The organism is Meiothermus sp. (assembly GCF_026004075.1).
Lineage (GTDB): Bacteria > Deinococcota > Deinococci > Deinococcales > Thermaceae > Meiothermus.
The window spans coordinates 1663466-1714406 of record NZ_BPIK01000001.1; the positions used below are offsets into that span (position 1 = coordinate 1663466).

Genomic DNA, 50941 nt, shown 5'->3' on the forward strand with positions numbered 1-50941 from the left:
GCCGCGGGGTAATTGCGGGCTGCATGGTCACCTCGGGCAAGATTACCCGCAACGCCGACATTCGGGTCTTGCGCAAGGGCAAGGAGGTCTGGAAAGGCAAGGTCGAAAGCCTCAAGCGCCTCAAAGACGATGTGCGAGAGGTAACTCAAGGCTTCGAGTGTGGAATAATGCTGGACGGCTTCACTGATTTCCAGGAAGGTGACGTGCTCGAGGCCAGCCAGCAGGTAGAGGTGGCCATAGACTGAAGCTAGCCACTTGGCGCAGTGGGGATTGTGCAGGCTCGGCCATCTCTTGGCAGATGCAGGACTCCACCGCAGGTGGCGTGCAGGTTCGGTCGCTGGGAAGTGTTGAGCAATCCAATCTGAACCCCGTTCCCGGATGTCGCTCGAGCTGGTCAAACCCCCGGTTCCGATATAAAGTGGTGGGGCTACACGTTATGCAACGCTGGCAACGCTGGATCATCCTGGTCACCCTGGCCCTGATCGCCTTGGGGCCAGGGCTCTTTTGGTCACCCAGCAACACCAGAGCCGGCAGTGGGTTCAGCCAGGGCTGGATGGCTGCGCCCCTTCCCCCACAACTGCTCGAGGCCAAAGCCAAGTTCAATCCCCTGGGTCTGGGGCTGGTGTTTGTAGTCCGGGGGCCGAGCATTCGCAACCACACCATCGTCGTTGGTCACGAACCCCCTTCACACCCAACTCCACCCCCTAAGCGACGGCTCTATCTGGCCTATGCGCGTCTGCAAACTGATGGTGGCTAGCCCAGGCGCCATGCTTTTCTATGCCTTGCAATCATCCCGTCATATGGCCCTTCACCTTACTAAGTCTGGACGATGACAGCTTGCAAAAGCACCGCTGCCCGTCCTTGAGCTAAACACAAATAGGAACGGATATGACCAATCGCACCTGGAAAGCTGTTTTTCTAATCGGGCTGCTCCTAGCTGCCATTGTGGGGCTGTTCCGCCCCTGGGAGGCCCGCAACCCGCAAAACGCTCTGTTGCCCGCTGATGGCCTGATCCGGCTGGGCCTCGATTTGCAAGGGGGTTTACGTATCACCCTTAAGGTGGCTGAGCCCAACCCCGACCCATCCGTAGCCAAAACCGAGCTGGACGTAGCCCGTACTGTCATCGAAAACCGCGTCAACGCCATTGGAGTAGCCGAGCCGCTGGTACAGGTACAGGGTAACGACCGAATTATCGTGGAGCTACCCGGCCTGAAGCAGGACCAGCAGGAGCGTGCCCTGGCTTTGATTGGCCAGACCGCCAAGCTCGAGTTCCGCATCGTCAATCAAGGGGCTACTGGCACTACGGTGGCGCAAATCAACGAACAACTGCGGAATTCTGGCCTCAGCGGAGCCGCCCTGGCTGCCCGTCGGGCCGAGCTCGAGAAGAACCTCTACAAGCTCGAGGATCTGGGCCCTCCCCTGCTCACTGGGGCCGACCTGCGTACCGCCAATGCTTCCTTCGACCAGTTTGGCCGACCCCAGGTGGATATGGAGTTCACCCCCGAGGGAGCCAAAAAGTTCGAGGAGGTCACCCGGGCCAACGTAGGCCGTCAGTTGGCCGTCGTGCTTGACGACAAAGTCTATACCGCGCCCAATATCCGCCAGGCCATCGCCGGTGGACGGGCCGTGATCGAGGGGCTTTCAGGGGTACAGGAAGCCTCCGACATCGCCCTGGTGCTGCGCTCGGGCTCGCTGCCGGTCAAGCTAGAAGTGGCCGAGACCCGCGCAATTGGCCCCACCCTAGGCCAGGATGCCATCAACGCAGGTATCCAGGCAGGGATTATCGGCACAATTTTGCTGTTTGTTTTGATCTTCGCCTATTACGGCTTCTGGATGGGGCTGGTGGCTGCACTGGGCCTCATCTATACCGCCATCTTGCTATTGGCTTCCATCTCGCTGCTGGGGGCCACCCTCACCCTGCCGGGCATCGCCGGTCTGATTCTGACCCTGGGCGCTGCGGTAGACGGCAACGTGCTTTCCTTTGAGCGCATCAAAGAAGAGCTCAAGATGGGCAAGAAGTTCCGTCAGGCCATTCCCGGCGGCTTCTCCCACTCCATCATCACTATTCTCGACGTCAACATGTGCCACCTTCTGGCCGCAGCCGCACTCTATCAGTACAGCACCGGCCCGGTGCGGGGTTTTGCGGTCATGCTGGCGCTAGGCGTGGTAACCTCGGTCTTTTCCAACCTGATCTTCAGTCGTTGGCTCTTAGAAACCATCGGCGACCGCCGTGAGGTCAAGCCACCTTACTGGCTCTGGGGTACAAAAATCGACTTCCTGGGCATCTCTCGCTATGTAACGGCCACGTCGCTCACCCTGGCTGTTATCGCAGCAGGTATCGTTTTTGTCAAAGGTTTCAACTTTGGCATCGACTTTACCGGCGGTACGGCCTTTACCATCCGGGTTCCCGAGGGCACTCGAGCCGACCAGATCCGCAGCTTTCTCGACAACGCTGGTATTGCCGAGTTGCGCGGGGCCGAATCGGTCATCACCTCGCTCTCCAGCGTGAACGGTAACGAGTTCTCGGTGCGAGTACGACAGGTCAGCGAAGAACAGCGCATTGAGCTCGAGAAAAAGTTCCAGGAAAGCCTACAAGCCACCATCCTCCAGTCCGAAACGGTAGGCCCGGCCATTGGAGCCGAACTACGTCGGAATACCATTTTCGCGGTGCTGGTGGGGCTAGCGTTGATTCTAATCTACGTAGCGTTCCGCTTCGATTGGGTGTTCGGTGTAGCCAGTGTGATTGCGGTGGGCCACGACGTGGCCATTGTGGCTGGGATGTACAGCTTATTGGGGCTGGAGTTCTCGATCCCAACTGTAGCGGTTCTGCTTACCATCGTGGGCTTCTCCATTAACGACTCGGTGATCATCTCGGATCGCATCCGAGAAAACCTCAAGATCATGCGGGGGCGGAGCTACTACGACATTGTGAACACCTCCATCAATCAGACCCTCTCCCGCACCCTTATGACCTCCCTCTCCACCGTGCTGCCTATACTGGCTCTGCTCTTTCTGGGTGGGCCGGTATTGCGCGATTTTTCGCTGGCTATCTTCGTGGGTTTTATTGTGGGTACCTACTCCTCCATTTACGTGGTTTCGGCCCTGGTGGTCTGGTACAAAACCCTCGAGCAGCGCCGCAAAGCAACCTCAAAAGCTCGTTCGGCCTAGTCGCCGGGAAGTGGCACCCCCACCCACGGGTGGGGGTGTTGTTATCAGGCTATTTGTCCCATATCTCAGGCATAAACTACATTTATGCACTTGACATTGAGCGAGTATTTTCAAGTAGCCCAAACCATCTGGGACACCCTACCTCCCGCCACTCGCTTTGGGGCTCAGGATGCGTCCACTATTCAAACCTACCGATCCCACCTGCAGGGGTGGGAAGACTGGATAATAAACGGGTTTTACGACACCCTTTTCAGTCATCCCGCCACCCGCTCGGTATTTCGGGAGGGTGAACGAGCCATGCGCGAGCAGGTACTGCGGGTATGGTATCGGCGCACAATTGCCGGGCCGTTTGACCCCGAGTACTTTGCCTGGCAAGTCCTGGTAGGACGGGTTCATCAGCACCGGGGCATTTCCAGAAGCCAGGTACTGGTAATGTGGGGTTGGATTACCGAGCAAATCTGGCAACTTTCCCACCTCAGCCTACCCCTCGACGAGGCCGATCAGCTCTCCAGAGCCTGGGTGCGGCTGGCTAACTCGGTGCAGGCAATGGCCGCCGCTGAGCGCCTCGAGGCCTATTTACAAGCCATGGAGCAGTCCGGAGCCAGTCCACGCATCCTGCAGTCGGCAGCGGTGAGCTGGCTCGAGGAGCAAAGCAAAGACGCAGACCACAACTGAACACACTAGGCGAGGTTTACATCACTCCCATTCGATGGTGGCCGGAGGCTTACTGGTAATGTCGTAGACCACTCGCCCAATCTCCGGCACCTGGCGGGTAATTTTGCGCGCCACCTCGTCTAAAAAATCCAGCGGCAGCCGGGCCCAATCGGCGGTCATGTAGTCCACTGTGGATACTGCCCGCAGGCCCAATACGTAGCCATAGCTCCGTTCATCACCAATCACCCCCACGCTTTGCATAGAGGTTAGGATAGCTGCCGCCTGGGAAACCTGATCGTAAAGGTTCCAGTCGCGCAGGCTGGAGATAAAGATATCATCGGCCCGGCGCAGGATGTCCAGCTTCTGGGGTGTAACTTCCCCCAGGATGCGGATGGCCAGACCAGGGCCTGGAAAGGGATGGCGCATACGGATGGGCTCAGGCAAGCCCAGCAGCAGGGCCAGTTCGCGCACTTCGTCTTTGAACAGGTACCGGAAGGGCTCGAGCAGCTCAAACTCTAGGTCTTCGGGCAATCCCCCTACATTGTGGTGGCTTTTGATATTCGCACTCCCCTCGCCGCCGCCCGCCGACTCGATCACATCGGGATAGAGGGTGCCTTGGGCTAGCCATTTGTAGCCCTGGGCCGATAGCCGTCGGGCCTCGCGCTCAAACACCCGGATAAACTCGCGGCCCACTATTTTTCGCTTCTGTTCAGGGTCAAAGACCCCTTGCAGGGCCGATAAAAACTGTTCGGAAGCATCCACCACCCGCAAGGCCTTCCCCAAAGGGCGCAAGGCCTGTTCAACCTCCTGGCGCTCTCCCAAGCGCAACAGGCCATGATCTACAAAAACCGCTGTAAGCCGGTCACCAATGGCTTTAGCGAGCAAAAGGGCCAGCGTGGAGGAGTCGACCCCCCCCGAGACCGCCAGCATTACTTTGTCGTCACCCACCTTAGCCTGAATATCGGCTATGAGATTTTCCAGGGTGTGCTGGGCCGTCCAGTCGCGGGGAACTCCGGCAAGCTCGAGGAAGTTCTCCAGCACCTGCATTCCCTTGGGGCTATGTACTACCTCAGGATGAAACTGCACCCCAAATGTTCGCCCATCCGGCGCAGCAATGCCCGCCACTGGGTTTTCGTCAGTTCTGGCAATCACTTGCCAGCCTGGAGGCAACTCAGTGACGGCGTCTGAATGGGACATCCACATCTGTAACTCGCCCTCGAGGCCAGCAAAAAGCGGGCCGGCGTGAAATATCAGGTTGGCCTTACCGTACTCACGACGCCCAGCCCGCTCGACCTTGCCCCCATAGTGTTGGGCCAGGAATTGCATTCCGTAACAAATACCCAAAACAGGCCAGCCCTGCTCGAGCACCCCCGGCGCGGGCCGAGGACTCGCAGGATCAAACACCGAGGCTGGCCCACCCGAGAGAATCAGGGCCTGTGGGTTCTCGGCTTTGATGCGCTCTAGGCTGGCGGTTCCAGGCAAAATGACCGAATATGCCCGTAGCTCACGAATGCGTCGGGCGATTAGGCGGGTGTACTGGGAGCCATAGTCGAGGATAACCACACTCATACCAGAAGCATACTGGCTGGGTGGGGTTCCTACGAAGACTGGGTATTCCCCTGAACCCGCACCTCCAAAACTGTTCGCCGCGCGTCACCCAATGCCTTGACAATCAAAATCCGACGATTACCGGGGGCGGCAGTTTGGCCGTCCTACAGCGCTACTTCAAGGTAATAGTGACCCCTCCAGGGTTGGGCACTTCGATGAGGGATTCTACTGGCATCCGGCCCTGCACGCGAACCCGAATGCGGTAAATACCGGGTTTGTCAAACTCCACCTGACCGGGAAGCTGGGCCACCTCGGTGTTAAGTGGCATCTTCGAACCCTCTGGGGTTTCTATGATCACCAGGCTCGCGCTGGGGCCTGGCGGCTGCAGGCGAAACTCAACCGGATAAACCGTAGTCTGCGTCGAGGAGGGCACTCTCGAGCGAAGCCACAAGCCTGTGCCACCTAACAGCAACAATAAGGGAATCAGCCAAAGCCAGACCAAGGCCATACGGCGGCTGGGTAAGGGGGGTTCGACCACTTCAAAGGGAGGCTCGAGGCGCTCTTCGATGCGAATGCGGCGCGGGGGTGTAGCCGTTGGTGTGGACACAGCGGGTTCGGAGATATGAACTTTAAGACTCTTGCTATGGGCTGGCTTAAGGACGTCTTTCTGCTCTGCTTCCACAAGGACCTGCGCCTCGGATTCATCAAGCACAGGAGGGGTTTCCCGCGAACTGTCCGCCCCTGCGGTCGAAAAAGGTTCACCCTTGGCTTGAGCAAGGTCTTGCCTAGGTGGAGCAGGCACCTCGAGCTGCTCTATTAATGCCGCGAACTCGAGCTGTCCTGTCGCATAGTTTTCCAGCGCTTCCCTCCAGGGCAGGGCGGGATAGGCCTCTCCTGCCAATACCTTGATGGTGTTAAGCAAGCCAACAAAATCCCATGTATGCTCGGGATTAGGCACCCCCACCCCACCCAACCAAACCCGGCTACCCCTGGCCCAAATAAGCTCTGGAATTATGTACCCAACGGGAATACCCTGTTCCTGCACCCGATTGAGCACCGTCAGAAGCTGCTTGCACCACTGGGTCAGCCGAGCAAGCTCAACTCGCCCGGCCAGCCAGGTGGTTCTGACCGCCCCGACAGGAATCTCGGCAATCCAGGCTTTTTCTTCGCAGTCTACCCAGGAAAGGGTATGGGGAATGGATAGCTTAGGCGGTGGTTCAGGCAAAGGCTTGAACACCAGCACGTCTATACCTGTGCGCGCATCCTGACCTTCAAAGGCCTCCACTGCAGCTACCCCCGGGAGCGCTATGCGCTCCCGCAACAAGTAGTGCCCCAGGCTTTCCATAAACGGCAGTATATCGCGCCGACGACAAATATTTGTAAGTATTGGGGCATACCATGCTCTTGCTGGCCGCAGCTTAGCAGGCTTCGGTCAGTCAGATACACTCGAGATAACTCCTGCAAACGACTCGCTTTTACCGAAAGGCATGGCCCTGTATTACTGTTTTGAATCGAGCACGTTGGTACATTAAACATAGATTTTGATCAAACAACTTTGCGTTGACACTATATTTTCACGAATCCTATAATCACATTAGAAAAGTCAACCGTTACCCTCAGAAGGGTTCTGCGTTGAAAGGAGCTAGGATGGAGTACAAGGTGACCCTCTCCACCGAAGAGATTGTGCGCGGTCTCAAACACTATCGCCGTATTGCCAAGCAGGATGTTCTTCGGGCCCCGGAGACACCGAACCCCGATGTCTTTCGCATGCACGCCGAAGCCCGACGCGAAATCTATGCCAAACTGGCCGAGGTGGCCGAAACCGAAGGCCCCGATGCAGTTGTTAGTCAGGCCCTCGAGCTGTACCAGCAGCTACCCTTCGTAACCGGCACCGCCGAAGACGCGCACCCCGAGATCAAGGGCCAGGAAAATGCCCTCGAGAACTTCTTCCTGATGATCGGCCTCGACCCCAAAATTCGCCGGGAGGCCCGCAAGGCCCGCAAGCCCTTACAATAACGACTCTGGGCAGGGGTACGGGGGATACCCGCACCCCGGTTGTGACTGTTGTTCTCTAGCTTGCTTCTTGCCATGAATCTCGAACTGCTCGCTGCTCAAGCCAAAGCCTGTACGGCCTGTGGTTTGGCCAAAAACCGCACCCACGTCGTCTTTGGGGAAGGAAACCCCGACGCCAAACTCATGATTGTGGGCGAGGGGCCGGGTGAAGACGAAGACTTGCAGGGACGGCCCTTTGTAGGGCGCAGCGGACAACTGCTCGATAAAATCCTCGAGGCCGCCGGAATCCCCCGCGCCAGCGTCTATATTGCCAACATCGTCAAGTGCCGCCCACCGGGGAACCGTGCACCCGAGCCTTTAGAAGCCAAGACCTGCACCTCGCTCTGGCTGATCAAGCAGATTCAGCTCATCAAGCCGCAGATCATCATCCCGCTAGGCGCCACCGCGCTCGAGTTCTTCGCGGGTGAAAAAATCCCCATAACCAAAGCCCGCGGTAAGTTTTTCGAGTGGCAGGGCATCAAAATTTTTCCCATGTTCCATCCGGCTTATCTGCTACGCAACCCTTCCCGCGAAGCTGGCAGCCCCAAACACCTCACCTGGCAGGACATCCAACTGGTCAAAAAAACCCTCGACGAGCTCGGCCCCAAGCAGGGCCTTGAGATCAAGGCCGTAAGCCAAGAGTCGCTTTTTTGAGCCGCCCAAAGCCCCCCGATACCTTCATCCAGTCCTTCCAGATGCCCTATTCCCGTGTTGGCCTTCTTCACCTCCTGGTGGTGTACTTGGTCTGGAGCAGCACCTACCTGGCTTTCAAAATTGGCCTGCTGAACGGATTTGCACCCTTCTGGATGGGCGCCACCCGGTTTATCCCGGCGGCTTTGCTACTGCTCCTGTATGCCCGCTGGCGTGGCTGGCAAATACTGCCAAGTCGCAACACGCTGGGCAAGCTGGCGCTTTCGGGTAGCCTGCTCTGGCTGGGTGGTACGGGCCTGATTCTCGTGGCTACCCAGTATGTGCCCTCGGGTTATGTGGCCTTGATGATCGCCACCACCCCCATCTGGGCTGCCACGCTCGAGGGCTTGCTAGATCGAAAGCGACCCTCGGGACTCCTAGTGCTGGGGCTGCTTATAGGTCTGCTGGGTATCCTGGCCCTCAACGTGCCCAAGCTGAGCACCGACGCACCCACCAACCTGCTGGCCTTCTCGCTGCTCTTGATTTCGCCGCTGATGTGGTCGAGCGGCACCATCTACACCCAGCGCCATATTGCCAGCGTGGAACCGGTGGTGATCTCGAGCTACCAGCAACTATTTGGAGGGCTGGGCTTCCTGCTCATCTCCATCGCGCTGGGTGAGCCCTGGCATACCCCCACCGCCCTGGGCTGGGCTAGCAACCTGTATCTGATCGTCTTTGGCTCCCTGATCGCCTACACCTCGTACATCCTGGCGGTGCGACTGCTACCTCTGAGCCTGGTAACCACCTACGCCTACATCAACCCGGTGATCGCCCTGCTGCTGGGCTGGGTCTTCCTGCGGGAACCCCTGGGAATCTGGACCTGGATTGGCGGCGCCCTGGTGCTGCTGGGGGTAGGGCTGGTTTTCCGCAGCCGTATGAAGCCCGCCGTTCAACCCGTTGTTTGAACAAGCGCGCTTCGGCCGCCTCTTCATAAACAAAGTGCCCTCCCATCTATTTCCTCCATCCCAGAGGCTCCATAGCTGCACCGGCCGTTGGATGTGGCCGTGTAGCCTTTTAGTGATTTTTATCACTATACCCTGTTCGTGAATAAGTTCTCCGATTGCGATCCCATAGCATCAGTGCTTAAAGTGGCGCGAGCCGGTAAAGACCATGGCGATACCCAGCTCGTTGCAGGCAGCGATCACCTCTTCATCCCGCTTGGCACCGCCGGGTTGCACGATGGCCGTAACCCCTGCGGCGGCGGCAGCCCGCACCACATCGTCGAAGGGGAAGAAGGCTTCGGAGGCCAGCACCGCCCCCTTGGCCCGCTCGCCTGCGTTCTGGATGGCGCGCTCGGCAGCCCAGATGCGGCTCACCGCCCCCGTACCCAGCCCCACCGTGACCCCATCCTTGGCCAGCACCACGTTGTTGGAACGGGTGTGCTTGCCCACATACCAGGCGAACTTGAGATCTAAGAGTTCCTGGGCCGTGGGGATGCGCTCGGTCACGTAGCGCAGGCTGAGTTCCTCCCAGCGCCGCATATCCCGATCCTGGGCCAGGAACCCGCCCGTTATGGGGCGAAACTCCCGCTGGTCGGCATGGGCTGGGGCCGCAACCAGCACCCGCAGGTCGGGCTTTTTGCTGCGGAACCACTCGAGGGCCTCCGGGCTCACCTCGGGGGCGATGAGCACCTCGAGGAAAGTTCCACGGGTGGCCATGGCGGTCTCGAGGTCTACCGGGCGGTTGAAGGCCACCACCCCCCCAAACACCGAGAGGGTATCGGCGTCGCGGGCGCGCTCCCAGGCGGTTTTGGGGTCGTCGGCCAGGGCCACCCCACAGGGGTTGGCGTGCTTGACGGCCACGCAGGCCGGCAGCTCAAACTCGCTCACCAGGCTCCAGGCCGCGTCGGCGTCGGCGTAGTTGTTGAAGCCCATGGGCTTGCCGGCCAGCACCCGGGCGTGGAGCACCGGGCCTCTCTGGCCCTCGAGGGCGTACAGCGCCGCTTCCTGGTGGGGGTTCTCCCCGTAGCGCAGCTCCACCGGCAGGCGCTCGAGGCTCAAAAGCTGGGTCTGGGGGAACTTCTCAAAAGCCAAAAAGTCGGCGATGGCCGCGTCGTAGGCCGCGGTGTGGGCAAAGGCTTTATACGCCAGCCTGCGGCGAAACTCGCTGCTAACGCCGGTACGCAAGGCCTGCAGCACCTCGGGGTAGTCGGCCGGGTCACACACCGGCAACACCGCCTGGTGGTTCTTGGCCGCGGCCCGCAGCATGGCCGGCCCCCCGATGTCGATGTTCTCGAGGCACTCCTCAAACGAAGCCCCTCGAGCCAGGGTCTCCCGGAACGGATACAGGTTGACACACAGCAGGTCAATCCGGCGGATGCCCTGGGCCTGCAACTCGGCCTCGTGCTCGGGGCGCTTGGTCGCCAGCAGCCCGGCATGAATGCGGGGGTGAAGGGTCTTGACCCGCCCGTCCAGAATCTCGGGAAAGCCTGTCACCTCGGAGACATACGTCACCTCCAGCCCCGCCGCCTGTAGGGTTTTGTGGGTTCCGCCCGTGGAAACCAGCTCAAAGCCCAGCTCCGCCAGGCCCCGCGCAAACTCCACCAGACCTGCCTTGTTCGATACCGACAAAAGCGCACGCATACGGCAGAATCATACCCTTCACAAAGCCCTCTTTTGAAACCCGCCGGGGCAATGGCACCTTTACAACGGTCTGCTGACCCAGTAAGGGCTAAACTGAATCCATGAACGCATCCATTTACGAAGCCATCAAAAAGGAGATCGTCGAAGCCATGAAGCGCGGCGACACCGCCACCCGCGACTACGCCAGGGTGGTCAAGGCCGAGCTCGACCGCAAGGGCGATGGAAGGCCGCTGCCCGACGCCGACGCGGTCAAAATTCTCAAGGCCCTGCGGGTTACCGCCGAGGAAAACCAGAACGCCTTCGAGTTGGCCTTCCTGGACAGATACCTGCCTCAGGAGATGAGCGAGTCGGAAATTGAAGCCTGGATCAGGGCCAACGTAGACTTCGCTTCGCTCAAGTCGCCCATGGCCGCCATCGGCATCGTGACCAAGGCCCTGGGCCCCGCCGCCCCGGGGGATCGGGTGAAAAAAGTAGTGGAGAAAATAGTAGCCCAGGCATAGCCAGCAATCTGCTACAATAAGCGATTGGGAAGAGGGCGCAGCCGCTGGTGGAAACACCAGAGGAAAGTCCGGGCAGCACAGGGCATGATGCCAGCTAACGGCTGGGCGGGGTAACCCGACGGAATAGTGCAACAGAAAGCAGACGGCCCTCGCCCCAAAGCGAGCGGTCAAGGTGAAACGGTGCGGTAAGAGCGCACCAGTGCCCCTGGTAACAGGGGCAGCTAGGCAAACCCCATCTGCTGCAAGTCCCACGTCCCGCTTAGGCGGGGCGACACGCCAGGGAGAACTGACCCGGTTCGCTACGACCTGCGGTAGGGACGCTTGAGGTGAGCGGCGACGCTCATCCCAGAGAGATGGCTGCGGAAACAGAACCCGGCTTACGCCTCTTCCCAACCTCAACTTTTCTGGCCAACCCCTGACCTTTATGGGTTAGGGGTTGGCTTTTTTTGCACCAGCCAAGGCCACCCCTCGAGTATTAAGACGACACCCCAAAGGCTCAGTTTCGGGCAGCCGCAGCGGAAATGTGCGGCTGGATAATGGCATTTTTACCGTCTAGAACAGTGTCACGCGACGACATAAAGGTGAAAATGAGAAACGACATAAAGGTAAATTTCTCATGTATAACTATGCACAATTATCCACCTATTTTGTATAGTTTTGCACTATTCGCGTGAAACTTCAAAAGTCTGATTCCGAGTACCAACGTATTAGTTCCTCCCCGCTCTGAAGAGACGGGGCATCCCCGAAGGAGTTTTGTGATGTGGGCTTGGGCATGTTCCGAACGCAGATGGAATACAAGGCCAAACGCTTCGGCACCCGGCTGGTCATCGCGGACCGATGGTATCCGAGCAGCCGTCTGTGTTCGGTCTGCGGTTGGAAGAACGAAACGCTGAAGTTGCAAGATCGGGAATGGATCTGCCCGGAATGCGGTACGCGCCATGACCGCGATCTCAACGCGGCGCTCAACCTGAAACGGCTGGCAACCGCAACTGCCCTACCCGTGGCGAGCCCGTCCGGTAACGGCGGCACTGCGGCAGAGACGGTCTCTGCCGCAGGCGGGAAAGTCACGCCTGTCAGATACGAAGAAGGTCAGCAAGACCCTTCGGGGCAGGAAAAGAACTGTGCGCACCTTCGCGCACGTTCTTGATAGCAGTGGTGCTCAGGTCAAGCAGCGGGGGGCCCTGCTTGTTGGCCGGGTAGATGGTCAGGCGGGCCTCGAGGCCGTTGAAGTTCGCCGGTATCCGCTCCCCGTTGGGGGATCGGTAGCTACGGGTGAACACCACCCGGTAGGCGTAACCCAACACACCACGATGTATGGTGGGAAAGGCGGTCAGCTTTCCCCGTTCTGTAGGCATTTGGCCTCCTATTCGGCTGGTTTGGCCTCAAGATCTTTCAGCTTCTCCTGGAGCGCTTTTTCCCGCTCCAGGGCCGCCTCCAGCAAGGCCACGGCATAGGCGTGGTTGGTTTCGGCCTGGGCTAGCTTTTGGCCCAGGATTTGGATGGTGCGTTCTTTTTCGTCCATAGCTAGACAATTTCGAACTCAAGCCACCAGCTCATATTTGGTGGAATGGATATTGCTGATCCTGAATCGTTTACTGCGTCGATGTAAATGATAACTGTACCTGTAAAAACATCACGTAGGTTGAAATTTGGCACGTGCTCCCCACCGGCATTGCTACTCGTCCAGGTAAAGGAATTGCTTACTCTCAGCTTCAACGCCGTGTTGCTCCAGAATCGTGCTCGGACTAGCCTCAATGTCTGGTTATTCAAATTAACGGGAATCGTTTGGAGGGTTATACTAGTCCCACTATTCAGCGTTCCACCGCCGGTTCCGCCGACATTCCCGCTCACCGTGAATCGGCGCTGATGGTCGTATCGCCCTTTGATCGGAACATTCACATTGAATTCAAATCCACTCCATTGAACGACCGCAATCCCGTTGGCCACCATATTCACAACGCCATCGCTCACCCAGTTGAGCCCGGTGTCGTCGTCCCCGATGGCCAGGCTTATGAATGGCCCGCCGGAACCACCCTGCCGGTGGGCGAATATACGCTCGGTGTTAATAAGCTGGCCGGTCATGGTGTCGCCAGCTTTGTTGAGTGGGGTATACCCAATGTTCGCCACCGCTGCCCCCGAGGCCAGCTTGGGCCCGGTAACAGACCCGTTGGCCAGGTGTGCGGTGAGGATGCTGCCGTCCCGCACGTCCTGGGCCAGCCGCCCGCCGCTGGTGAGCGTCGCCAACCCGGAGTTGCCCCCCCGCATGAGGTTGAGCGTGTGCACCCATCGGCCCCCACCGGTGGCGGGCAGCACCCACAGCCCGTCGGCGGCGAGGGCCGAGGGGTTGTACAGGCGGTAGCGGCCGTATCCCTCGACATCCACGACGTCGCCGTCGTTCATCCCAGCTAGGCTCTGCAGGGCCGCCAGAGAAGCCACTTTTTGGATTCGCTTGACTCCAGGGCCCTCTACCACCAGCCGCGATTGGTGCAGATTTTCCGTGCGGTCGAACACGGCCTGGATGGCGGCCTCGAGCGGACCAATGGCCACCGGCTCGCTATTGCCCGCCAGCGGAAAGTTGGGGATGCTGGCAGGGAAAATATTGTTTGGGGTCAGGGTTTTTGGCATGTGCGCTCCTAGGGGTACAGTTGTACAGGCGAGTCCCCCCACACCTGGCCAGGGGGGTCCCAAGTGAGGCCGGGCGGGTCCCAGGTCAAGGGTCCAAAGCTCACATAGGTGAGCTTGGCCAAACGGGTATGGGCCGCTTTGATTTGGTTGATGATAGCCAGGATTCTGCTGCGCTCATCCGGCGAGCCGTCGTAGCTCCGGGTGGCGGGGTAGATGAAAACATCAAACTCGCTCCAGCGCGCGCTATCATACGTCCAGACCGGGACAATCGCAGATGAGTAGCCAAGCTGTAGCAGGGCCAGTGACAGGCCGTACTCCGTGCCCGACCACCGCCAGAACTCCCAGGCGCCGACCACGCGGGTGCGCCAGCTCTCGAGGCTCTCTCCCGGATACCGGATAAGGCCCCGCTCTGTGCCCAGGCGATTAAGTGCATCCTCCGGCGCCAAATGCACCCAGCGGGCCAGTAAGCCAGTAACAACCAAAGAGCTGTACTCGTCCAGCGCACGACCCCAGCCGGCCAGGAGCGCCCAACCCCGGTCTTTTTGCAGCCAGGGCGGGGCCAGCTCGGGCAGCCAGTCCTCGTAGAGCCGGACTTGGACTAAATCAATCTCCTGGCCCGGCATCTAAATCTCCTGATAGGTGGCGCTCAGGTTGAAGTTAGCCACCTGCGTGGGGGTCAACGTTTGGTCGGCAGGGGGGGCAGTTAGGGCCACGTCCAGGACATTAGCCACAAACAGCGCCTCGACCAGAGCCGATCGATATACGATTGCCCCGATGGGAAGGCTTTGTTGGAAAGCAGCTAGTCGGGAAGCAACCTCGGCCTGCACCTGGGTGAGGAAGCCGGCCTTCAGGCGGATGGTGGCGGTTATGGCAATGTTCACCTGGGTGGCGGCATAGACCTGCACGTTTGCCGTCACGGGTTTGCGCTGTTGGATGTATGCATCCGCAGCCGCCACAGCCCCCGACCCCAGGCCGCCCTCCCCCCAGACCACCACGTCCACCGTGCCCTGACCGCGTGGGTTGTTGTCCAGCACCCGCACCTTGGTAATCGATGGGGTGCTGGACAGCGCCCAGCTTTCATAGGCGGCCCGGGTGGCACCATAACCCAGCTCGCCCCAGCGCAGGCGGCAGCGCTCCCGAAAGGCGGCGTCGCTCTCTTTATCAATGGCTGCTTCCAGCACCGCCGTGTTCACAATGGTTACGCCTGGTAGTGGGGTAAACATGATCGTGCCCGAGCCTAATGGCAGGTTGTAGGCAGCGCCAGGACTTTCGGCCCGGAACTCCAGATCCAGCGTGCCGCCCAGGGGGAGGGTGCCGCCGTCCAGGTTGTTAAAGCGCAATCCGGCGGCATTGCCCACCCAAAGCTGGCCGGGCTGGATGCTGTAGGGGCCAAACCCGGCCTGGGCGGTGAGCCGGAAGGTTTGCCGGGCAAAGGTGGCTTGCTTGCGGGCCAAAGCATAGGCGCTCTGGCCCAGCAAATCCAGGTAATCCCCGGTCGCAGTGTCCAGAAATCCGCCCCTGGCAATCTCCAGGCGGAGGGCCTCGAGGTCGGCCAGTCCTGCCGCCTGGAGCTCCACCAGGGTGCGCTGCACGCTGCCCTCGATCCAGTCGGTGGGTGGGTAGCCCTTGGCCTGGAGGAAGGAAATCAGCGCCGCCATCACCTGGTCGCGGGTGCGAGGCTGCAAAAGCTGTTGCAGGCTAGGCACGCAGCACCTCCACGCTCAGGTCGCTGATGCGCACCACCAGACTGAACGGGCCTTCCTCGGTCTGCAGCTCGATGTCCAGATCGAGCTGGTTCCACTGCGGCTGGCTGGCGGTGACCTCGGCGCTCAAGATGCGGGGGTCGGCCTCGAGGGCGTTCGTTGCCCGCACCTCGATCTCAAAGAGGGTCTCGGGGGTGATCTCGCGGTTCAGGAATTGCTTGAGGTCGAGCCGGTACTCGGGGGCATAGAAGAGGCTGCCCGGCGCAGTTATCAGGCAGCGGGCCGCCGCCTCGGCCAGGTTGTCCAATCCGCTTTTGAGCGTCCAGGATAAATCGGGAAACACCGCTAGGTCGGTTCCGAAGTCGGGCATTATTGTACCCCCCGCACTTTGGTAGAGCCCCCCGCCTGCACGGTGCCGGTGGTGGGCACCATTGCGATAGGAGTGGTGTTGAACATAAACGTTAGCGGCTGGCCCTGCAGCAGCACGTTCGAGCCTCCCGCACCCCCCAGTTCCACCAACGGCGCGTCCACCGTCACCTGGACACTGGCCGTCAGTCGCACTTCCCGGAGTCCCTCGCCCCGCCACAGGTCGCAGTAGCGCAGCTCGGGGTCGCCCTGGTGGAAGCCCACCAGCACCCGCGATCCCGGCGCTACCTTTACGGTTACCCCCGGCAGGCCCAGCCAGATTGGCACCCGGGTCAGGGCACCCAGGCGGGGGTCGTCTACCTGCACATCCACGTGCATGTCTTCGTAATCTTTGAGCACGCTGCCGGGATACAGGGCCAGGTAGTCCAGGTGGGCTGGGCGGGCCAGCCGCTTGATGGCTTTGGTCAGTCGTTCTTGCATCTAGTCTCCCGTGTAGATCGCAGTACGCAGCTTTAATCCAATCTGATGAATCACCCGCTCCACCCGGCCAATCTCCCGCGTCTGGCCTTCCCAGAGGCCTTTGAGCATGACCCCGGGCCGGAGCGCGGGCATTGGTAGCAGCGAAAACCAGCCTCGCTGGGGGGCGGCCTCGGCGACCACCGCGCCCTCGGGCCCCTGGGGCCAGGTCTCGCTCCCCGCCCAGGTCGTACCGTCGGGCAGCACCCGCCAGCTTCGGGTCGGCAGGCGCTCCATGACCGCCTGCAGGGACTCGTAGGCCGGGCCGCCCCGGCGAACCCAGCGCACAAAAACGGTGGGCAGATCCAGTTCTCCTGGCTGCTCACCGGCCTCGGTGAGCAAGTCCCGCACTATCAGCGACGCTGGAACCCCCTGGTAGTCTTTCGGGGGAAGATTTTTTGATAGCCCATCGTAGCCGCCGATTAGAAAAACCTCGGTCGCGCCTGCGCTCGGACCGCTGCGCCGTACAGTGGTACGGTAGGTGGTGCCATCCTCGAAGCGCAGGGTTACCGCCTCACCGGGGGCCAGTCCCACCTCCTCCCCCAGCCGCAGCTCGGCCAGTGGGCGGCCTGTGCGCGGAACCACAACAATGCCGCTGCTGACGGGGATATTGTTGGCGGTCAGGTAGCTCATGGCTGCACCCCCCGCGCGCTGGGCGGGTTGGCCTGGGCCCGCTGCTGGGAAGTGGGGGTACCGTCCCGGTCGGCCCCCCCGGTGTCGGTATCGCTCCCCTGCCCGCCCTTCTTGCCAATCTGAGTGGCCTCAACCTTCACCTTCTTGTAGCTGGGCCGCCACTCCCGCATCTGCAGGGTGGCCGTCCAGCCCCGCACAGGGTCATAGGGCGGCTCCTCGATGCTGAAAATGTACAGGTGGGTAATGCCATGCCGCCGCAGGGTGGGGTGTACCGGCTGGTACACCTCAGGAGCCTTCTGTTCCTTGCCTTTGGGGCGAAAGAGCTGGATCAGCCGTTGGAGTTTGGTGAACTCGCTCTCCTTCCAGACCCGGATCTCCACCGTGACCTCGGCATAGTCGTAGCCGAGGTAGGTGTACTCGAGCCCCTTCTTAGGGATTTCAGCAGTTTCTTCTTTCAAGGTGCGGCGCACCGATACCTGCACGACGCCCTGAATCTCGTTCTGGCCCCGGGCCTGGGGTTTGATGGCAAAGCGCTGGCCACCAGGCCCCACAAATATGATCTGGTCGCGCTCCATCAGGCTCCCTCCTCGATAGCGGCCCGCTCGAGAGCCTCCAGAATAGCCTCCACCACGAGCGCCTTCGCCTCCTGGGGGGTCTGGGCCTGCTGCAGCACGATACTGCCGATGTGAACGTGCAACTCTCGGGTAGCAGTGGCAGCAGCCGCCCCCGCGCCAGCGGCAATGGCCGCCACCGGCATCTGGGGCGCTGCCGGTATGGCCGCCGTGGCCAGGGCCAGTCCGGCGCCGGCTACCGCCCCGCGCATGGCCAGCAGGCCGCGCTGCAGCCCCGCTCCGCCCTGCTCCCCGATGCGGGCCAGGGCCCGGCTGGGGGAGCGCACCTCGAGGCCCTCCCGGGCCCCGCCTACTGCCTGCACAGCCAGCCCCTTGGCTGCCTCCCAGATTTTGCCGGGCGCGGCCTTGAGGCCGTTCCACAGGCCGGTAATGGCGTTGCGGCCAATCTCCAGCATCAGCCCCGGCAGGTTGGCCAGGGCGCTGCGGATGGTCTCGGGCAACCCTTTAGCCCAGACAATCAGCTCCCCGCCCTTGGTGATGATGGCCTGCCATACGCCATTCACGCCGTCGCGGAACCAGCCCAGGCGCTTGTAGGCCACCACCACGGCAGCCACCAAACCCCCTACCAGGGCGATCACCCAGCCCACCGGCCCCATCGCCAGCAGCCAGCCGCCCGCCATGCGGGCTGCGGTGGCCACCCAGACCAGGCCCAGGCGCAGTAGGGTGCCCGCCAGGCCGAAGGTCAGGGAGTTGAGCAGGCGGAACCCGGTAGTGAGCACCAGTAGGGTGCCCACCAGGGCCAGCCCCCCGGCGTTGGTTCCAGCCAGGCCGGCCTGGTTGGCCGAGAACCCCCTGGCCAGGCCGCCCAGCAGCGCAATGCCCGGCTCCAACGCCTTCCACACCCCCTGCAGCGCGCCCAGCCCGGCCTGCACCCCCGTCCAGAACTGCCGGGCATACCCCAGGGCCAGCGGGAAATACTGCCGGGCTTTCTGCGCCAGCAGGGCGGCCCGGTCGAGGAAGCCCAGGATGGCCTCCCCCGCCTTTTTCGGCTCGGTGGCGCTGGCCAGCGGCCCGAACACCGCCTGCATCAGCCGGGCCAGGCTGGCCTGGAAGCGGCGGGCGATGGCGGCGCCGGGACCCTGGCTGAAGTCGGTCAGGGCGGCCAGGTTGCCGAGCATTTGCTTGAAGGGCTTGAGCGGCCCGCCGTCGCCCACGTCCATCTGGCTGAAGAGCTCGAAGGGGCGGCTCTTGAGCGTGGAGATCAGGCCGAAGATGCTGGTGCTCTGCTCCTCCATCAGCCCGCCGAAGCGCTTCTGGATGATCTGGCGCACCGCCAGCATGGCCTTGTTGACCGTGCCCACGTAGCTCCCGCTCTTGTCGAACCTGAGCCCCTGGGCCTCCAGCAGCTCCCGGCTGATGCCCAGCTCCCGCAGCCGCTCGAAGGCCTCGCCGAAGTTGCCCGAGCGCAGCCGGGTCAGGGGGCTGATGGCGTCCTCCAGCCGAACCCCCATCGCCGAGGCCAGGTCGCCGGCGTCCTTGAGCAGCCCTTGCAGGTTCTTGACGCTCACCCCGGCGGCCAGCAGTTGCTTGCCGCCGGCCAGCACTTCCTGGGTCTCGAAGGGGGTTGCCGCTGCAAACTTCGACAGCATGGCATAGGTTTCCTTGGCCAGGCGCCCGGCATCCGCCCCGAACTGGGGCCGCAGCATCACCCGCAGGCTGATGAGCTGCTGCTCCTTGAAGCCGAGGGCGTCAAACACGCTCTTGGTGGCCAGCCCCGCGGCCCCGGCGATGAGCAGGTTGGGCAGGCTGGTCAGGCGGCCAATCAGGCCGCTCAAGGATTTGTAGGCGTTCTGGGCCTGGGTACGGATGCTGCCCAGATGGCGGCTGGCCGCCCCCACCGCCACCAGGGCCCCCACCAGGCGGCGGGCGGCAGCGGTGGAAATCCCAAAGCTGCCGGCGATGGCCCGCGCTGCGGCTGTGCTGTCCCGCCCGGAGCCCTGAAGTTGGGTGCGAATGCGGCCCAGGCCCGCCGTCATGGCCCGCGACTGGGTCACGAGGTTGTTGCGCAGGCCGAAAAACCAGGTCAGGCGCCTCATGGTTTCTCCTCAAAGTGGCTCAGCAGCACCGCCGCCTCCAGCGCGGCCCCGGCCAGGGCCTCGGGAGAGTCTTCTCCCCGCCGGTAGGCCAGCAGGAGCTGGCCCGCAAACAGGGGCCGGTCGCGGTGCTTCAGGGCCTCATTCAGCAGGTCGGCGGATTTGTTGAAGGAACTCCGTCTCGGCCATCTGGGCGATGGCCGCCAAGTCCTGGCTGATAACGTCGGCCAGGCCGGGGTAGTCCTCCAACATCTGCTCGAACTCGGTCTTCTCGGGATACACCAGCGCCGCCTTGGCGTACTTCTCGCCGATGGCGTAGGTGTCCAGGGCCAGCTTCTGGCCGCTGGCGGCCTTGTCCAGGTCGGCCCGCATCAGCCGGTATTCGCCCTTGGAGAGCGGGCGAAACACCAGCGCACGGCCCTGGCGCACCAGGGCAAACAAGCGGTCGCCGTGCGATTCAATCAGCCTGGTAATGGTGGTGGGGGGCAAAAGGCCCTCGAGGTCGTCCGTCAAAATTTCGGGCTTTCCCATGTTATGCCTCAAAAAGGTTCCGGCCCCGCCAGGGGCAGGGCCGGCTCAAAGCAATATCAGAAAGTGGCCAGGTCGCCGGGCACCACGTCCAGCGCCTTGCAGGTCAGCTCGGCCATCAGGGCCTCCGCGCCAGGGGTAGCCGAAAGGGCATCGTTCAGGATGCGCAGGTCGTTAAGCTTGTCGATGATGACGTTTTCGTCGGTATCCACGAAGGTGACCACCGCGTTGAAGGATTTGCGCTTGTACTTGGCCCCCAACTTGGCGCGGAACTGGTGCCACTGATCCACCGGCATCTTGATGGTCACATCCGCCGGGGCCATCTGGCCGGGGGTGCGGCCCACCGGCTTGCCCCCGGCGTAGATGTACTCCTCCGAAACCTCGCCGGTGTTGTATTCCAGCTCGACGTTCACCGGGATGCGCTCCCCGTCCAGGTCGAGCTGGATGCTGGAGTTGTCGTAGACCTTGCCGTTGCGTACGGTAATCGCCACGCGCCACCTCCTAGGCTACCGGCTGGAGCTGCGGGTTGAAGAACCGCACCTTGCCGGTGATCCGCTCGGCGTAGCCCAGCGGGACGATGCTGATGTCGTAGGGGATGGTCTTGGTGCTGAGGATGTTCTCGGCGCGGTCAATGCGCACGTACACCGCCGGTTGGTCGGTGTTCTCGTCAATCGAGACCTTGCCGCGCAAGGCAGTGCGAACCAGCCCCTGCACGTAGGCCTCGATGCGCAGGGCCTCCCGCTCCAGGATCCGCCCGGTCTGGGCCGAGACCTGGATCTGCTCGTTGAGCCAGCGCAGCCAGGCCCGGTAGGCCATCTCGCAGGCCACGTCCATCACCTCGCGGAGCTGCACCTGCTCGTAGTCGCTGCCGGGCGGGGCGAACAGCCGGCCCCGGGTGATGTAGAAGCCGCCCTGGATGGTGCGCAAGGTGGCGAAGCGAGCCGCGTCCAGCGCCCGGGTGACCGATTCGTCCCCGTGCAGCTTGACCACCGTTTTGAGCGCCCCAGAGGCGTAGCGCCCTGGGTGCTCCTCCACCGGTCGCCCGCTGTAGCGGCCCGCAATGACCCAGGCCGAGGGCCGCTTCATCACCAGGCCGGTGATGGGGCTGACCACATCCGCGTAGCGCCCCCCGGCCCCCACCCGCACGCTGGTGAAGCTGGAAAACGCAGCAATCAGGTTGGCGTCGGTATCGTCGGCGGTGTCCAGAATCGCGTGAATGAAGCGGGGGTTGTTGGCGTCGTTGGCCTGGGTTTCCAGGGCGGTGTTGACGCCCGCGGCCACCGTGGGGGTGGCCGCCCCCACCACGTGGATGAACCGATACGACAGCTCGGTGCGGGCAAACAGCACGTTCAGGGCGTTGATCAGGTCGGTCAGGGTGTAGCCGGGGGCGGTGCAGGTGGCGGTATAGGTATCCCCCACCACGAAGGTGCCGTCGGTCCAGGTCAGGGTCAGGCCGGTGTCCGGGATGATGTAGACCCCCGAGACCGGCACGGCGGTCTCCGGGCTGTAGGTGTTGCCGTCATCCAGGCTGTATTCGAAAGCGGCCTGGGCCGCTGCGAGGTTGGCCGCCGCCCGCGTGATGCGCACCCGGAGCTTGTAATCGTCGCGGGGGGTGCTGCCGGTCAGGGTCAGCGTGGCGGTGCCGGTGCCGGTCTTGGTGACGGCCCCGGCGACCCCGGCCACGCTGGGATTGGCAGCCAGGCAGATCACCGCCTGGGTGCCCTCGCCAAAGGCCAGGGCGGCGGCCTCGGCCAGCTTGCCACCCACCTGTTCCTTGGCGCCCTGGGGGCTGGTCACGGTCACCAGGGTATTTGGGGCCAATACCGTGGCCACCCCAATTTTGACGTGTACTCCCTCCCCGCTAACCGGCACCGAGCCGATGCCAAAGTCCTGGGGTTTGACCTCTACCCGGGGCAGGCCGGTCATCGCGCACCTCCGATGGGCTCATTCGCCGCCTCGGCAATACCCCGCTCAAAGGCCGCCTTGGTCAGCTCCTGGCCCACCACCCAGCGGTGCTTGGCCCGGGCTGCCGCCAGCAGCCAGTCCGGGGTGCCGGCTTCGGCGGCCAGCTCCTCCACGGTTTGCAGTTTGCGGGGTTCCGCAGTCGTGTCGTTTTTTGCCATGTGTTTCCTCCTAGGGGAGCACCTCGGTCTGGTCGAGCAGGGCCCGCTCGAGCCGCACATACACCCCCGGCTCTGCCGCCCCCACCTCCAGGAACACCCGGAAGCGGAGCTGATAGCGGCGCTTGTCGGCGGGCAGGGCCGCCGCCTGGCCGGTCTCGTCCTCGTCCCAGCCGCTGGGGAAGAGCTCCAGGGCGCTTCCGCAGATGCGCCGCAGCGCCGCCACGCAGTCGGAAAGGATGCCCTCCACGGTGGCGTAGTCCTTGCCCCAGATGTGCAGGGTATAGCCGGCCAGCCGGGTGTAGGGGGGTTTGGGTTTGGGCTCGGGGGGTGGCTCCTGGGCCAGGGCCTCGCTCGAGATAGCCCGGCCATCCGGCGCGGTGAAGGTGTCCTGGCCCGGCACCAGCACCAGCTTGAGGGGGGCCTCGAGCTGGTTCAGGGCCTCGGGACCCAGCTCGAGCTTCACCTGCCGGGGCAGCTCGGCCTTGAGCCGCTCGAACAGGGCCTGGGTCAACCTAGCTCACCGCCTCCCGCAGGTATTTGCCGGGACGGAAGCGCACCACCGTCTTGGCGGGGATCTGAATCGCCTCCCCGCTGCCGGGCCGGGTGCCCTTGCGGGCCGCACGGCGGGCGGTCACGAAGGTGCCAAAGCCGGTGAGCTGCACCTCCTTGCCGTCCGCCAGGGCGTATTCGATGGCCGTCAGGGCAGCCTTCAGGGCCGCCTGGGCCTGCTTCTTGCTCAGGCCGGTCTGCGCGTGGATGTGCTCGATCAGTTCGGTTCGGTTCATCGAATCTCCTTTTCCAGGTAGGCCCGGGCCGCCTCCTCCAGCGCCTGCTCCCAGCGGGGCGAAAGCTCGGGCTCTGGGATGAAAGGGCGGGCCGGAATCTCCACCCGCCGGGCCTGCACCCAGTCCTTGCCCACCCGGAAGCGCAGGGTTTGCTTGCGCTTGGGGGCGATGGTGGCGCCGTACTGGTGGGTGGCCGCATAGCGCACGTTGGTGCCGATCTCGAAGCCCTGGGGGTCGGTCTTGAGGGCCGACTGCGAGGTCATGGAGCGCTGCAGCCGGGCCGATTTGCGCAGGGTCTGGCCGCCGGTGGCCTCGGCCCGGGCGCTGGGCTTCCAGGGCCGATCCCAGGGGTCTTTTTGCCCCGCGAAGGACTCGTCAATCTGGTTCAGCGCAGCCTGGCCCAGGTTCTTCACCAGCCCGGCGGCAAACTGCGGCTGGCGCAGCCTGTCGGCGAAGCGAATCAGCCGATCCAGCTCACGGAACGCGCCGGTGACGCTCACGGCTTCCACCGGGCCGGAATCCGGCCCAGGGTCGTGACGGCGTCCCACTGCTGCAGCGGGGTGAGCCGGAGGGCGGTTTTGCGCCCCCACCAGCGGCCCCGCTCGGCGCGGGTGTTTTCCGCCACGCTGGGCACTCCATCCACCTCGCCCACGTAAATCCCGATGTGCCCCTCGCGGTCGGGGGCGGTGCGGGGGGAGCGGGGCGCCTCGTCGAAGGGCACGCTGCTAAATAGCAGGTCGCCGGGCTTGATGATTTTGAGGAGGGCCGCCCGGTCGGCGGCCTTGGCCGGGTCTCGATCCACGGCGGACACATCCCAGTCCAGCCGGTCTATGGCCCGCTCCACCGCCACCGCCCAGCGGCTGCGGTCGGGGTCGGCCCGCACCGAGTCCAGGATGCGGCTATAGAGCAACCAGCGGTTCGTTTCGTAGACACGGGCGATGGCCTCAAAGGCAAACGCCACGCACCAGCCCGCGCTGGTGGGGAAGCCGGGCAGCTCCCGCCGCACGGCCTGGAGGGCAATCTGGGCAACCTTGCTCATAGTTTGTGATTCTTTTCACTCCTTGCCTCTAAAACCGTTTTTGAGGCGGGGGTAGACCCTGCTCCCTATTCGGGGTAGGGGGCCGGGGTCGCGGGCAGAAATTGGCCGCAACGGTTGGGCCAGGCAGGCTACCAACCTTTGAGTTTGTCTCGGCCAAATACCCGGCCTGCGGATTCGATCTCCGGTTTGGCCTCCGAGGGCACCACGCCCCCCTGGGAGCCCCCTGGTGGGATGGGCTGGCCGTCGTCGGCGGGAATCTGGGCCTTGCCCTCGGCCACCAGCCGCAGCCACTTGAGGGCTTCCTCGTAATCGCGCACCACCACATCGTCGGCGGTGCCCTCCTGGAAGCCCCGGCGGGCCAGAATCAGGTAGAAGGCGATGTCGGCGTTGATGCGCTTGAGCGCCCGCACCGGCGGCAGCGGCAGGGTGTAGCGCTGGCTGACGAAGCTATCAATGGTGTCGGCGGCGTCCTGGATGGCCGCCTCGGCCCGCTCCTCGGCCAGCACCGTCCACTCGCCCACGTTTTCCGGGTCGAGGGCGTAGAGCATGGCGTCTTCCCGCTTGCGGGTTTTGAGCTCGTCCAGCGTGAGGTAGGGCATTATTTGCCTCGAGGCTTCTTGGGCGGGTCGGCCTCAACCTCCTCCAGCACCTCCACCCGGAGCAAGGGGTCGGCCTGCAGGCGCTCCAGCTCCTCCGGCGAGACCAGGGCCTCCCGCGGCTCCGGCCACCACTGCCGGGCGATCCGCCAGCGCCCCTTCGGCTGGGGGGTGGAGACTTTGACGCGGTACTGGGTCATTGGGGGCCTCCTAACCGACGCACTTGTACGCCAGGAAGGGCAGGCTGTAGCCCGCGTTCCCCCGGGCATCCACCCCGTAGACAAACTGGCGGCGCATGAAGACGTTGTCGTCGGTGGGGTCGTCCTTGCTGACGAACTCGGGGTTCTGGCGGTTCTGGAACACGAAGGGCCGGATGGGGCGGCTCGTGTCCAGCAAATACCAGGCGGTGGGCTGGCTGGCCAGCTTGGGCACCACCAGCAGGTCGGCGGAGCCCTTCCAGATGTTGGTATCCCCACCGGCCACGAAGTCGGCGTTGAGGATGCGGCGGGCGGTGCCCTCGAGCTGGGGCGGCACCACCAGCAGGGTGGGCATCACTTCCAGCGGCTGGCCGTCGTCCCCCCGGAAGGCCATCATCTCGGCCCGGGTGGCCTCGTAGTTGGCGGTGGTGAGGGGGCGGCTGGTGGCGTAGTTGGCATATACCCCCAGGCTGCTGTCTACCGTGGAGACCGGGTGGTCGGTGTCGAAAAAGTTTTGGCCGTCGAAGCACAGGTTCGACTGCCCGTTCAGGAGCAGGGAGAACACCAGGTCGTCGGGGTACATCCGGGCGGCCTGGCCCATCTGGTCGAACTGCATGTTGTAGATGCCCAGGTTGTCGTCCTGGATGTCGTTGCGATCTACCGCAACGGTAGCCTCGAAGTTGCGGTTCTGGATGGTGTAGGAGGCTTCGGCCAGGTTCTGGAAGACCCGCTCGCCCAGCCACTCCCGCATCTTCAGCATCTTGCAGGAGCCAGCCGTAGGTGTTCTCTCTGGTGGTGCTGGGCACCTCGGTGGCGACGCGGTTCCATAGGGGCTGGGCGGCCTGGTAGGCCTCGTTGTAGCGGGTCTCGAAGCTCACCCGCAGGGCTTGCAGTGCAGCGGTGGTGATTCGCATGGTTCCCTCGCTTTAGTAGGTTTCGACCCAGACCCCGTCGGCCTCTACGCCGACCACCTTGCCGGCGCGGCTGCGGGTGTTGGTGCCGTTGGTCTCGGGCCACGGTGGTGGAGTTGACGATGAAGCAGTCGTTGAGCAGGTCGGCCTGGGTGATCTGGTCGGCGGCGGTCGAGTTCTGCCACTTGAACACGCCCCGGCTCACCCGCACCCGCTTGGCGCCCTGGGCGCCGCCCTGGTTGTTGACGGTTTGCTCGGCGCGGCCCACGGCCCGCAGGTTGGTGGCGGTGCTGCCATGCACGGCGTAGCCGGCGGCGTTGAGCACCACCAGGTTGCCGGCCTCGATGGTGGTGTTGGCCTCGAGGGGCAGGTCAAAGTACTCGAGGATGGGCCCCAGGCCCTGCTGTGGGGTGTTGCGTTCAGGCATGTTGTTCCTCCAGACGGCGCTTGGTGGCCAGGTACTTCTCCACGCTCACGCCGGTTTGGGCGATGATGGCTTTTTCGGTCTCGCTGAGGGGGTCGCCGGGGGCCGCCGGAGGCCGGAGGGGCCCGGTGGGGACGGCTGCCCCGGCCCGCAGGCTGGCCAGGTGGGCCCGCACCGCGCGGGGGTTCTGGCGGTAGCGATCCAGCCAGTATTCGCGGCTGGCCGCGTGGATGCGGCCTTCACTGAGGGCGGCCTCGATCACCGCCTCGGCCTCGCCCTCCAGGGCCTGGGTGCGCAGGGTGGCCAGCTCAGCCTCGAGCTCGCTTACCCGGGCCGCCAGCAGGGCATTGGCGGCAGCGGCCATCGCCTGGCCGTGGGCCTCATCGCTGCCGATGGGGGCCTGGATGCCCGCCTCGGCCAGCAGGGCCTGGGCCTGCTCGAGCTGCCCCGCCCGGTTCTGCAGCTCGGCCAGGGCAGCCTCAATCTGCTCCTCGCTGGCGTCTTCGGCCAGGCCGAGGATTCGAATCAGTTTTTCTCGCATGGAATCTCCTACTGCCGATGCCACCAGGGGCATCTGGTTGACGGTGGCGGGCTGGTTGGTCAGCCCGATCATGTCCAGTTGCCGGATGTGCCCATCCTCGTCCCAGAAGACCGGCGACCAGTGGCGGTACTCCCCGGCCCTGAGCAGGTTGGCCGCGGTCTCGGTCCAGCGCACGTTGACGGCCCACAGGCCGTCGGGGCGGGCCTCGAGCTGGAACCACCCTGCTGCCGGAACCGGCCCGTTGTCCACCGGTGACTGGCTGCGGTGCTCGTAGTCAATGGGGAGCTCGGGCATCTGCACCCGCCGGATGACCTCCTGGGCGTCCTCCGGGGTGAACAGGAAGTCCATCTGCCTGCCGTCGGCCCAGCGGAAGGGCACCGTGCCGTAGGCCCAGATCCGAAACTCGGCGGGCGGCTCCTGGGACTCAAAAACGTTGAAGCCGGTATGTCGTCGTCTCACACGGGGCGACCTCCTCGGGGTGGATTTTCGGAGCTACTCGAGCGGCTCCGGCCGCTCGGGCTGGGCCAGGCGCTCGGCCAGGGGTTTGCTGATGAACTCATAGGTCGCCACCGAGCCCGCGATGCCGGTGGCAATCTGCAGCAGCAGGTTTTCCAGGCCCAGCCCGCACAGGGTCAGCCCCGTGGTCAGGGCCGCCACCGCGTTCAGAATCACCACCGCCTTGCGGGGGTTCTGCTGCACCCAGGCGATGCGCTTGAGGGCGTCCACCAAGAACGAAATCACCGGCCCCTGGCCCAGCAGCCAGACGGCAAATCCCAGCGCTTTGCATGCGTCCATGTACACCTCCTTCCGCCACGGCAAAACGAAACCCCCGACCGAAGTCGGGGGTAGGTTGCCGAGATTACTGCGATTATACCGGATTTTTTGCTAGACGGACGTTAGAACTCCTTAATCGCCTGGGCAAATTTGTCCTCCCACCACTCGGCAGGCAATATCAGACTGACTCCCTGTAGCAGTTCCCAGTCGCGGTTTTGGCGAGCCAGTTCCAAAAGCTGAGGCCAATCCGTCTCAAAATCGCCACGGGTATAGGTACCCTTCCGGTACTCAATGTACATCCGGTCGTAGATGGTGGATGCTTGCTCGAAGTACATAGCTACCTCAAGGACTCAAAGACTTCCTCGATTATAGCAAACGACTCGGGGTCAAACCTCCTGAGGTCGGTGCGTAGGAAGCGGTATGCGGCGGCTACCTCCGCAAACCACTCCAAAACATTTATGTTGGCGCGTCTGGAAACTACACGGCCCTGCTTCTTGGTTTCCATGTACCTGACAAACACGCGGTTTTCGATGTCGTCCCGCAGCGCGCTGTAAATGTGGTGGCTCAACTCGTGTACAAGGGTGATAGCTACGGCCTGTATCGGAGACTTGCCTGAAAACGACACGGAAGTCAGTTCTCCCAGCGGTTTATCGCTGGCCCAAGTTCGTTCTGGGCGCGGGAAGGCCAAACTTATGCGACGGGTTTTGGGGTCGTAGTTGCCGAAAAATACTGTTCCTTCGCGTGTTTCCGGCAGTTTTGGCAAGAGCTTAATTCCGGCTATGGGATTTTCCCGAAGCCATCGGTTGATTCGCAACCCCTCTACCCCACGCAGCAATGTCCTCCTTTCGGTTCTGCTGAGCCTTCCCTCGAGCTCCAGAATCTCCCGGCCAATCTCAATCCGCTCGGCCAGCTTGCCTTGCAGGGCTTCCCATAGCTCCGGGGGGTATTTGGCCGGGTCAGGTTCCCATCTGGCCGTGGGGGGCCGAGCAAATCCGGGTGGCACCTCCAGGCCAGGGGGCAGTGGGGTTACCCCTCCCCTGGCCTCTGCCTCACGTCCGGTCAGGCTGCGCACCCCCGCCCGGCAGCCGAAGTGGTTGGGAGGATAGATGCGTTCCCATACGGGGTCGTCTGCTGGTCGAATCAGGCCATTCAGGCCCCGGCAGATGGGGGTAGTGCCAGAGTCCAGCACGGCGTCGTACATCCAGTAGGGACGGGCAACCCGCACCTGGGGGTCGGTTTGCTGCTCGTACCGCCCGGCGGCATACGCCCCTAGGATGTTCTGGCGGAAAATCAACTCCAGCCGCCAGGGTTTCGCCCCTCCCCAGGCCGCCGAGAGCCGCGGCCCGATCAAACGGGCCCACTCCTCGTAAGGGGTGCCCGCCTCTAACGCGGTCTGGAGGGATTGCAGGGTCTCGTGGATCAGGTCGAGCTGCGCCACCCCCGCCAACGTGAAGGCCTGCTGCGCCTCTTGCAGTGTTAGTGCGCGGTATTCCTGCTGGGCGAGCGGCACCTTCTGGCGCAGAAAGGCCTCGGCCTCTTCAAAGCGGAGAGGGTCGGCCCGCACCTGCCAGGGCATCAGAGATCCTCCCTCACCGCGGCCCGGCCCGCCAGGTTCGCCAGTATCAGGGCATTTTCCAGCAACTCGGCCAAAGCTCCCGCATCCAGGTCGGCGTACAGGGTCTCCAGTTTTCGTCGCAATGTGGGATAATCCGGTGATTGCTCAATCACCTGCACAACCTGCTCCAGGTCGGCCTGCATGACCGCGGCAGCCTGTTTGACGGCGGATGGAATCAGTTCATCCACAAATAGCATGCCGTTGACAAAGCCTCGAGCCCGCTCCGCTGGCTCCCCCGAGGCCAACTTCACCCGCCGCCCCCTCGAGGCCAGCCTGAGCTGGTTCCGCATGGGGTCGAGCACCTCGTCCTCGGGCTGGGGGGCGGGAATCTGGAAGCGCTCGTGGATGTACCAGGTGGGGATGGGCGTCCCCGCCTCCACCAAAGTTTTGATGGTCTCGGCGGCGGTGCGCAGATCCTCCGGTTCCCGAATAATCGGTTCCACCACCGGCGCCAGATCGGCCCGGTCGAAGTTGTAATGGCAGAAGGGCACCAGCAAATCGCGGCGCAGGGTGGCATAGACCGCCTTGGCGTCGGAGCGGGTCAGCCGTTGCGAGATTTTATCCAGCGTGAGGGCCATCGCGTTGCTGCCCCCCGCCCCGTCAAAGCTGCTCAGGGGTGAGCCGGTCACCGCCACCGCCATCTCCCGCTCTATTAGCTCGATGAAGCGGCTGTAGGCGTCGGCGCTGCCGAAGCGCTGGGCCTCCTTGAACTCGATCTCGGTGGCCTTGGAGATCACCCCCCGGCCCTCCGGGCCCAGGGCCGCCACGGCCTCCTTGAGGGCGTTCAGCTCGTCCTTGCTGGCGGTGGGGTCGTACTTGCCCAGCACCAGGGGCTGGCCGTACATCTCCAGGAAGGTGACCCAGTCCTTGACGGCGTAGTTTTTGAAGAGGTAGAGCCAGGCCAGCGACCGCATCAGCCCGGCCCGGGTCGGGGCGCCCGACTTGGCCCGGTACTGGTGCACCAGGGCCGCACCGTAGGGGATGGGTTCCAGGCCCCCTTCGGTGCGCATCCGCAAGGTTCCGCTGTCGGGGTCGTAGCTCAGGTTGCGGGGGTGAACCCAGGTGAACTCCGCCGGGAGCTGCATCCGCGACAGGCGGTGGTACTCCCAGCGCATGGCCACCACGCTCACCCCCTTGGCGGTGGCATCCAGCAAGTCCAGCAGCAGCGTTTCCAGGTCGATGTTGCGCAGCAGCTCGACTACCTGATCCGCGATGCGCTGCGCTTCCGCCGAGTCGTCGGCGGGTAGCACCTCATAGTCCAGGGCCAGCACCGCCTGTTTGCGCGTTTGTAGGAGGCTTGCCAGGTACGCATCCTTCTCCTCGATCTCCTCGAATAGCTCCATCTGCTTGGTCAGGTCGCCCTGCTCGGCCTGGCGCAGGATGGCCGCCAGCCCGGCGGGCTCCAGGCCCCGCGAGACCCCGCCCAGCACCCGCCCGCTGGGGGTTTGGGCCGTTGGGGCCAGGGGGGGCTTCCTGCCCAGCAGTTTTTGCACCTGTTCAATCAGCCACATTACCAGGCTCCTTTCTCCAGCCGGGGGCCGGCCACCCGCTCGAAGGCGATGGGGCCGCCGGGCCGGGCCGCCGCATGCACGGCCAGGGCCGCCGCCCAGAACTCGTCGGCGTGGCCGGCCTCGTCCCGCTCCGCATCAAAGCGGAAGTTGCCCGCGCTGGTGGCAATCCGCCGCACCGCGTGCAGGCTCTCGCGGATGCGTTCGTGGGGGGGGATGCGAATCTGCCGATCCTCGAAGCGCCGCCGCAGGGTGATGGCCAGAACCTCCTTGACCGCGTTGGTGAACAGCACCGGCTCCACCTTGCTGCCATAGCGCTGGCGGGCCTCCTCGGCCAGTTGCATGCCCAGGCCGGTGGCGTCAATGGCCGCCCGGCGCACCCTGGGCAGCAGGCCGTAGAGCACCTCCCGCTGGACGCTGAAGGGGGTGCGCTCGAGCCAGACCACCTTCCGCGTCCAGAGCACGTCCCCCACCAGCTCGGCCACCCAGATCACGCTCAGGTCGCGGCGCCGCCCGATGTCCATGCCCAGGTACAGCTCGCCCTCCAGCTCCCCCTCGGTGCGGGCCTGGTCGCTCTCGCAGGTGGCGATCAGGTCGTAGGGCAGCCAGGCGGTGTTTTCCTCCACGAACTCCAGCAGGTACTCCTGCTGCCACTTCAGGGGGTCGCGGATGCCCTGGCGGAGCACCTCGGGGTCTATGGCCAGGCCCTCCCGCACCGCGTCGTAGATGTCCACCCGGTGCCGGCTCCAGATGTCGCCCGCGCCGCCCTGCCAGAGCTCCCAGAACTTGCCGCTCTGGCCGTTGGGGGTGCTGATCACCCGAATCTTGTAGCGCTCATTGCGGGTGATGGTGGGGTAGATGGCCCCCCAGATCTCGCGGGAGTCCTGGTGGAAGGCAAACTCGTCCAGCAGCACGTTGCCCGAGTAGCCCCGGGCGGTGTCGGGGTTGGCCGGCAGGCTGATGATGCGGCTGCCGTTGGGGAACTGGATCACGTACTGCTTGGTGGCCACGTCGAAGTTTTCCTGGTAGAGCTCGGCCACCACCCGGATGGCCTCGCAGTGCCGCTTGGCCTTCTCGGCCAGCTCCAGGCTCTGGCGCTCGCCCCGGGAGAGGAAAATCCACAGGTTGCCCCGGTACTCCAGGGCGTCCAGCACCGCCTCCAGCGAGGCGGCGAAGGATTTTCCGGTCTGGCGGGCCAGCAGGCCGATCTTGAAGCGGCTTTTATCGGCCACCCAGCGCTGCTGGTAGGGCAGCAGGATGACGTCACTCGAGGCCATAAATCTCCCTCACCCGCCGGATGATCTCGGCCCCGGCCCCGGCCTCCGAGAGGGTCTGCTCGACCTTGGCCGCCACCTCCAGGCGCACATCGGCCCGCTCGAGCCGCGACAGCACCTCCCCAGCCCGCAGGCCCCGGTCAATGGCCCGCAGCCGCTGGTTGTCATCCAGGCTCTGCCAGTCCAGATCGTCCAGCACCCGCAGGGTTTTGGCCAGCACCGCATTGGCGTAGGCCCGCGCCACCGAGAGTTTGCGGCCCGTGGCCTGGCTGATGGCCTCCACCATGCGCTCGGTCTCCAGGGCCGCCTGGATGGCCGGGTTCAGGTGGTTGTTTTTATGGCGGGATAGGGCGGCCATGCTGGTGTGCAGGCCGCGCTGGCGGCCCCAGTCCACTATCTCCTCCATGCGCCAGCGGCTGCCGTCTTCCTTGCAATGGTTCCCCAGTAGCATCTCGTCAATTTCGTCCCGGAGTGGGCTGTTGCAGATTTTGCAGCGGGCTTCGCGGGGGTAGAACAAACTGGACATGCCTCACCTCCTCCCAGGCCGCAATCCGCCAGTGGGCGGTAAATCCCAGGCCAAATCCCAACACGCCAATAATCAGGGCCGCCCAGACCCGCAGCCGGGGTGGGCGGTGTAGTTGCAGTTGGCTGAGCCCATCGCGCACGTCGCGGAGGGTGTGGCTCAGCTCCTCGTGGGTGATGGAGTGGGCCAACCGCAGGCCCCGAAGCTCCTCCCGCAAATCATCTATCTGCGCCTCGATGCGATCCAGCCGCTCCATATCACCGCCTCGAGGCGAAGTACACCGCCTTGTCATGCAGGGTGCCTTCATACAGGTCAATGCCTGCGGTGGTCAGGCGCACCTGGTCGAAGGTGCCGCTACCGTCCTTGCGCCAGGCCACCTCCAGGTAGCCCTTCTCCGCGCAGTAGCGCAGGGCTGCGTGCAGGTCGTTCTCGGCTGGGAGCTCGCCCAGTTGCTCCAGTGCCGCCACCAGCACCCCCCTGCTCATGGTGTAGGGGTCGTCGGGGTTCAGGGCGTCGCCCATTGCGGCAAAGTAGACCACCTCGATCAGCCGCCCCCGGATCAGGGCGGCCCGACGGGGATTGTTCTTGTTGAAGATGCTCATTTTGCTCCTTTCAAGGTTTCCAGTTGATGCCCACGGCCGCCAGGGCGGCGCCAATGAGCGTGGCGATGAAGCGGAAGAACCATTCGTTCTGCCACCAGGCCGGGGCCCGGGGTTTGGGGATTTGCAAGATGACCTTCCGCGCTTGCAGGATGTTTTCCGCTTCCTTGAGCTCGGCTTCCCGCTCGGCCTTGCGGGGGGCGCGGATGGCCCGGATGAGATGTTCCAGCAGTCGGTTTTCGTTTTCGTCCATGCGCCTCCAAACAAAAAGCCCGCCGCTGGTTATGCGGCGGGTTACGTTACGGAAATGGTATCAGATATTTTGCTGGTAGGCCGGTTTGTCCAACACCTCGGCACAGCGGGCCAGCTCCAGCGTCCACCGGGTCAGGCCCGGGTGCTCGTTGCCCGGCCTGACCCGACGGTTCCGTGAGTCGTAGTACCACAGGCTGGACCACCTGGCGCGGTGGAGGAAGGCGGCCCATTCGTCCTTGATGGCCGGATCCATCTGTTCCAGCAGGTTGGCATAGGCCGACCGCCAGAAGCGCAGGGTGTGCCGTTCAATGCCCAAAGCCGGCAGCTCCATCACCCGGACGATCAGGTAGCCGGGGCGCACCACCCGCCCGGTCAGCCGTTCCAGTTCCGGGGCATAGCTGGTGTGGTCGGTCTGCCACTGTTTCACCCCGGAGGCCACCCACCACAGGTACTTGGCCAGGTGTTCCGCCCGCCAGCGCAGCAGGTTATCCATGTTCCACCTCCCGACGGACGTAGCCATCCGCGGTCTGGACAATCAGGCCGGCCTCCACCAGCCGGGCCGCCAGCCGGTAGACCGTGGTCTTGGGCAGCCCGGTCTGACGGGCCAGGGCGGACGGCCCCAGGGGCTGGCTGGATAGCTGGGCCATCAACTGTGCCGCCCGCTCGTCCAGGGAAGGGGCTCGTGTTCCAAGTGCAGGGGGTGGCGTTTCAGCATGGGCGGACGGGGCTGTTTCAAGCTGGACTCGGTTGTTCCCGTTGGACTCCGCCTGGGTGGACTGGTGAACCGTGGTGGTCTGGACATGGGTCTGGATGTGGACGGTGGGGGTGGAGCTGGTCGGCTGGAGTGGGCTCGCGGATGCGGGCCGGGGCCGGGAGTCCAGCCGCAACAGTTCGCCGATGGCCTTGCCGGCCACCAGGGGCCCCAGGGCAAATAGGCTCTGGAGCAGCACCTCCCAGCCGGGGGCGTCGGCCACCCGGGCCATCGCCAGCAGGTTGCCCAGCCAGACCAGGAGCAGGAAGAAAAGCCCCCCGGCCAGGCTCCAGCGCAGGCGGGGCTCGAGGGTGGAGGCCAGGGAAAGGGTAAAGGCCAGTAGTTCCAGGCCCACCGCCAATCCGATGGAGAAGTACCCGGGCAGGCCGCCCAGGCTCAGGTCGAACCACTTGGTCAGGTGGCCCGCCGACATCACCAGGGTGGCCAGGTAGGCCAGGGCCAGCAGGCCGATCAGGCTATTGCGCAGGATAGGGTTCATGTTATCTCCCGAAAAAATCCTCCAGCCGCACTCTACGCATCCAGGCCCTCCCTCAGCTTCCGCTGGGCCCGGTAGGCCCGGTTCTGGCAGGCCTTGGAGCAGTGCCTGGAGTCTTTTCGGCGTGCCACATAGCGCTGGCCGCACCACTGGCATTCCCGTTCCCCAGCATGGGGCTCCTGCTCTTCGGTGGGCTCGGACTCCTGCTCCGCTTCCTCCGGCTGGGGGTCGGGGCCGGGGTTAACCAGCCAGTCGCTGTACTGGCCGACCAGCCGCGCGATCATCCGCTCGGCATGCAGCGCGTCCACAATGCCCTGGGCGTGCATCTCGTTCACCGCGCCGACCAGTCGAACCTTGATTTCGCTGGTGTTGGTTTCGTTCATAGCAGTGCTCCTAGTGCGTTGGCTACTGCGAGGGCCTCGTAGGGCTCCAGCACAATGCCCTGCCATTCAACCTGCCCAACCGCCGCCCCCTCCTGCAGCACCTCCCGGCCCTGCACCGCCTCGGCCCGCTCGATGCTCCACTTGTCCAGCACAAACCCATCCAGTGTTGCCACCTCCAGCACGATCTCATCCTGCCGGCGGTGCAGCCAGAGGTGGTATTCGGGATCGCCTAGAATGACCACTTGCTTTTCCATATGCAACCTCCTTAAAGCTCTTCGCGGCCCAGCACCTCAATGGGGGCCTTGTCTCCTTGGGCTTTCCGCCAGTTGGGGCCGATCAGCACGATGGCCCCGTCACGCAGCTCGCAACGGTATTCGTCCACATGGCCGCCTTGCATGTGGCGCACGAACAGGCGCTTGCAGATGTTCATAGCCTCGGGGGTCAGGTCGAGGGTGATCTGTGGGGCCGGCTTGGCAGCCGCCTCGACCTGGAACCGCTCGGCCTGAATACGGTCGTTGTCTACAACCGTGGCCGCAACGAGGCCGACAACCCCCAGCACCCCGGCAACTAGGGCGATCAGGTCGAAACCCCTCATCCCCACCTCCGCATCTTCTGTTCGACCTCGAAGAGGGCCTGCTGGGTGGTCTGGGGCATCTCCATATCCCCCCAGCGCAGGGTTCGGGCCTCGCGGTAGGCCAAGACGCGCTCCAGCCCGCTCCGGATGTAGCTGAGAGCATAGGCGATGATGCGGTCGGCCTGCTCGGGAGAGTTGGCAATGTGGTAGCGGCGGGTCATCGGGTCGAAGCCCACCACCTCGGGCTTGGTGCCGGCCACCGTGGGCTGGGCCGACAGTTTGGCGCAGAGTTCCACGGCCTCCCGCATCTCCCGGTCGGAGGCCTTCACGGCATGGGCCAGGGCGTCCCGATCCAGGCCTGCCGGGCCGGCTTCCCACAGGGCGCGGAAAACCGCCCGGGCCAGTTCGATCTTGGGGTCACTCATGCCGCTCCTCGAATGCGCCGTACAGGCGCTCCAGCTCGGTGGCCGAGTCCCAGTGGTTAATCGAGATGTTCAGGTCGGCCAGGGCCTTTCGCAGGGTGTTGATGTAATGCCAGGACACCTTGGCGTCACCCGTGTACTTCCCCTGTTTGTCGGGGGCATGGCGGGCTATCCGGTAGGCCGCCTCCAGCAGCTTGTGGCGGGGGTCAGGCATCCTGCACCTCCCAGGTGTAGGGGCCGTACAGGTTCAAATAGCCGTCCAGGGTAGCCTGGGCCACCCGCAGCCATTCGCCGGTGCTGGGCAGATGCAAAGCGTAAAGGGGCTCAACGCGCCCATCCTCTTCGATCAGGCCCTCATAGCGGGCCAGCACCTCGATCCGGCTGCTGCGCAGCAAGACCGGCTGCCCCTCGTGGTCGTTGAGGAAGCGCACCGCGTCGGCGGTGTTGTTGACCGCGCGCTGCTGGGCCGCCCGCTGGCGGGCCAGGGCCTGGGCGCTAGGCATCGGGGGCCTCCCGCTTCATGCGCCGCTGGATCAGCTCCAGCCCGGCCAGGCCAATGCCCCGCAGGGGCAGGCCGGCCAGGTGCTGCTTCATCCAGCGCCAGACGGTGTCCTCGTCGGGGTAGGTGGCCTCCAGCGTGGGCTCGATGTCGTAGGTTTTGATGTACTGCCCATCTTTTTTCCAGACGGCAAAGTGCGTCCCCTTGAGAACCAGGCGGGGGTGCTCATGGATCGTCACGCCCTTGCGGGCCAGGCGCTCGCGGAGGGTTTCAATAGCATTCATCCTCCACCTCCAGGTGGTGTACCTGGCGGCGGGATAGCACCACCGCCAGGGTGTTTTCGGTCACTTCCAGCCAGTCATCCAACGTGGGGGAATAGATTCCAAACAGCTCCACCGTCTGCCCGGGGTGGTATCCCATCGGGTGCGCCGGGTCGGGCACATCCGGGAGCAGGGTGCGGCCCAGGTAGCACAGGCGCAGGGCGGTGTCGTGGGCGTAGAAGAGCAGCACGGGCCGCCCGGCCTGCCGGATGGCGTTCAGAATTTCGCCCGGGGTCTGCATGGCCGGTTCAAGCTGCACAGTGGAAACAGGGAATGTCATCCAGCCTCCCGGTGTTGCCGCAGGTGGGGCAGATGTAACCCTGCAGTGCCATCGTGCAGCGGATGCGCTGGGCGGCCTCCAGGGCCTCGGCCACATCGGCGTAGAGCTGGGCCCCGTAGTAGTTGCCGTTCATCTCGCAGAGGCGCCCATAGTGGCGGGCCTGGGTGGGGGTCAGGTTGCGGGCATAGATGCGGTCAAGGCTGGTCATGGCGTTCCTCCTCCCGGCGGCTGTGGTAGCCGGAGACCGCCAGGATGGCCATCAGGAGCACGCCCAGCAGGCCTCCGCTTACAAGGCCGAAAGCAAACCAAAGCAGCTCCATCAGGGCAGCTCCACCCCCCGCATCCGGTGCGGGTTCCGCAGGGTTTCCAGGGCTTTCTCGGTCGAGGTCTCGCCGGCCTGGATGTCCGAGGCCACCAGGTAGCAGGCCATCAGGCGGCGGGTCAGGTTCTTGAGCAGAATGGGCTCAACAGTGCGGGTCTCGCGGAGCTCGCGGGCGTGGTCGAGCAATTCCGAGGCAATGCTTTGCAACGAGAAGTTGAGGTAGTCCTCGGCGGTATAGGTCACGACGCGCTCCAGGGCCTCCTGGCTGGCTTCAAACGACTGGCGCTTGTGCATGGTTTTCCTCCTGGCAATTTCGGCGATCTTGGCAATGGTGGCACTTTTGTCGGTGCGGGTGCGGCTTTTGGGGCGCTCGGTTTCGCCCCACAAGGGCCGCAGGTCTGGATCGCGGTGGCTAGGCCGCTCCGTAAAGGCCGGCGATGATTTCGGCTTCATCGGGAACCTCGATGGCGGTGTCGGCCTGATTGGTCAGCAACCGGCGGATGGCCACCATCCGCAGGTACTGGGCCTCGGCGTCGTGGCGGTGCATCTTGCCCGCCCGAACACGCTGGCGGTACACGTTTCGGCGCAGCGCCAGCTCGCGGTCTACTTCGGCAATGAGCTCCCGCATAGAGAACGTCACACTTACCCCCCTCTCAGGCCAGCGGGCGCCCAGTGGAGAGCTGGTTAGCCAGCTTCACCTCGGTCAGCACACGCTCCAGCAGTTCGGCGTATTTGCCTTCCAGGGCGGCCCGCAGGCTCTGGTGCTCGTCCTGGAGTTCGTCTTTCTCCACCTGGAGCTTGTCGATGGCGGCTTGCAGTTGTTTCAGTCGCTTGTTGTCCTCCTCCCACTGGATGTCCTCGAATACGGCCACCGTCAGGAAGTCCTCCTGGGCGGAGGCCCTGGTCAAAGCGGCAAACTCAGGGGTCTTGCGGGCCAGCAGGCGGGCCTGGGCCGCCCGCTTCTTCAGGTCGTCTTCCAGGTCGCGCTTTTCGGCCCTGAGCGCGGTCAGTTGCCGCCCTACCCGGGCAATCTCCCGGGGTAGGGCCAGCAGGCGGGTGATGTGTTGTTGGGTTTGGGGGTCAAGCATCCCATCCCTCCAATTCCTCTACGAGAGCTTCACGGCGAATCTGCCCCCACCGCCCGGCATGCACTAGCAACTCGGTTCGAATCTCCAAAACACGCATATGCGATAATTTCCCCATAAAAAAACCGGGCCGTAGGTTTCTGACCGCTAAAATGTCCCCTTCTCTAAGCCAAGCCAGATCCAGCGGCAGGCCCACCAGGGGGCGTTTAGGCCAGGACTGGCCATCCTCGCTAACGTAGATGAACGTGCCAGCGTCCTTGCTCACAGGGATTTCTTCGCCCCGGTCATCGGTCACGCTTTTGGGTAGTTGTTGTTTGTTTCGACCGCTGAGGTGTCGCCGCGCCATTACATCCCCCAGTAAATGATTGAGATGATGATGCCCGCGCCAAACGCGCCGGTAACGATGTCTCTAACCAGATCCATCCAGCTATAGTGGGGTTTTTTCATCGGCTTCCTCCTGCCAGATTCAATAAACCGGCGGCCTCGTCCACGTTTTGCGGCTCGATATGTCCGCGCGTGAACTGGGGCTGGCCTTCGGGGGCCTCGGCGTTCAGTACGTCAAGGGCGTCATCCAGGCTGCGCATCAGGTTTTCGATGTCCCGCATCACCCCGCCAGTGTGGTTATAAATTGCTTTGAGGGCGGCGGGGCTAAAGCCGCTTTGGCCAAAGAGCCGGGCGAACTCGCCCTGTTTGAGCGGCATGGCCTGCGCCACAATGCCAATCCGACTCTCGATGTCCCGGTAACGGCGCACCAGGGGCACGTACTCGTCCATCGTGCAGAGCACGATCGTGCTTTTGGTTTCATCGGCCAAATATTTAGCCGTTCCCAGAGTGCTACGCGGGACGTTCTCGATGTCATCCAGGATGATCAGCCGGGGGTTACGCCGCAGGCTCTCTACAGTGATGTTGAGCAGCACGTGGAACCGTTCGACCTGGGTAATCTGCAGGCGCTCCGCCAGGGCCCGCACCAGGGCCGGGGCCGAGAAATCGGGATAACAGCGGATATAGGCCCCGCCCACCTGCTCGGCCAAATGCTTTAGGGTGGCGGTCTTGCCTACCCCAGCGGGCCCGTGCACCAGCACGAACTTGAACTGGCGCTTCAGGCCAAAGCGCACCCGCTCGGTAATGGTGCGGGTGGCGGTGGTGTAGAGCAGGTCGGGCCGATCCTCCGGCACGATGACACCCTCGCCCACCGCCTGGGCGATGGCTTGACGAATCATCTCCAGCGATCCCAAAATAGGTTCTGTCATCTCAGTCTCCTTTCGGCACGGCCCTCGATTAGTCCTCTCCAAAGGGATCGGGGGCCGATGTGCCCATGCCCAGATTCGCCAGGGCGCGGCTCAATGGGTTGTCGCTCTGGCGCAGTTTTTCAATTAACTCTGCCTGGCTCTCGGCGGCCTTCAGGGCAGCCTGGGCCGGGGTCTCACGTTTCAGTTCGGCTTTAGGGCCGCGCAGCTCCAGGGTGATGGGCTCTGCGGGCTGCGCTTTGGCCAGGACGGCATCCTGTCGCCAGCTCGGGTTGAGGTACTGCTGGCGGAAGGCCTCGGCCTGGGCAAACAACGTTTTGATGGCTGTTTTGTTTGCCCGGCGCTGCGTTTTGGCCTCCGGAGACAACGCATTTTCTGGGGCGGGGATGGCCTGACCCAGTTCCAGCAGACTGCCGCTGGGTTGCTGAATATATAGGTTAACGATCGGCTCCCCTGTCATTGGATGCTCGTATTCGAATACCACCACCGTGCGGTTCTGGTAGAGCATCAGGCTGCCGTCGGGCAGGGTGTAGCGCTGGTTCTTCCAGCGGATCTCGCCGTTGCCGGTCACGGTGCGTTCGTCACTCTCGGCGAAAATCTCCAGCAGGTCGCGCAGGTTGTACTGAATCTGGGTCTCGGCGGGAACTTCCCGCAGGAACAGTTCGGCTCGGGTATAGCCCCCGGGCAGAATCCGTGCGTGGTAGTCGTTTTGCAGCCAGTTCAGGGCCTCTTGCTTGTACTCGTCCTCCAACAGGAGCCGATTGCCCCTGCCCGGGTCAGCCTCGGGCGGGCACCCCTTCTCCCACCAGGTGCGGGTGTTCTGGATCAGCCGGGCCAGCTCCCAGTCGTTGCGCTGGCTGGCATCCTCCCCTGCATAGCCGGGGAGAGTACGCTCCCAGGCATGGAATAACTTGTGAAAATTTTCTACCTTGCCCCGGGTGTGGCTCACCCAGGCCGGGGACGTGCTGGTCTCGATGCCCAGGGTGGCCAGGCCGCGCTGGGTGGCCTCGGCGATATAGGCGGAGCCGTTGTCGTGGTATATCCGCGTGGGCTTCCCGTATATGTTCCATCCGCCGGGTTTGGGGAACAATCCCAGGATCAGGAGGCGGGTAGTGGGGCGCCGGCTTTCCTCCCGGGAGAAGACCAGGGCAGGGATGGCGCCGGTGTAGTGATCGATGCAGTCGTGGATGCGCAGGCGGAAGGCGCTGGGCTCGGTGTCTGTGGGCCGGGCGTAGCCCCACACGAACGTATCGCAGCGGGTCATGTCCATCTGCCACAGTTCATTGGGGTACGTGGCCACTACTGCGCCCGACCAGGTACGAATAAACTCCCGGCGCTCATCCTCATTCATCAGAGCGGCCCGTGTGATGGGGTTGGCCTCGAGGCGTTTTCGAATGTCGCGTACTCCCCGTACACTGAACCGCCGCTCGTAGTTTCCGTGTCTGTATATAAGGATGTTGGGGTTCGCTATCTGTAGCCAGCGGTGGATCATCCAGGCGCTGGCCTTAGGGTGGTGTAGCCACAGGCTGGTGGTAGCCTCCACCAGCTCGGTAGGAATTTGCATCGAGCCCGTGTCAGCACGGTGCGATTTGAAGAATTTGCGGGCCGACATTTTGAGCCATGCATAAACGGTTTTTGTGGATACGCTCTCATGTTTTGCGAATGCCTCGATAATCGCAGTGCGCTCGCCGCGTCGGGCCTGGGCCAGCTGCTGTCGCAGTTGCTCAATGCGCTCCCACAAAGCTCGAACCTCTGGATCAATCCGGCGCAGGTCAGGGAGCAACGGCCGATTGGCCAGGGCGCTTGGGGTTGGTTCAGCGGTATATGGGGCGTCTGTATAGTGGACGATTGCCGTCGGAGATGGCAGGATTACGTCGGTTATGGGCTCCGGTTCAGGTAGAGGATTAACAGGGGGGCCCCAGATTTGCTCGATGGTGGCGGGATCGAAATAGATTTTGCCTCGTCCACCTGCTCTACCTACCACCCGCACCCATCGAGTCCGTGGATTAGCCTTTAGCCTCAGAACAGAGTCTGCCGACTTATCCCACGCCCGAGAAACTTCATCTGTGCAGACCCAATTTTCTGGTATTTGTACGTTACCAGCATTCATTATTTTCCGCCCGTGCGATATCTTCCATCTGGCTAATAAAGGCCGTTGTAGACATATCAAACCCACGCGCTATTTTCTGCACGATGTATAACGTTGGATCTGAACCCTTCTTCCCGCTCAGTAGCTCAGAAATGTACCCAGATGATACGCCAGCTTTACGTGCCAGATGAAGCGGACGCATTTTTCGCTCATCTAACAGCTGCCTGACGGTTTGGGCAAAAGCGGTTTGGTATACACGCATTTGCGTTTAATATAGTTTCTCATGTGGGAAAATGTCAACGCCATGAACAGTAGCCAAGGCAAAAAAGGTAGGCCGCGAAAGCATCCAGTTCTCAATGGGCCCTTTAATGACTTGATCTTTGATGCGATGCGCCGTGAGGGGATTGACACATTGGATAAGTTCGCTGACAAGCATGGCATTGGTCGAACCACCTTGCGTAACTTTGTTATGGGTAGACAATCCCCAATCGGTACGTGGGTAAAACCAGAACTTACCACGCTCATTAGGCTTTCCAAGGCATTGAACGTCCCGTTATTTTATTTGCTGGAGCGTCTTTATAACGATCTCGACCATGAAATTTATATGTTTCCCTCCGCACCAGTAGTTGGGTGGGTTGGAGCTGGGCCAGGTCAAGATGAAGCTATTAGTGAAGTGGCGCTTCCACTTCCCTTGGATAGCTTTCTAAAGGGAAGTTTTGTGGCATTTGCCGTTCGCGGAAACTCTATGTGCGCCGGAAGCAAGCCGATCTGCGATGGTGACTACATTATTGTCAACAAAAGTCTGTCTGTCAGTCCCGGCCAACGTGTGGTGGCACGCTTAAAGGATGGTAGCTATGTATGCAAGCTCTACCGCGTGGATCGTACTGGTCGTTATTTAGTTAGCACCAACCCTGACTATGAAAACGGGACTCCCTCCGTTATCCCTGCCAAAGACGTAGCCGAACTGGTTGGACCAGTTGTAGAAATCCGAAAACCGGAGTAAGTATCGAGGCCGGGCCCGGGGTGATCTCACCCCACCCCCAACCGCGCCAGCAGTTCGAAGGGTTTAGCGGCAAAGCACTCTATAGCGGCGCTCAGATTGAACACCTGCCATTGCCCCGGTAGGGTTTGTACTCCCAGAAGCCCGGAGGCTCTAAAACCTCGGGGTAGTCCTCGTCGTAACAGGCAATGCCGTTTACCTCATGCACGGGTCCTGAGTATCGGCATAGCTTGCATAAATATTTGCGGTTTGATCTGCGGTTTGATCTGCGGTTTGGTCGGCTAAATCACTTTATTTTTTTAAGTGAAGCCTTTTTTTGTTTCGTATTTATCGGTGCGGTTTGCTACTATGTTCCTATATCACATTTGCGGTTTGGTTAGGCTAAAAGATTAATTTTGGCAATTTCAGTTGGTATACCAAACACCGTCGAAAAATGTTTCACGGAGGCTCAGGTTTATCTGAGGATGGGCCTGGTATAGCTGGGCATCTGGCCTGCCAATAGCCTTAGGAACGCGTTTTTTCAAACGGGCAAAGTCGCATGGCTTGGATCATCTATGCCCATTTGTACTTAGTACAAGTTTATTTTTTCAGCTCTCACCGTTTTCAAATTTTACCTTTATGTCGTTCTATTTTGAAATCGTCTCGTTTTTCACAAAGTCCCGGATGCCCCCACTTTCTTCCACCCGGTACTCGCTTTTTTTCGCGTCCCTATCGCACGTTTCCGCACGCTTCCGCATGTTCCGGTTCCGCAAACCTTCTTTGAAGCTTATCTCGTAGCAATACAAACAGCGTCTGTAACCCATGTCCTTGGCGAAGTAGGCCGAGTGGGAATCTCGCCCATTTTGAACATTCATGGTGGGAAAAAGTGGGAGACAGGTGGGAGGAAGTGGTAAAAAGTGGGGATTGCGTGGTACATTACGGTTCAGAACAGCACCTCCGGTGGGAAACGCTCGTGGGGAGACGAGTCCAAAAATCGAACCAGCACAGGAGAAGACGGGATGCCCTTCGGTGAACACCAGTATAGCCTCGATGACAAGGGTAGGGTGGTAATACCACAGCCCTTCCGCTCCTTTATCGAGGATGGGGTGGTGATTACCAGGGGCCTCGAGGGCTGCTTGTACATGTACCCCCTGCTGGCCTGGAGCAACATCGAACGTCAGCTGCAAAATGTTCCGCTGATAGACCGCGACGCCCAGGAACTGGTGCGCTTCCTGTATTCGGGAGCCCACAAAACCCAGATGGACAGCGCCTCGAGGGTGACCATCCCCCCGCCTCTGCGCAAGTTTGCCGGCCTCGAGGAGACCAACGACGCCGTGGTGGTGGGTGCGCCCACCCGCTTAGAGCTGTGGAGCGAGAGCCGCTGGTGGGCCACCATTACCAAGTTTGTAGAGAACCCCACCACCCCTGAAGCCCTGCGTGGCCTGATTGGATGAGCCCATGTATGCCTCGGATTGTGCAGCCCAACCACCCCGCCCCCTACAGCAAGGGGGTGGCTCGGTGAGCCATACCCCGGTGCTCTACCAGGAAGCCCTGGACTGGCTGGCCATTCGACCCGGTGGCGTTTACGTGGACGCCACGCTGGGCGGTGCAGGTCATACCCGAGGCATCCTCGAGCGGGGCGGGCGGGTAATCGCCTTCGACCAGGACCCCCAGGCCATTGCACGGGCCAGGGCACTGGGCCTGCCCCACCTGACGCTGGTAGAAGCCAACTTTAGCGAACTCCTTCCCCAGCTTGAAAGGCTCGGCATCGCCCAGGTAGACGGCATCCTGGCCGATCTGGGGGTCTCTAGCTTCCATTTCGACGACCCCGGGCGCGGCTTCAGCTACCAGCACGAGGGTCCGCTGGATATGCGCATGGGCACGGGCGACCTGACTGCTGCCGAGGTGGTGAATACCTTCGAGGAGGAAGAGATTGCCGATATCCTCTTCAGATACGGCGAAGAACCACGCGCGCGCCGCATCGCCCGCTTTATCGTAGAAAACCGCCCCATCAGCACCACAACCCAGCTGGCCGAGGTTATCCGCCGAGCAACCGGTTTTCGGGAAGCCGGCCATCCGGCCCGCAAAAGCTTCCAGGCCCTGCGGATTTATGTCAACGACGAGTTGGGGGCGCTACGAAAACTGCTGCAGAGTGCCGAACAGGCCCTCAAGCCCGGCGGCAGGCTGGTCATCATTAGCTTTCACTCGCTCGAAGATCGCTTAGTCAAGCACTTTTTGCGGGAATCCTCGGTTCTTCGACCTCTCACCAAAAAGCCAGTAGTACCTTCCGAGGCGGAACAGCGAGAAAACCCTCGAGCCCGTAGCGCCAAGATGCGCGTAGCCGAGCACGATGGAGGCAAAGCATGAAAACAGTATTGCGATGGGGAATAGTGTATTTGTTATTGCTAACAGGACTCACTGCACTGGGGCACTATAACCAGCAGCTCAACGCCAAATTGGCAGCCCTGCAAACACTCGAGGCCGATCTAAGGCAAAAAGAAACCAGACTGCTAATCCAGCGCTACCAGCTTACAGCCCCCCTGGCCTTGCGAACCTGGGCCGAGGCCAACGGCTACATCCCCATGAGTCTGGGTCGCTGGGTACTGCCGGAAAGGAGCCGTCCTTGAACCGCCTGGGCACCCACGAACAGGCCACCCTCAGTCGGAGCTGGGTTGTATTGTTGGCCATTACAGCTTTTGTACTGGGGCTGGGGTATGGTCTGTATATTCTGTGGCACAATGCCCCCAGCCTGACTCTGCGCCCCCCTGCCGCCCAGGTAGCACCCTTGCTACGCGGCAGTCTGGAAGCTGCCGATGGCACTCCCCTGGCCCTGAGCACTCTGGAGGACGCACGTCTGTATCCGCTGGGCCTATCGGCGTCTCAGCTCATTGGCTTTGGCGAGCGGGGCAGCGGCAAGGGGCTTTCAGGCCTCGAGTTCGACCTGGAAAAACTGCTCTCCCAGGGGCAAAGCCTTCGTCTCACCATTGACCCGCAGGTACAGGCCATCGCCGAACAGGCGCTGTGGCGGGGCCTCGAGGCCGCCAAAGCCGACTGGGGCGCAGCGGTGATTATAGAGAGCCAGACCGGCCGACTCCTGGCGGTAGCCAATGGCCCGGCCTTCGACCCCACCGCACCCCGGGGCGATATTCGCAAAGACATCGCCTGGCGCAACCACGCTTTTATGTATGCGCTCGAGCCCGGTTCAACCATCAAGCCTTTGACCGCGGCGGTACTGCTACAAGAAAAGCTGGCCCAGCTAGACACCAAAGTCTATGCCCCCATGAGCCGGCGCGTTGCAGGCTGGACGATTAACGACGTGGTCAAGCACCCCGAGACCCTCAGTCTGGCCGAGGTGCTCAAATACTCGTCCAATGTGGGCATCTCCACACTGGCTGAGCGTCTCCCGCGCCAGTCCCTGTTCAGCTATTTCCAAAAGCTACACTTCCTGGACGACGCCCTGTTTCCTCCGCTGTCCTACCAGCCGCGCATAGCAGTGCAGGTAGCGGCGCCACAGGTGCGACCAGTGCACCGCTGGGGGCCCGCCGAGTATGCCAATGCCACTTTCGGACAGGGCTTCCTGATTACCCCATTGCACCTAGCAGCCGCCTATAACACGCTGGCCAGCGACGGGGTCTACCGCCAGCCCATCCTGTTCGAGGGCAACACCTCGCAGAGCGAAGTGGTGTTCCGGCCCCAGGTGGCACGCGATATCCGAGAAGCCCTGACTAAGGGCGTCGCCGAGAATGCTAAGCTCCCGGGCTATGTGTTGGGCGGAAAAACGGGCACAGCTCAGGTGGTGGTGAACGGACGCTATAGCAGCAGTGTGTATGCAGCTCTATTCGCCGGCTTCATCCCGGCCAGTACCCCGCGCGTGACCGTGGTGGTTACGCTGTTTCATCCGAAGGGCAGCCGCATTCACGGCTCCCAGGTAGCGGCCCCCATCTACCGCGAGATAGCAGCCCAGCTTTTCGCCCTGTGGGGGATGCCTCCACAGCCACAGTTGGAACCCTCATCCAATAAGCGTAAACTGGTTGATCGATGAGTGTCTTGAGTATGTTACTGAAAGCACTCAAGTGACCTATGGTGCAGCCGAATGATCTGAAAGAACTCCGGCCCGAATGGGTCGCCCGCCTGACCGGTGGCCGGGTGCATCCCGGTACGGGGGTGGCCCACGACCTGCACTGGGACTCTCGTCAGGTTGGGCCTGGGACAGCTTTTTTTGCTCTTCCAGGGATGCAAACCCACGGACGCGAGTTTGGCCTGCAGGCCATGCAGGCCGGTGCAGCCTTTGTGGTTACCGATCTCGCACACCCCGGCGCGGTGCAGGTGACCAAGCCTGAGCGGGCTTTGCTAGCGGTAGGCCGGGCCCTGCGCGACCGATTTAGCGGTACGGTGCTGGCCGTAGGGGGTAGCTCGGGCAAAACCACCACCAAAGCGTGTCTGGCCCAGGGTTTGGCCTGGCCGGCCCCCGAGGGCAACCTCAACAACGCCCCCGGACTGGCCCGGTTCTTTTTTCATTTAGAGCAGACCGAGGGTTGTGTGGTGGAGCTGGGTATTGACCGGCTGCTGGAGATGGCCGAGCTTGCATATATGGCCCGCCCTGACTTTGCAGTGCTCACCAGCCTGGGGGTGGAGCACCTGGAGGGACTGGGAAGCCTCGAGAACGTGGTTCGGGAAGAGAGCTGGCTGCTGCATGTGAGTCCCATACGGCTGGCCAGTATTCAGGCTGCTGAGTTTCTAAATCTACCTCACCTGAAAACCTACGGTATTGGCGCGGGGGACTTCCGCGGCGAGGGGTTGGAGATGGGCCTCGAGTCTACCCGCTTCCATTTCGAGGGGCATACGGTTACCCTCCCCTACCCTGGGGTAGGGCCAGCCATGGGCGCGCTGGCTGCACTGGCCGCCGCCCGCATGCTGGAAAAGCCCCTCCCAGAGGTAATCGAGCGCTTATCTGCGCTTAAGCTACCCCCAGGCCGGATGCAGCGCCTGCGGTTGGGGGCAGTGAACTTCATTCATGATGCCTACAACGCCAATCCGCTTTCTTTCCGGGCCGGAATGGCCTTCCTGCAAACCCTGCCGGGTCGCAAGTGGCTGGTGCTGGGGCGTATGGCCGAGCTGGGTGAGGAAGCCCTGAAGCACCACCTCGAGGCCGCCCGGCTGGCCGCCCAGGTCAGTTCAAACCTAGTTTTTATCGGCCCATTTGCCCAGCAGCAAGCCGCCGAAGCCGGCGGAATCGCCCTCGAGACCATCGAAGAGGCCGTTCAGTTCCTTACCCACCGGGTACAACCCGGCGACCTGGTTTACCTGAAAGCTTCGCGCAGTGTGGGGCTCGAGCGCCTATTGGAGCTGTGGCCAGGGGAAGCCAAGGAGGGCGCATGAGGGCCGGGCTGGTGGCCTGTGGTGTGTGGCTGGCGGCCTGTGCGCCCCAGGCACAAAGTCCCGTCAACGCCGATCCCATTCTGATCGAGGGTGGGGTGGTGGAAGGGCGGGTGGTACGGGCTGCGGGGTTACAGCTGGCCTTACCCAGCCCCACCCGCTGGGTAGCCCGCAACGGCTCCACCCTTCTGGCTGCCTACCCCTTCCAGCTACTGGTCTACCACAACGGTTTTATCCAGGACAGCCTGCCCCTACCGGGCGTTCCTACCTTCGTACGGGCCAAGCCCCGGCCCCTGGTTGGCCTGGAAGACCGGCTTTTCCTGCCAGGACTGGGTACGCTGGCTTATAAAGCCAAAGATGCCCTGAGCACCTCAGAAGGGGTCTACTGGCTCAACAACGAGGGGCTTTACCTCGAGCGCCGCCTGCTGGCCGAGGGACGGTTTGACTTCTTGGCCGCCAGCGAACGCTACGTGTACGCCTTCGCCCGCGAAGCCTTGCGTCTGCCCGATTACCTCCGGGTTCCATTGCCGGCCAGTGTGCGGGCCGCTGTAGTGCTAGATGACCTTTTCGTGCTCACTCCCGAGGGCATCTACCGCCTGAGCCTGGAAGGGCTACGCCTGGGCTTCCGAGCCGGTGCGTACAAGGGCCTCGAGGCCGACGGAACATACCTGTACACCCTCGAGTCCGGCCGCCTGGTCACGCTCGGTCTTAACCTGGGGCTGGCCGGCCCCCTGCAAAACCGCGCAGGCCCCGCCGCTGGTTCGCTGCTCACCCATGCCAAGGAGGTGCCGTGAATACCCTGGCGGCCGCAGTGCTTTTGAGCTGGTTTCTGGTGGGGCTGTGGATTACCCTCATGCAGTCTTTGCGGCTCGGCAAACAGGTGCGCCTCGACGGCCCGCAAAGCCACCTGGCCAAGGCGGGAACCCCCAGCATGGGTGGGGTGGCTTTTTTGCTGGCGGCTGCAGCCACCTACGGGCTCTCGGGCGGCGATAAGTGGGCAGGGCTTTGGCTGCTGGTGCTGGGCATGGCGCTGCTGGGTCTGGCCGACGACCTGGCCGGCTCGTTGCGCCGCCCCCTCAGGGCTCGCGAGAAGCTGGTGGTGCAGGTGCTCATGAGCCTGATTTTTGCCCTGTGGGCAGCCCGCCAGGTGCAGTACACCCCCTATCCAGTACTGGATGTGCTGCTCTTTACGCTGGTGGTAATCGCGGCTTGCAACGCCTTCAATTTCACCGATGGGGTGGATGGCCTGCTGGCCAGCGTGGCAGCGGTCATTTTACTGCCCTTCCTGGGCCTGCCCACGGCCCAGGCCGCGGTGGGAGCTCTACTGGGCTTTTTGTGGCACAACGCCCCCAGGGCCACGGTGTTCATGGGCGATACCGGCAGCATGGCCCTGGGCGCTTTGGCTGCGGGGCTGTTCATCCTCGAGGGCAAGCTCTGGTGGCTACCGTTGGCGGCCCTGATACCAGTGCTCGAGGTGCTCTCAGTAATCATCCAGGTAACCTATTTTCGCCGCACCGGCAAGCGTTTCTTCCGAATGAGCCCGCTGCACCACCACTTCGAACTGTCGGGCTGGCCCGAGGGCAAGGTGGTGTTTCGCTTTGTGGTAGTAACGGCGTTGTGCACGGCGTTGGCTGTGCATCTGTGGGGAGGCCCGGTATGAGGCGGCTAGTCTATGGGCTAGGGCGTAGCGGCCTCGGGGTGCTCGGTTATCTAAAGAGGCATGGCTTTTCTGCCCACTTCTATGATGATCGGCTCAAACCCGAAGAGGTAGCCCAGGCCGAAGCGCTGGGGTTTAGCCTCGAGCCCGACCTCACCCCAGGCCACTTCCAGCAGGTGATTGCCGCCCCCGGCGTTCCCATCCAGCATCCCCGACTGGCCGCGCTCAGGGAGGGCGGGGCCGAGATCATCGGTGAGGCCGAACTGGTCTACCGGCATTCGCAAACCCCGCTCATCGGCATCACCGGCACCGCTGGCAAAACCAGCTGTACCCTGTTTACCGGCCACTTTTTGCGCGCCCTGGGCTTCAAGGCCGTGGAGGGTGGTAACATTGACCCCCCCCTGGCGAACGTGGTAGACGAAGCCGAGGTGGTCGCAGTCGAGATGAGCAGTTTTCAGCTCGAGCGCATCGTGTACTTCCGGCCCAGGGTCGCTGTGCTTTTGCTGCTGGGTGTGGATCACCTCGACCGCCATGGCAGCCTCGAGGCCTACCACGCCGCCAAGCTTAACCTCATCAAGAACCTCACCGCCCAGGATGCCCTGGTCTACAACGCCAAAGACCCCCACATTCTGGCTGGCATCGAAGGCAACCCGGCCCAGCGCTATCCCTTCGAACCCGGCGCTAGCCCCCGTGAGACCAACCTTAACGCAGCCCTGCAGGCAGCCCTGGCCTATGCCCACATTGTCCTACGCGAGCAGCCTGGCCGGGCTTGGGCGGTCGAGCCCAGCGAGCAGGGCCTGGAACCTTTCAGAGCCTTGGCGCCATGGCCTGAGGCCCGCTACGAAGTGTTTGCCCAAATGGGGGGGTTGCAGTTTATAGACGATTCCATCGCAACCCGCATAGACTCGGTACGCACCGCACTGGAAGCCGCGCCTGCTCCAGTGGCCTGGATACTGGGCGGGGTAGACAAGGGCGCACCGGTAGAGGAGCTTTTGGAGGTAGTGGAGCGCAAAGTTGGGCTGATTCTGGCAGTAGGCCAGGATGGCCCCCGCCTGGCCGCGCCCTTCCGG

70 protein-coding genes, 1 other RNA gene and 1 pseudogene (2 of these 72 cut by a window edge) are annotated in these 50941 nt (G+C 62.8%); 19 read left to right on the top strand and 53 right to left on the bottom strand.

The features are described 5' to 3' along the window. From infB to Q0X18_RS07980, 4 genes are all read left to right on the top strand, one after another. Nucleotides 1-245, top strand: partial view of a translation initiation factor IF-2 gene (infB, locus tag Q0X18_RS07965; RefSeq protein WP_297560724.1) — the end only. 1471 nt of this gene lie to the left of the window's left edge; 245 of the gene's 1716 nt are visible here — the last part of the coding sequence; its start codon lies off the left edge, out of view; its stop codon occupies nt 243-245. Nucleotides 246-436: 191 nt separating this feature from the next. Then, nucleotides 437-757, top strand: coding sequence for a hypothetical protein (locus Q0X18_RS07970; protein WP_297560733.1), 321 nt, complete (start codon nt 437-439; stop codon nt 755-757). A 131-nt stretch (nt 758-888) separates the two neighbouring features. Beyond that, a complete protein-coding gene (gene secD, locus Q0X18_RS07975; RefSeq protein WP_297560735.1) occupies nt 889-3168 on the top strand; it encodes a protein translocase subunit SecD in 2280 nt (759 codons plus the stop codon). Between the two features lie 84 nt (nt 3169-3252). Then, complete coding sequence (locus Q0X18_RS07980) at nt 3253-3843, top strand: protoglobin domain-containing protein (protein ID WP_297560738.1); 591 nt, start codon at nt 3253-3255, stop codon at nt 3841-3843. A 21-nt stretch (nt 3844-3864) separates the two neighbouring features. On the opposite strand, the gene guaA is transcribed toward Q0X18_RS07980, so the two are convergent. Both guaA and Q0X18_RS07990 read right to left on the bottom strand, forming a co-directional pair. Further along, nucleotides 3865-5391 (bottom strand): glutamine-hydrolyzing GMP synthase, encoded by a 1527-nt coding sequence (guaA, locus tag Q0X18_RS07985; protein WP_297560740.1) that lies wholly within the window; start codon nt 5389-5391, stop codon nt 3865-3867. A gap of 151 nt (nt 5392-5542) precedes the next feature. Further along, the gene (locus Q0X18_RS07990; protein ID WP_297560750.1) at nt 5543-6715 is read right to left on the bottom strand and encodes a hypothetical protein; all 1173 of its coding nucleotides are present in this window, start codon (nt 6713-6715) and stop codon (nt 5543-5545) included. Nucleotides 6716-7017: 302 nt separating this feature from the next. Between Q0X18_RS07990 and Q0X18_RS07995 the strand changes: the two genes are divergently transcribed. The 3 genes from Q0X18_RS07995 to Q0X18_RS08005 all read left to right on the top strand — a co-directional run bounded on the left by Q0X18_RS07995 (nt 7018) and on the right by Q0X18_RS08005 (nt 9017). Then, nucleotides 7018-7386 (top strand): hypothetical protein, encoded by a 369-nt coding sequence (locus Q0X18_RS07995; protein WP_297560753.1) that lies wholly within the window; start codon nt 7018-7020, stop codon nt 7384-7386. A gap of 72 nt (nt 7387-7458) precedes the next feature. Next, nucleotides 7459-8076: a uracil-DNA glycosylase family protein gene (locus Q0X18_RS08000; RefSeq protein ID WP_297560757.1), complete on the top strand. Its 618-nt coding sequence runs from the start codon at nt 7459-7461 to the stop codon at nt 8074-8076. Then, nucleotides 8073-9017, top strand: coding sequence for an EamA family transporter (locus Q0X18_RS08005; RefSeq protein WP_297560759.1), 945 nt, complete (start codon nt 8073-8075; stop codon nt 9015-9017). Before Q0X18_RS08000 ends, Q0X18_RS08005 begins: the two co-directional genes overlap by 4 nt. A 171-nt stretch (nt 9018-9188) precedes the next feature. Here the strand turns inward: Q0X18_RS08005 and purH are convergent, their stop codons facing one another. Further along, complete coding sequence (gene purH / locus Q0X18_RS08010) at nt 9189-10694, bottom strand: bifunctional phosphoribosylaminoimidazolecarboxamide formyltransferase/IMP cyclohydrolase (protein WP_297560762.1); 1506 nt, start codon at nt 10692-10694, stop codon at nt 9189-9191. A gap of 101 nt (nt 10695-10795) precedes the next feature. Between purH and Q0X18_RS08015 the strand changes: the two genes are divergently transcribed. The 3 genes from Q0X18_RS08015 (at nt 10796) to Q0X18_RS16175 (ending at nt 12341) form a co-directional block, all read left to right on the top strand. Then, a complete protein-coding gene (locus Q0X18_RS08015; protein WP_297560765.1) occupies nt 10796-11194 on the top strand; it encodes a GatB/YqeY domain-containing protein in 399 nt (132 codons plus the stop codon). Between the two features lie 25 nt (nt 11195-11219). Continuing rightward, an RNA gene (rnpB, locus tag Q0X18_RS08020) (RNase P RNA component class A) lies at nt 11220-11590 on the top strand. Between the two features lie 376 nt (nt 11591-11966). Further along, entirely contained in the window at nt 11967-12341 is a 375-nt protein-coding gene (locus Q0X18_RS16175; RefSeq protein ID WP_374707509.1) for a zinc ribbon domain-containing protein, read from the top strand. On the opposite strand, the gene Q0X18_RS08025 is transcribed toward Q0X18_RS16175, so the two are convergent. The 50 genes and pseudogenes from Q0X18_RS08025 to Q0X18_RS08270 form a co-directional block, all read right to left on the bottom strand. Continuing rightward, complete coding sequence (locus Q0X18_RS08025; protein ID WP_297560768.1) at nt 12268-12549, bottom strand: hypothetical protein; 282 nt, start codon at nt 12547-12549, stop codon at nt 12268-12270. The two genes, Q0X18_RS16175 and Q0X18_RS08025, sit on opposite strands and share 74 nt — an antisense overlap. A gap of 8 nt (nt 12550-12557) precedes the next feature. Then, nucleotides 12558-12716 carry a hypothetical protein gene (locus Q0X18_RS08030; RefSeq protein WP_297560771.1) on the bottom strand — a complete coding sequence of 53 codons (159 nt, stop codon included), beginning with the start codon at nt 12714-12716 and terminating at the stop codon, nt 12558-12560. A 2-nt stretch (nt 12717-12718) separates the two neighbouring features. Then, nucleotides 12719-13819: a hypothetical protein gene (locus Q0X18_RS08035; protein ID WP_297560774.1), complete on the bottom strand. Its 1101-nt coding sequence runs from the start codon at nt 13817-13819 to the stop codon at nt 12719-12721. Nucleotides 13820-13827: 8 nt separating this feature from the next. After that, nucleotides 13828-14442 (bottom strand): phage tail protein, encoded by a 615-nt coding sequence (locus Q0X18_RS08040; protein WP_297560777.1) that lies wholly within the window; start codon nt 14440-14442, stop codon nt 13828-13830. Beyond that, nucleotides 14443-15525: a baseplate J/gp47 family protein gene (locus Q0X18_RS08045; RefSeq protein WP_297560783.1), complete on the bottom strand. Its 1083-nt coding sequence runs from the start codon at nt 15523-15525 to the stop codon at nt 14443-14445. Further along, the gene (locus Q0X18_RS08050) at nt 15518-15892 is read right to left on the bottom strand and encodes a hypothetical protein (RefSeq protein WP_297560785.1); all 375 of its coding nucleotides are present in this window, start codon (nt 15890-15892) and stop codon (nt 15518-15520) included. The genes Q0X18_RS08045 and Q0X18_RS08050 overlap by 8 nt, the downstream gene beginning before the upstream one ends. After that, nucleotides 15892-16368 (bottom strand): hypothetical protein, encoded by a 477-nt coding sequence (locus tag Q0X18_RS08055; RefSeq protein ID WP_297560787.1) that lies wholly within the window; start codon nt 16366-16368, stop codon nt 15892-15894. Before Q0X18_RS08055 ends, Q0X18_RS08050 begins: the two co-directional genes overlap by 1 nt. Further along, a complete protein-coding gene (locus tag Q0X18_RS08060) occupies nt 16369-17037 on the bottom strand; it encodes a hypothetical protein (protein WP_297560789.1) in 669 nt (222 codons plus the stop codon). Next, entirely contained in the window at nt 17034-17612 is a 579-nt protein-coding gene (locus Q0X18_RS08065) for a hypothetical protein (RefSeq protein ID WP_297560790.1), read from the bottom strand. Before Q0X18_RS08065 ends, Q0X18_RS08060 begins: the two co-directional genes overlap by 4 nt. Beyond that, nucleotides 17612-19705 (bottom strand): hypothetical protein, encoded by a 2094-nt coding sequence (locus tag Q0X18_RS08070; RefSeq protein ID WP_297560791.1) that lies wholly within the window; start codon nt 19703-19705, stop codon nt 17612-17614. Before Q0X18_RS08070 ends, Q0X18_RS08065 begins: the two co-directional genes overlap by 1 nt. Nucleotides 19706-19843: 138 nt before the next feature. After that, a complete protein-coding gene (locus Q0X18_RS08075) occupies nt 19844-20233 on the bottom strand; it encodes a hypothetical protein (RefSeq protein WP_297560792.1) in 390 nt (129 codons plus the stop codon). 56 nt (nt 20234-20289) lie between these two features. Then, the gene (locus Q0X18_RS08080) at nt 20290-20721 is read right to left on the bottom strand and encodes a hypothetical protein (protein WP_297560793.1); all 432 of its coding nucleotides are present in this window, start codon (nt 20719-20721) and stop codon (nt 20290-20292) included. 10 nt (nt 20722-20731) lie between these two features. Beyond that, nucleotides 20732-22156 carry a DUF2586 family protein gene (locus Q0X18_RS08085; protein ID WP_297560794.1) on the bottom strand — a complete coding sequence of 475 codons (1425 nt, stop codon included), beginning with the start codon at nt 22154-22156 and terminating at the stop codon, nt 20732-20734. Beyond that, entirely contained in the window at nt 22153-22353 is a 201-nt protein-coding gene (locus Q0X18_RS08090; protein ID WP_277188549.1) for a hypothetical protein, read from the bottom strand. Before Q0X18_RS08090 ends, Q0X18_RS08085 begins: the two co-directional genes overlap by 4 nt. A 10-nt stretch (nt 22354-22363) precedes the next feature. Next, complete coding sequence (locus Q0X18_RS08095; RefSeq protein WP_027887320.1) at nt 22364-22864, bottom strand: hypothetical protein; 501 nt, start codon at nt 22862-22864, stop codon at nt 22364-22366. 1 nt (nt 22865) lies between these two features. Continuing rightward, nucleotides 22866-23138 (bottom strand): HU family DNA-binding protein, encoded by a 273-nt coding sequence (locus tag Q0X18_RS08100; RefSeq protein WP_027887319.1) that lies wholly within the window; start codon nt 23136-23138, stop codon nt 22866-22868. Next, on the bottom strand, nt 23135-23686 hold the full coding sequence (locus Q0X18_RS08105; protein WP_297560795.1) for a phage virion morphogenesis protein: 552 nt from the start codon (nt 23684-23686) through the stop codon (nt 23135-23137). The genes Q0X18_RS08100 and Q0X18_RS08105 overlap by 4 nt, the downstream gene beginning before the upstream one ends. Next, nucleotides 23635-24177: a hypothetical protein gene (locus Q0X18_RS08110; protein WP_297560797.1), complete on the bottom strand. Its 543-nt coding sequence runs from the start codon at nt 24175-24177 to the stop codon at nt 23635-23637. Before Q0X18_RS08110 ends, Q0X18_RS08105 begins: the two co-directional genes overlap by 52 nt. A gap of 128 nt (nt 24178-24305) precedes the next feature. Beyond that, complete coding sequence (locus Q0X18_RS08115; RefSeq protein ID WP_297560798.1) at nt 24306-24776, bottom strand: gp436 family protein; 471 nt, start codon at nt 24774-24776, stop codon at nt 24306-24308. Then, on the bottom strand, nt 24776-24973 hold the full coding sequence (locus tag Q0X18_RS08120; RefSeq protein ID WP_297560799.1) for a hypothetical protein: 198 nt from the start codon (nt 24971-24973) through the stop codon (nt 24776-24778). The genes Q0X18_RS08115 and Q0X18_RS08120 overlap by 1 nt, the downstream gene beginning before the upstream one ends. Before the next feature lie 10 nt (nt 24974-24983). After that, a complete protein-coding gene (locus tag Q0X18_RS08125; RefSeq protein ID WP_297560801.1) occupies nt 24984-25721 on the bottom strand; it encodes a Mu-like prophage major head subunit gpT family protein in 738 nt (245 codons plus the stop codon). A gap of 70 nt (nt 25722-25791) precedes the next feature. Beyond that, nucleotides 25792-25884: pseudogene (locus tag Q0X18_RS08130) on the bottom strand (phage head protein); the annotation flags it as partial. 416 nt (nt 25885-26300) lie between these two features. After that, nucleotides 26301-27305 carry a phage protease gene (locus tag Q0X18_RS08135; protein ID WP_297560802.1) on the bottom strand — a complete coding sequence of 335 codons (1005 nt, stop codon included), beginning with the start codon at nt 27303-27305 and terminating at the stop codon, nt 26301-26303. 33 nt (nt 27306-27338) lie between these two features. Continuing rightward, nucleotides 27339-27641, bottom strand: a complete 303-nt coding sequence (locus tag Q0X18_RS08140) for a hypothetical protein (RefSeq protein ID WP_297560803.1) — start codon at nt 27639-27641, stop codon at nt 27339-27341. A gap of 101 nt (nt 27642-27742) precedes the next feature. Beyond that, nucleotides 27743-27955: a hypothetical protein gene (locus Q0X18_RS08145; RefSeq protein WP_297560805.1), complete on the bottom strand. Its 213-nt coding sequence runs from the start codon at nt 27953-27955 to the stop codon at nt 27743-27745. Between the two features lie 2 nt (nt 27956-27957). Then, nucleotides 27958-29196, bottom strand: a complete 1239-nt coding sequence (locus Q0X18_RS08150) for a phage minor head protein (RefSeq protein WP_297560806.1) — start codon at nt 29194-29196, stop codon at nt 27958-27960. Further along, nucleotides 29196-30746 carry a DUF935 domain-containing protein gene (locus Q0X18_RS08155; RefSeq protein WP_297560809.1) on the bottom strand — a complete coding sequence of 517 codons (1551 nt, stop codon included), beginning with the start codon at nt 30744-30746 and terminating at the stop codon, nt 29196-29198. Before Q0X18_RS08155 ends, Q0X18_RS08150 begins: the two co-directional genes overlap by 1 nt. Then, nucleotides 30746-32020 (bottom strand): terminase large subunit domain-containing protein, encoded by a 1275-nt coding sequence (locus Q0X18_RS08160; RefSeq protein ID WP_297560812.1) that lies wholly within the window; start codon nt 32018-32020, stop codon nt 30746-30748. The genes Q0X18_RS08155 and Q0X18_RS08160 overlap by 1 nt, the downstream gene beginning before the upstream one ends. After that, nucleotides 32007-32543 carry a DUF3486 family protein gene (locus Q0X18_RS08165; RefSeq protein WP_297560815.1) on the bottom strand — a complete coding sequence of 179 codons (537 nt, stop codon included), beginning with the start codon at nt 32541-32543 and terminating at the stop codon, nt 32007-32009. The genes Q0X18_RS08160 and Q0X18_RS08165 overlap by 14 nt, the downstream gene beginning before the upstream one ends. Beyond that, the gene (locus Q0X18_RS08170) at nt 32473-32796 is read right to left on the bottom strand and encodes a hypothetical protein (protein ID WP_297560818.1); all 324 of its coding nucleotides are present in this window, start codon (nt 32794-32796) and stop codon (nt 32473-32475) included. Before Q0X18_RS08170 ends, Q0X18_RS08165 begins: the two co-directional genes overlap by 71 nt. A 1-nt stretch (nt 32797) precedes the next feature. Beyond that, complete coding sequence (locus Q0X18_RS08175) at nt 32798-33142, bottom strand: hypothetical protein (RefSeq protein WP_277188525.1); 345 nt, start codon at nt 33140-33142, stop codon at nt 32798-32800. Between the two features lie 10 nt (nt 33143-33152). After that, nucleotides 33153-33392, bottom strand: a complete 240-nt coding sequence (locus tag Q0X18_RS08180; protein WP_027887302.1) for a hypothetical protein — start codon at nt 33390-33392, stop codon at nt 33153-33155. A 60-nt stretch (nt 33393-33452) separates the two neighbouring features. Further along, nucleotides 33453-33884, bottom strand: a complete 432-nt coding sequence (locus Q0X18_RS08185; RefSeq protein ID WP_297560824.1) for a hypothetical protein — start codon at nt 33882-33884, stop codon at nt 33453-33455. Next, nucleotides 33877-34641, bottom strand: coding sequence for a helix-turn-helix domain-containing protein (locus Q0X18_RS08190; protein ID WP_297560827.1), 765 nt, complete (start codon nt 34639-34641; stop codon nt 33877-33879). Before Q0X18_RS08190 ends, Q0X18_RS08185 begins: the two co-directional genes overlap by 8 nt. A gap of 32 nt (nt 34642-34673) precedes the next feature. Further along, entirely contained in the window at nt 34674-35021 is a 348-nt protein-coding gene (locus tag Q0X18_RS08195) for a hypothetical protein (protein WP_277188517.1), read from the bottom strand. Further along, the gene (locus Q0X18_RS08200) at nt 35018-35275 is read right to left on the bottom strand and encodes a hypothetical protein (protein WP_277188515.1); all 258 of its coding nucleotides are present in this window, start codon (nt 35273-35275) and stop codon (nt 35018-35020) included. The genes Q0X18_RS08195 and Q0X18_RS08200 overlap by 4 nt, the downstream gene beginning before the upstream one ends. A gap of 11 nt (nt 35276-35286) precedes the next feature. Next, entirely contained in the window at nt 35287-35616 is a 330-nt protein-coding gene (locus Q0X18_RS08205; RefSeq protein WP_277188513.1) for a hypothetical protein, read from the bottom strand. Further along, nucleotides 35613-36020 (bottom strand): hypothetical protein, encoded by a 408-nt coding sequence (locus tag Q0X18_RS08210; RefSeq protein WP_277188511.1) that lies wholly within the window; start codon nt 36018-36020, stop codon nt 35613-35615. The genes Q0X18_RS08205 and Q0X18_RS08210 overlap by 4 nt, the downstream gene beginning before the upstream one ends. Then, nucleotides 36013-36231, bottom strand: a complete 219-nt coding sequence (locus Q0X18_RS08215; RefSeq protein ID WP_277188509.1) for a hypothetical protein — start codon at nt 36229-36231, stop codon at nt 36013-36015. Before Q0X18_RS08215 ends, Q0X18_RS08210 begins: the two co-directional genes overlap by 8 nt. Next, on the bottom strand, nt 36224-36520 hold the full coding sequence (locus Q0X18_RS08220) for a hypothetical protein (protein WP_277188507.1): 297 nt from the start codon (nt 36518-36520) through the stop codon (nt 36224-36226). The genes Q0X18_RS08215 and Q0X18_RS08220 overlap by 8 nt, the downstream gene beginning before the upstream one ends. Continuing rightward, entirely contained in the window at nt 36513-36800 is a 288-nt protein-coding gene (locus tag Q0X18_RS08225; RefSeq protein WP_027887294.1) for a hypothetical protein, read from the bottom strand. Before Q0X18_RS08225 ends, Q0X18_RS08220 begins: the two co-directional genes overlap by 8 nt. Next, nucleotides 36787-37116 carry a hypothetical protein gene (locus tag Q0X18_RS08230; RefSeq protein WP_297560853.1) on the bottom strand — a complete coding sequence of 110 codons (330 nt, stop codon included), beginning with the start codon at nt 37114-37116 and terminating at the stop codon, nt 36787-36789. Before Q0X18_RS08230 ends, Q0X18_RS08225 begins: the two co-directional genes overlap by 14 nt. Next, nucleotides 37085-37324: a hypothetical protein gene (locus Q0X18_RS08235; protein WP_027887292.1), complete on the bottom strand. Its 240-nt coding sequence runs from the start codon at nt 37322-37324 to the stop codon at nt 37085-37087. Before Q0X18_RS08235 ends, Q0X18_RS08230 begins: the two co-directional genes overlap by 32 nt. Further along, nucleotides 37311-37436, bottom strand: coding sequence for a hypothetical protein (locus tag Q0X18_RS08240; RefSeq protein WP_297560856.1), 126 nt, complete (start codon nt 37434-37436; stop codon nt 37311-37313). The genes Q0X18_RS08235 and Q0X18_RS08240 overlap by 14 nt, the downstream gene beginning before the upstream one ends. Further along, the gene (locus Q0X18_RS08245; RefSeq protein ID WP_155915712.1) at nt 37436-37891 is read right to left on the bottom strand and encodes a hypothetical protein; all 456 of its coding nucleotides are present in this window, start codon (nt 37889-37891) and stop codon (nt 37436-37438) included. The genes Q0X18_RS08240 and Q0X18_RS08245 overlap by 1 nt, the downstream gene beginning before the upstream one ends. Continuing rightward, nucleotides 37851-38078 (bottom strand): hypothetical protein, encoded by a 228-nt coding sequence (locus Q0X18_RS08250; RefSeq protein WP_027887290.1) that lies wholly within the window; start codon nt 38076-38078, stop codon nt 37851-37853. Before Q0X18_RS08250 ends, Q0X18_RS08245 begins: the two co-directional genes overlap by 41 nt. 13 nt (nt 38079-38091) lie before the next feature. Beyond that, entirely contained in the window at nt 38092-38526 is a 435-nt protein-coding gene (locus Q0X18_RS08255; RefSeq protein ID WP_027887289.1) for a hypothetical protein, read from the bottom strand. Between the two features lie 440 nt (nt 38527-38966). Continuing rightward, a complete protein-coding gene (locus tag Q0X18_RS08260) occupies nt 38967-39773 on the bottom strand; it encodes an AAA family ATPase (protein ID WP_297560861.1) in 807 nt (268 codons plus the stop codon). A 28-nt stretch (nt 39774-39801) separates the two neighbouring features. Next, nucleotides 39802-41334, bottom strand: coding sequence for a transposase family protein (locus Q0X18_RS08265; RefSeq protein WP_297560863.1), 1533 nt, complete (start codon nt 41332-41334; stop codon nt 39802-39804). Between the two features lie 532 nt (nt 41335-41866). Further along, nucleotides 41867-42121, bottom strand: coding sequence for a helix-turn-helix domain-containing protein (locus Q0X18_RS08270; protein WP_297560867.1), 255 nt, complete (start codon nt 42119-42121; stop codon nt 41867-41869). Nucleotides 42122-42142: 21 nt separating this feature from the next. Here Q0X18_RS08270 and Q0X18_RS08275 point away from each other — a divergent pair, with 21 nt between their 5' ends. The 9 genes from Q0X18_RS08275 to murD form a co-directional block, all read left to right on the top strand. Further along, entirely contained in the window at nt 42143-42862 is a 720-nt protein-coding gene (locus Q0X18_RS08275; protein WP_297560875.1) for a S24 family peptidase, read from the top strand. Nucleotides 42863-43857: 995 nt separating this feature from the next. Further along, nucleotides 43858-44292, top strand: coding sequence for a division/cell wall cluster transcriptional repressor MraZ (mraZ, locus tag Q0X18_RS08280; RefSeq protein WP_297560878.1), 435 nt, complete (start codon nt 43858-43860; stop codon nt 44290-44292). Nucleotides 44293-44296: 4 nt separating this feature from the next. Beyond that, on the top strand, nt 44297-45205 hold the full coding sequence (rsmH, locus tag Q0X18_RS08285; protein WP_297560881.1) for a 16S rRNA (cytosine(1402)-N(4))-methyltransferase RsmH: 909 nt from the start codon (nt 44297-44299) through the stop codon (nt 45203-45205). Beyond that, a complete protein-coding gene (locus Q0X18_RS08290; RefSeq protein ID WP_297560883.1) occupies nt 45202-45465 on the top strand; it encodes a hypothetical protein in 264 nt (87 codons plus the stop codon). Before rsmH ends, Q0X18_RS08290 begins: the two co-directional genes overlap by 4 nt. After that, nucleotides 45462-46880: a penicillin-binding protein 2 gene (locus Q0X18_RS08295; RefSeq protein ID WP_297560885.1), complete on the top strand. Its 1419-nt coding sequence runs from the start codon at nt 45462-45464 to the stop codon at nt 46878-46880. Before Q0X18_RS08290 ends, Q0X18_RS08295 begins: the two co-directional genes overlap by 4 nt. 38 nt (nt 46881-46918) lie before the next feature. Beyond that, on the top strand, nt 46919-48217 hold the full coding sequence (gene murF, locus Q0X18_RS08300) for a UDP-N-acetylmuramoyl-tripeptide--D-alanyl-D-alanine ligase (RefSeq protein WP_297560888.1): 1299 nt from the start codon (nt 46919-46921) through the stop codon (nt 48215-48217). Beyond that, nucleotides 48214-49008, top strand: coding sequence for a hypothetical protein (locus tag Q0X18_RS08305; RefSeq protein WP_297560890.1), 795 nt, complete (start codon nt 48214-48216; stop codon nt 49006-49008). Before murF ends, Q0X18_RS08305 begins: the two co-directional genes overlap by 4 nt. Before the next feature lie 5 nt (nt 49009-49013). Next, nucleotides 49014-49874 (top strand): phospho-N-acetylmuramoyl-pentapeptide-transferase, encoded by an 861-nt coding sequence (locus Q0X18_RS08310; RefSeq protein WP_297563045.1) that lies wholly within the window; start codon nt 49014-49016, stop codon nt 49872-49874. Then, a protein-coding gene (murD, locus tag Q0X18_RS08315; RefSeq protein ID WP_297560891.1) for a UDP-N-acetylmuramoyl-L-alanine--D-glutamate ligase crosses the window boundary here: on the top strand, nt 49871-50941 show its 5' portion. 204 nt of this gene lie beyond the right edge of the window; only the first 1071 of its 1275 coding nucleotides appear in the window; its start codon is at nt 49871-49873; the stop codon falls past the right edge of the window. Before Q0X18_RS08310 ends, murD begins: the two co-directional genes overlap by 4 nt.

What these genes read in the sequence shown, in the direction of transcription:
- Q0X18_RS08290 (WP_297560883.1), top strand. Translation starts at nt 45,202, where the DNA reads ATGAAAACAGTATTGCGATGGGGAATAGTGTATTTGTTATTGCTAACA.
- murF (WP_297560888.1), top strand. Translation starts at nt 46,919, where the DNA reads ATGGTGCAGCCGAATGATCTGAAAGAACTCCGGCCCGAATGGGTCGCC.
- Q0X18_RS08175 (WP_277188525.1), bottom strand. Translation starts at nt 33,142, where the DNA reads ATGAGCATCTTCAACAAGAACAATCCCCGTCGGGCCGCCCTGATCCGG.
- Q0X18_RS08065 (WP_297560790.1), bottom strand. Translation starts at nt 17,612, where the DNA reads ATGGAGCGCGACCAGATCATATTTGTGGGGCCTGGTGGCCAGCGCTTT.
- Q0X18_RS08210 (WP_277188511.1), bottom strand. Translation starts at nt 36,020, where the DNA reads ATGAGTGACCCCAAGATCGAACTGGCCCGGGCGGTTTTCCGCGCCCTG.
- rsmH (WP_297560881.1), top strand. Translation starts at nt 44,297, where the DNA reads ATGTATGCCTCGGATTGTGCAGCCCAACCACCCCGCCCCCTACAGCAA.
- Q0X18_RS08200 (WP_277188515.1), bottom strand. Translation starts at nt 35,275, where the DNA reads ATGGAAAAGCAAGTGGTCATTCTAGGCGATCCCGAATACCACCTCTGG.
- Q0X18_RS08230 (WP_297560853.1), bottom strand. Translation starts at nt 37,116, where the DNA reads ATGACATTCCCTGTTTCCACTGTGCAGCTTGAACCGGCCATGCAGACC.
- Q0X18_RS08160 (WP_297560812.1), bottom strand. Translation starts at nt 32,020, where the DNA reads ATGGCCTCGAGTGACGTCATCCTGCTGCCCTACCAGCAGCGCTGGGTG.
- Q0X18_RS08240 (WP_297560856.1), bottom strand. Translation starts at nt 37,436, where the DNA reads ATGGAGCTGCTTTGGTTTGCTTTCGGCCTTGTAAGCGGAGGCCTGCTG.
- Q0X18_RS08180 (WP_027887302.1), bottom strand. Translation starts at nt 33,392, where the DNA reads ATGGACGAAAACGAAAACCGACTGCTGGAACATCTCATCCGGGCCATC.
- Q0X18_RS08030 (WP_297560771.1), bottom strand. Translation starts at nt 12,716, where the DNA reads ATGGACGAAAAAGAACGCACCATCCAAATCCTGGGCCAAAAGCTAGCC.
- Q0X18_RS08025 (WP_297560768.1), bottom strand. Translation starts at nt 12,549, where the DNA reads ATGCCTACAGAACGGGGAAAGCTGACCGCCTTTCCCACCATACATCGT.
- Q0X18_RS08090 (WP_277188549.1), bottom strand. Translation starts at nt 22,353, where the DNA reads ATGGCAAAAAACGACACGACTGCGGAACCCCGCAAACTGCAAACCGTG.
- purH (WP_297560762.1), bottom strand. Translation starts at nt 10,694, where the DNA reads ATGCGTGCGCTTTTGTCGGTATCGAACAAGGCAGGTCTGGTGGAGTTT.
- Q0X18_RS08115 (WP_297560798.1), bottom strand. Translation starts at nt 24,776, where the DNA reads ATGCCCTACCTCACGCTGGACGAGCTCAAAACCCGCAAGCGGGAAGAC.
- Q0X18_RS08190 (WP_297560827.1), bottom strand. Translation starts at nt 34,641, where the DNA reads ATGAACCCTATCCTGCGCAATAGCCTGATCGGCCTGCTGGCCCTGGCC.
- Q0X18_RS08085 (WP_297560794.1), bottom strand. Translation starts at nt 22,156, where the DNA reads ATGACCGGCCTGCCCCGGGTAGAGGTCAAACCCCAGGACTTTGGCATC.
- Q0X18_RS07980 (WP_297560738.1), top strand. Translation starts at nt 3,253, where the DNA reads ATGCACTTGACATTGAGCGAGTATTTTCAAGTAGCCCAAACCATCTGG.
- Q0X18_RS08225 (WP_027887294.1), bottom strand. Translation starts at nt 36,800, where the DNA reads ATGAATGCTATTGAAACCCTCCGCGAGCGCCTGGCCCGCAAGGGCGTG.
- Q0X18_RS08260 (WP_297560861.1), bottom strand. Translation starts at nt 39,773, where the DNA reads ATGACAGAACCTATTTTGGGATCGCTGGAGATGATTCGTCAAGCCATC.
- Q0X18_RS08255 (WP_027887289.1), bottom strand. Translation starts at nt 38,526, where the DNA reads ATGCTTGACCCCCAAACCCAACAACACATCACCCGCCTGCTGGCCCTA.
- Q0X18_RS07970 (WP_297560733.1), top strand. Translation starts at nt 437, where the DNA reads ATGCAACGCTGGCAACGCTGGATCATCCTGGTCACCCTGGCCCTGATC.
- Q0X18_RS08185 (WP_297560824.1), bottom strand. Translation starts at nt 33,884, where the DNA reads ATGGATAACCTGCTGCGCTGGCGGGCGGAACACCTGGCCAAGTACCTG.
- Q0X18_RS08155 (WP_297560809.1), bottom strand. Translation starts at nt 30,746, where the DNA reads ATGTGGCTGATTGAACAGGTGCAAAAACTGCTGGGCAGGAAGCCCCCC.
- secD (WP_297560735.1), top strand. Translation starts at nt 889, where the DNA reads ATGACCAATCGCACCTGGAAAGCTGTTTTTCTAATCGGGCTGCTCCTA.
- Q0X18_RS08235 (WP_027887292.1), bottom strand. Translation starts at nt 37,324, where the DNA reads ATGACCAGCCTTGACCGCATCTATGCCCGCAACCTGACCCCCACCCAG.
- Q0X18_RS08040 (WP_297560777.1), bottom strand. Translation starts at nt 14,442, where the DNA reads ATGCCGGGCCAGGAGATTGATTTAGTCCAAGTCCGGCTCTACGAGGAC.
- Q0X18_RS08120 (WP_297560799.1), bottom strand. Translation starts at nt 24,973, where the DNA reads ATGACCCAGTACCGCGTCAAAGTCTCCACCCCCCAGCCGAAGGGGCGC.
- Q0X18_RS08265 (WP_297560863.1), bottom strand. Translation starts at nt 41,334, where the DNA reads ATGCAAATTCCTACCGAGCTGGTGGAGGCTACCACCAGCCTGTGGCTA.
- Q0X18_RS08245 (WP_155915712.1), bottom strand. Translation starts at nt 37,891, where the DNA reads ATGAAGCCGAAATCATCGCCGGCCTTTACGGAGCGGCCTAGCCACCGC.
- Q0X18_RS08000 (WP_297560757.1), top strand. Translation starts at nt 7,459, where the DNA reads ATGAATCTCGAACTGCTCGCTGCTCAAGCCAAAGCCTGTACGGCCTGT.
- Q0X18_RS16175 (WP_374707509.1), top strand. Translation starts at nt 11,967, where the DNA reads ATGTTCCGAACGCAGATGGAATACAAGGCCAAACGCTTCGGCACCCGG.
- Q0X18_RS08170 (WP_297560818.1), bottom strand. Translation starts at nt 32,796, where the DNA reads ATGGAGCGGCTGGATCGCATCGAGGCGCAGATAGATGATTTGCGGGAG.
- Q0X18_RS08220 (WP_277188507.1), bottom strand. Translation starts at nt 36,520, where the DNA reads ATGCCTAGCGCCCAGGCCCTGGCCCGCCAGCGGGCGGCCCAGCAGCGC.
- mraZ (WP_297560878.1), top strand. Translation starts at nt 43,858, where the DNA reads ATGCCCTTCGGTGAACACCAGTATAGCCTCGATGACAAGGGTAGGGTG.
- Q0X18_RS08215 (WP_277188509.1), bottom strand. Translation starts at nt 36,231, where the DNA reads ATGCCTGACCCCCGCCACAAGCTGCTGGAGGCGGCCTACCGGATAGCC.
- Q0X18_RS08165 (WP_297560815.1), bottom strand. Translation starts at nt 32,543, where the DNA reads ATGTCCAGTTTGTTCTACCCCCGCGAAGCCCGCTGCAAAATCTGCAAC.
- Q0X18_RS08075 (WP_297560792.1), bottom strand. Translation starts at nt 20,233, where the DNA reads ATGGGAAAGCCCGAAATTTTGACGGACGACCTCGAGGGCCTTTTGCCC.
- Q0X18_RS08015 (WP_297560765.1), top strand. Translation starts at nt 10,796, where the DNA reads ATGAACGCATCCATTTACGAAGCCATCAAAAAGGAGATCGTCGAAGCC.
- Q0X18_RS07990 (WP_297560750.1), bottom strand. Translation starts at nt 6,715, where the DNA reads ATGGAAAGCCTGGGGCACTACTTGTTGCGGGAGCGCATAGCGCTCCCG.
- Q0X18_RS08140 (WP_297560803.1), bottom strand. Translation starts at nt 27,641, where the DNA reads ATGGACGCATGCAAAGCGCTGGGATTTGCCGTCTGGCTGCTGGGCCAG.
- Q0X18_RS08275 (WP_297560875.1), top strand. Translation starts at nt 42,143, where the DNA reads ATGTGGGAAAATGTCAACGCCATGAACAGTAGCCAAGGCAAAAAAGGT.
- Q0X18_RS08150 (WP_297560806.1), bottom strand. Translation starts at nt 29,196, where the DNA reads ATGCCCTGGCAGGTGCGGGCCGACCCTCTCCGCTTTGAAGAGGCCGAG.
- guaA (WP_297560740.1), bottom strand. Translation starts at nt 5,391, where the DNA reads ATGAGTGTGGTTATCCTCGACTATGGCTCCCAGTACACCCGCCTAATC.
- Q0X18_RS08195 (WP_277188517.1), bottom strand. Translation starts at nt 35,021, where the DNA reads ATGAACGAAACCAACACCAGCGAAATCAAGGTTCGACTGGTCGGCGCG.
- Q0X18_RS08205 (WP_277188513.1), bottom strand. Translation starts at nt 35,616, where the DNA reads ATGAGGGGTTTCGACCTGATCGCCCTAGTTGCCGGGGTGCTGGGGGTT.
- Q0X18_RS08125 (WP_297560801.1), bottom strand. Translation starts at nt 25,721, where the DNA reads ATGCGGGAGTGGCTGGGCGAGCGGGTCTTCCAGAACCTGGCCGAAGCC.
- Q0X18_RS08055 (WP_297560787.1), bottom strand. Translation starts at nt 16,368, where the DNA reads ATGCAAGAACGACTGACCAAAGCCATCAAGCGGCTGGCCCGCCCAGCC.
- Q0X18_RS08060 (WP_297560789.1), bottom strand. Translation starts at nt 17,037, where the DNA reads ATGAGCTACCTGACCGCCAACAATATCCCCGTCAGCAGCGGCATTGTT.
- Q0X18_RS07995 (WP_297560753.1), top strand. Translation starts at nt 7,018, where the DNA reads ATGGAGTACAAGGTGACCCTCTCCACCGAAGAGATTGTGCGCGGTCTC.
- Q0X18_RS08270 (WP_297560867.1), bottom strand. Translation starts at nt 42,121, where the DNA reads ATGCGTGTATACCAAACCGCTTTTGCCCAAACCGTCAGGCAGCTGTTA.
- Q0X18_RS08050 (WP_297560785.1), bottom strand. Translation starts at nt 15,892, where the DNA reads ATGCCCGACTTCGGAACCGACCTAGCGGTGTTTCCCGATTTATCCTGG.
- Q0X18_RS08035 (WP_297560774.1), bottom strand. Translation starts at nt 13,819, where the DNA reads ATGCCAAAAACCCTGACCCCAAACAATATTTTCCCTGCCAGCATCCCC.
- Q0X18_RS08110 (WP_297560797.1), bottom strand. Translation starts at nt 24,177, where the DNA reads ATGAGCAAGGTTGCCCAGATTGCCCTCCAGGCCGTGCGGCGGGAGCTG.
- Q0X18_RS08305 (WP_297560890.1), top strand. Translation starts at nt 48,214, where the DNA reads ATGAGGGCCGGGCTGGTGGCCTGTGGTGTGTGGCTGGCGGCCTGTGCG.
- Q0X18_RS08145 (WP_297560805.1), bottom strand. Translation starts at nt 27,955, where the DNA reads ATGTACTTCGAGCAAGCATCCACCATCTACGACCGGATGTACATTGAG.
- Q0X18_RS08100 (WP_027887319.1), bottom strand. Translation starts at nt 23,138, where the DNA reads ATGAACCGAACCGAACTGATCGAGCACATCCACGCGCAGACCGGCCTG.
- Q0X18_RS08070 (WP_297560791.1), bottom strand. Translation starts at nt 19,705, where the DNA reads ATGAGGCGCCTGACCTGGTTTTTCGGCCTGCGCAACAACCTCGTGACC.